The 57,671-nt window shown below is 42.5% G+C and carries 56 protein-coding genes (2 of these 56 running past the window's edge); 51 read left to right on the top strand and 5 right to left on the bottom strand.

The window, feature by feature from the left end:
• Window positions 1-75, top strand: the 3' end of a protein-coding gene (locus HMPREF2893_RS06765; protein ID WP_045759800.1) for a Cof-type HAD-IIB family hydrolase. Its footprint begins 1,326 nt before the window's first position; only the last 75 of its 1,401 coding nucleotides appear in the window; its start codon lies off the left edge, out of view; the stop codon is at window positions 73-75.
• A 287-nt stretch (window positions 76-362) separates the two neighbouring features.
• On the opposite strand, the gene HMPREF2893_RS06760 is transcribed toward HMPREF2893_RS06765, so the two are convergent.
• On the bottom strand, window positions 363-815 hold the full coding sequence (locus HMPREF2893_RS06760) for a universal stress protein (RefSeq protein ID WP_003008541.1): 453 nt from the start codon (window positions 813-815) through the stop codon (window positions 363-365).
• 208 nt (window positions 816-1,023) lie between these two features.
• Between HMPREF2893_RS06760 and HMPREF2893_RS06755 the strand changes: the two genes are divergently transcribed.
• From HMPREF2893_RS06755 to HMPREF2893_RS06585, 35 genes are all read left to right on the top strand, one after another.
• Window positions 1,024-2,238, top strand: coding sequence for a pyridoxal phosphate-dependent aminotransferase (locus HMPREF2893_RS06755; RefSeq protein WP_049473129.1), 1,215 nt, complete (start codon window positions 1,024-1,026; stop codon window positions 2,236-2,238).
• Window positions 2,239-2,425: 187 nt separating this feature from the next.
• A complete protein-coding gene (gene codY, locus HMPREF2893_RS06750; RefSeq protein ID WP_070675203.1) occupies window positions 2,426-3,214 on the top strand; it encodes a GTP-sensing pleiotropic transcriptional regulator CodY in 789 nt (262 codons plus the stop codon).
• Window positions 3,214-3,792: a cysteine hydrolase family protein gene (locus tag HMPREF2893_RS06745; RefSeq protein ID WP_070675200.1), complete on the top strand. Its 579-nt coding sequence runs from the start codon at window positions 3,214-3,216 to the stop codon at window positions 3,790-3,792. Before codY ends, HMPREF2893_RS06745 begins: the two co-directional genes overlap by 1 nt.
• 111 nt (window positions 3,793-3,903) lie before the next feature.
• The gene (locus HMPREF2893_RS06740; RefSeq protein WP_070675197.1) at window positions 3,904-5,127 is read left to right on the top strand and encodes a glycosyltransferase; all 1,224 of its coding nucleotides are present in this window, start codon (window positions 3,904-3,906) and stop codon (window positions 5,125-5,127) included.
• Window positions 5,114-6,001, top strand: a complete 888-nt coding sequence (locus HMPREF2893_RS06735; protein WP_070675194.1) for a glycosyltransferase family 2 protein — start codon at window positions 5,114-5,116, stop codon at window positions 5,999-6,001. Before HMPREF2893_RS06740 ends, HMPREF2893_RS06735 begins: the two co-directional genes overlap by 14 nt.
• Window positions 6,002-6,027: 26 nt before the next feature.
• Complete coding sequence (locus tag HMPREF2893_RS06730) at window positions 6,028-7,311, top strand: glycosyltransferase family protein (protein WP_070675190.1); 1,284 nt, start codon at window positions 6,028-6,030, stop codon at window positions 7,309-7,311.
• A complete protein-coding gene (locus HMPREF2893_RS06725) occupies window positions 7,308-8,801 on the top strand; it encodes a glycosyltransferase (RefSeq protein WP_070675187.1) in 1,494 nt (497 codons plus the stop codon). Before HMPREF2893_RS06730 ends, HMPREF2893_RS06725 begins: the two co-directional genes overlap by 4 nt.
• A 119-nt stretch (window positions 8,802-8,920) precedes the next feature.
• Window positions 8,921-9,223, top strand: a complete 303-nt coding sequence (gene gatC / locus HMPREF2893_RS06720) for an Asp-tRNA(Asn)/Glu-tRNA(Gln) amidotransferase subunit GatC (RefSeq protein ID WP_002884769.1) — start codon at window positions 8,921-8,923, stop codon at window positions 9,221-9,223.
• A complete protein-coding gene (gene gatA / locus HMPREF2893_RS06715) occupies window positions 9,223-10,689 on the top strand; it encodes an Asp-tRNA(Asn)/Glu-tRNA(Gln) amidotransferase subunit GatA (protein WP_049490795.1) in 1,467 nt (488 codons plus the stop codon). Before gatC ends, gatA begins: the two co-directional genes overlap by 1 nt.
• Window positions 10,689-12,131: an Asp-tRNA(Asn)/Glu-tRNA(Gln) amidotransferase subunit GatB gene (gene gatB, locus HMPREF2893_RS06710; protein WP_070675183.1), complete on the top strand. Its 1,443-nt coding sequence runs from the start codon at window positions 10,689-10,691 to the stop codon at window positions 12,129-12,131. Before gatA ends, gatB begins: the two co-directional genes overlap by 1 nt.
• Before the next feature lie 291 nt (window positions 12,132-12,422).
• Window positions 12,423-13,814, top strand: coding sequence for a PASTA domain-containing protein (locus tag HMPREF2893_RS10655; RefSeq protein ID WP_083312238.1), 1,392 nt, complete (start codon window positions 12,423-12,425; stop codon window positions 13,812-13,814).
• Window positions 13,815-14,194: 380 nt separating this feature from the next.
• Complete coding sequence (locus HMPREF2893_RS06700; protein ID WP_070675181.1) at window positions 14,195-14,836, top strand: TetR/AcrR family transcriptional regulator; 642 nt, start codon at window positions 14,195-14,197, stop codon at window positions 14,834-14,836.
• Window positions 14,833-15,216 (top strand): hypothetical protein, encoded by a 384-nt coding sequence (locus tag HMPREF2893_RS06695; RefSeq protein ID WP_070675178.1) that lies wholly within the window; start codon window positions 14,833-14,835, stop codon window positions 15,214-15,216. Before HMPREF2893_RS06700 ends, HMPREF2893_RS06695 begins: the two co-directional genes overlap by 4 nt.
• Before the next feature lie 133 nt (window positions 15,217-15,349).
• Complete coding sequence (locus tag HMPREF2893_RS06690) at window positions 15,350-16,393, top strand: 2,3-butanediol dehydrogenase (protein ID WP_049487948.1); 1,044 nt, start codon at window positions 15,350-15,352, stop codon at window positions 16,391-16,393.
• Between the two features lie 94 nt (window positions 16,394-16,487).
• Window positions 16,488-17,399 (top strand): DMT family transporter, encoded by a 912-nt coding sequence (locus HMPREF2893_RS06685; protein WP_070675174.1) that lies wholly within the window; start codon window positions 16,488-16,490, stop codon window positions 17,397-17,399.
• A gap of 154 nt (window positions 17,400-17,553) precedes the next feature.
• Window positions 17,554-18,642 carry a DUF4352 domain-containing protein gene (locus HMPREF2893_RS06680; RefSeq protein WP_070675171.1) on the top strand — a complete coding sequence of 363 codons (1,089 nt, stop codon included), beginning with the start codon at window positions 17,554-17,556 and terminating at the stop codon, window positions 18,640-18,642.
• A gap of 145 nt (window positions 18,643-18,787) precedes the next feature.
• Window positions 18,788-19,933 (top strand): amidohydrolase, encoded by a 1,146-nt coding sequence (locus tag HMPREF2893_RS06675; protein WP_070675168.1) that lies wholly within the window; start codon window positions 18,788-18,790, stop codon window positions 19,931-19,933.
• Window positions 19,934-20,053: 120 nt separating this feature from the next.
• Complete coding sequence (locus HMPREF2893_RS06670) at window positions 20,054-20,881, top strand: amino acid ABC transporter substrate-binding protein (protein ID WP_021153751.1); 828 nt, start codon at window positions 20,054-20,056, stop codon at window positions 20,879-20,881.
• Between the two features lie 24 nt (window positions 20,882-20,905).
• Entirely contained in the window at window positions 20,906-21,769 is an 864-nt protein-coding gene (locus HMPREF2893_RS06665; RefSeq protein ID WP_049492388.1) for a MetQ/NlpA family ABC transporter substrate-binding protein, read from the top strand.
• A 72-nt stretch (window positions 21,770-21,841) separates the two neighbouring features.
• Window positions 21,842-23,215, top strand: coding sequence for a M20/M25/M40 family metallo-hydrolase (locus HMPREF2893_RS06660; protein ID WP_070675164.1), 1,374 nt, complete (start codon window positions 21,842-21,844; stop codon window positions 23,213-23,215).
• Window positions 23,208-24,275, top strand: a complete 1,068-nt coding sequence (locus tag HMPREF2893_RS06655; protein ID WP_070675161.1) for a methionine ABC transporter ATP-binding protein — start codon at window positions 23,208-23,210, stop codon at window positions 24,273-24,275. Before HMPREF2893_RS06660 ends, HMPREF2893_RS06655 begins: the two co-directional genes overlap by 8 nt.
• Window positions 24,272-24,964, top strand: a complete 693-nt coding sequence (locus HMPREF2893_RS06650) for a methionine ABC transporter permease (RefSeq protein ID WP_003008487.1) — start codon at window positions 24,272-24,274, stop codon at window positions 24,962-24,964. Before HMPREF2893_RS06655 ends, HMPREF2893_RS06650 begins: the two co-directional genes overlap by 4 nt.
• Window positions 24,965-24,976: 12 nt before the next feature.
• Window positions 24,977-25,573: an MptD family putative ECF transporter S component gene (locus HMPREF2893_RS06645; RefSeq protein WP_003008485.1), complete on the top strand. Its 597-nt coding sequence runs from the start codon at window positions 24,977-24,979 to the stop codon at window positions 25,571-25,573.
• Window positions 25,563-26,411 (top strand): SAM hydrolase/SAM-dependent halogenase family protein, encoded by an 849-nt coding sequence (locus HMPREF2893_RS06640; RefSeq protein ID WP_003008482.1) that lies wholly within the window; start codon window positions 25,563-25,565, stop codon window positions 26,409-26,411. Before HMPREF2893_RS06645 ends, HMPREF2893_RS06640 begins: the two co-directional genes overlap by 11 nt.
• 14 nt (window positions 26,412-26,425) lie before the next feature.
• Window positions 26,426-26,977 carry an ECF-type riboflavin transporter substrate-binding protein gene (locus HMPREF2893_RS06635; RefSeq protein WP_070675158.1) on the top strand — a complete coding sequence of 184 codons (552 nt, stop codon included), beginning with the start codon at window positions 26,426-26,428 and terminating at the stop codon, window positions 26,975-26,977.
• 294 nt (window positions 26,978-27,271) lie between these two features.
• Entirely contained in the window at window positions 27,272-27,466 is a 195-nt protein-coding gene (locus HMPREF2893_RS06630; RefSeq protein WP_003005328.1) for a helix-turn-helix transcriptional regulator, read from the top strand.
• A 28-nt stretch (window positions 27,467-27,494) separates the two neighbouring features.
• Window positions 27,495-27,977, top strand: coding sequence for a DUF6773 family protein (locus HMPREF2893_RS06625; RefSeq protein ID WP_049492393.1), 483 nt, complete (start codon window positions 27,495-27,497; stop codon window positions 27,975-27,977).
• A 10-nt stretch (window positions 27,978-27,987) separates the two neighbouring features.
• The gene (locus HMPREF2893_RS06620; protein ID WP_070675155.1) at window positions 27,988-28,479 is read left to right on the top strand and encodes a DUF6773 family protein; all 492 of its coding nucleotides are present in this window, start codon (window positions 27,988-27,990) and stop codon (window positions 28,477-28,479) included.
• Window positions 28,480-28,630: 151 nt separating this feature from the next.
• Window positions 28,631-29,614: an oxygen-dependent tRNA uridine(34) hydroxylase TrhO gene (locus HMPREF2893_RS06615; RefSeq protein ID WP_070675148.1), complete on the top strand. Its 984-nt coding sequence runs from the start codon at window positions 28,631-28,633 to the stop codon at window positions 29,612-29,614.
• A 99-nt stretch (window positions 29,615-29,713) separates the two neighbouring features.
• Window positions 29,714-30,619, top strand: a complete 906-nt coding sequence (locus tag HMPREF2893_RS06610) for a DUF4299 family protein (protein WP_070675145.1) — start codon at window positions 29,714-29,716, stop codon at window positions 30,617-30,619.
• Between the two features lie 156 nt (window positions 30,620-30,775).
• The gene (locus tag HMPREF2893_RS06605) at window positions 30,776-31,549 is read left to right on the top strand and encodes a nucleoside phosphorylase (protein WP_070675142.1); all 774 of its coding nucleotides are present in this window, start codon (window positions 30,776-30,778) and stop codon (window positions 31,547-31,549) included.
• Window positions 31,550-33,253 carry an ABC transporter ATP-binding protein gene (locus HMPREF2893_RS06600; protein ID WP_070595374.1) on the top strand — a complete coding sequence of 568 codons (1,704 nt, stop codon included), beginning with the start codon at window positions 31,550-31,552 and terminating at the stop codon, window positions 33,251-33,253.
• A complete protein-coding gene (locus HMPREF2893_RS06595; protein ID WP_070595372.1) occupies window positions 33,225-34,055 on the top strand; it encodes an energy-coupling factor transporter transmembrane component T family protein in 831 nt (276 codons plus the stop codon). The genes HMPREF2893_RS06600 and HMPREF2893_RS06595 overlap by 29 nt, the downstream gene beginning before the upstream one ends.
• A gap of 4 nt (window positions 34,056-34,059) precedes the next feature.
• Entirely contained in the window at window positions 34,060-34,812 is a 753-nt protein-coding gene (locus tag HMPREF2893_RS06590) for an SDR family oxidoreductase (RefSeq protein WP_070595371.1), read from the top strand.
• A gap of 83 nt (window positions 34,813-34,895) precedes the next feature.
• Window positions 34,896-35,798: a carbohydrate kinase family protein gene (locus HMPREF2893_RS06585; protein ID WP_070595369.1), complete on the top strand. Its 903-nt coding sequence runs from the start codon at window positions 34,896-34,898 to the stop codon at window positions 35,796-35,798.
• Window positions 35,799-36,013: 215 nt separating this feature from the next.
• On the opposite strand, the gene rsmG is transcribed toward HMPREF2893_RS06585, so the two are convergent.
• A complete protein-coding gene (gene rsmG / locus HMPREF2893_RS06580) occupies window positions 36,014-36,727 on the bottom strand; it encodes a 16S rRNA (guanine(527)-N(7))-methyltransferase RsmG (RefSeq protein ID WP_070675139.1) in 714 nt (237 codons plus the stop codon).
• 70 nt (window positions 36,728-36,797) lie between these two features.
• Between rsmG and HMPREF2893_RS06575 the strand changes: the two genes are divergently transcribed.
• Both HMPREF2893_RS06575 and htpX read left to right on the top strand, forming a co-directional pair.
• Window positions 36,798-37,358: a LemA family protein gene (locus tag HMPREF2893_RS06575; protein ID WP_023918932.1), complete on the top strand. Its 561-nt coding sequence runs from the start codon at window positions 36,798-36,800 to the stop codon at window positions 37,356-37,358.
• A gap of 1 nt (window position 37,359) precedes the next feature.
• Window positions 37,360-38,256 carry a zinc metalloprotease HtpX gene (gene htpX / locus HMPREF2893_RS06570; RefSeq protein ID WP_070675136.1) on the top strand — a complete coding sequence of 299 codons (897 nt, stop codon included), beginning with the start codon at window positions 37,360-37,362 and terminating at the stop codon, window positions 38,254-38,256.
• A gap of 26 nt (window positions 38,257-38,282) precedes the next feature.
• Here the strand turns inward: htpX and HMPREF2893_RS06565 are convergent, their stop codons facing one another.
• The 3 genes from HMPREF2893_RS06565 to HMPREF2893_RS06560 all read right to left on the bottom strand — a co-directional run bounded on the left by HMPREF2893_RS06565 (window position 38,283) and on the right by HMPREF2893_RS06560 (window position 40,644).
• Window positions 38,283-39,500: an MFS transporter gene (locus HMPREF2893_RS06565; protein WP_070675131.1), complete on the bottom strand. Its 1,218-nt coding sequence runs from the start codon at window positions 39,498-39,500 to the stop codon at window positions 38,283-38,285.
• Window positions 39,497-39,673 (bottom strand): hypothetical protein, encoded by a 177-nt coding sequence (locus HMPREF2893_RS11120; RefSeq protein ID WP_173019406.1) that lies wholly within the window; start codon window positions 39,671-39,673, stop codon window positions 39,497-39,499. The genes HMPREF2893_RS06565 and HMPREF2893_RS11120 overlap by 4 nt, the downstream gene beginning before the upstream one ends.
• Window positions 39,674-39,783: 110 nt before the next feature.
• The gene (locus HMPREF2893_RS06560) at window positions 39,784-40,644 is read right to left on the bottom strand and encodes a helix-turn-helix domain-containing protein (RefSeq protein WP_070675127.1); all 861 of its coding nucleotides are present in this window, start codon (window positions 40,642-40,644) and stop codon (window positions 39,784-39,786) included.
• 197 nt (window positions 40,645-40,841) lie between these two features.
• On the opposite strand from HMPREF2893_RS06560, the gene HMPREF2893_RS06555 reads away from it, so the two are divergent.
• The 13 genes from HMPREF2893_RS06555 to HMPREF2893_RS06495 all read left to right on the top strand — a co-directional run.
• Window positions 40,842-41,381, top strand: coding sequence for a YceD family protein (locus tag HMPREF2893_RS06555; RefSeq protein ID WP_070675124.1), 540 nt, complete (start codon window positions 40,842-40,844; stop codon window positions 41,379-41,381).
• Window positions 41,382-41,505: 124 nt separating this feature from the next.
• On the top strand, window positions 41,506-42,984 hold the full coding sequence (locus HMPREF2893_RS06550) for a flotillin family protein (protein ID WP_003017392.1): 1,479 nt from the start codon (window positions 41,506-41,508) through the stop codon (window positions 42,982-42,984).
• Window positions 42,985-43,152: 168 nt separating this feature from the next.
• Complete coding sequence (gndA, locus tag HMPREF2893_RS06545) at window positions 43,153-44,577, top strand: NADP-dependent phosphogluconate dehydrogenase (RefSeq protein ID WP_070675122.1); 1,425 nt, start codon at window positions 43,153-43,155, stop codon at window positions 44,575-44,577.
• A gap of 9 nt (window positions 44,578-44,586) precedes the next feature.
• Window positions 44,587-45,285, top strand: coding sequence for a response regulator transcription factor (locus HMPREF2893_RS06540; RefSeq protein ID WP_070675119.1), 699 nt, complete (start codon window positions 44,587-44,589; stop codon window positions 45,283-45,285).
• Window positions 45,286-45,521: 236 nt separating this feature from the next.
• Window positions 45,522-47,714, top strand: coding sequence for a PTS transporter subunit IIBC (locus HMPREF2893_RS06535; RefSeq protein ID WP_037608409.1), 2,193 nt, complete (start codon window positions 45,522-45,524; stop codon window positions 47,712-47,714).
• A gap of 85 nt (window positions 47,715-47,799) precedes the next feature.
• The gene (locus tag HMPREF2893_RS06530; RefSeq protein WP_070675116.1) at window positions 47,800-48,612 is read left to right on the top strand and encodes an endonuclease/exonuclease/phosphatase family protein; all 813 of its coding nucleotides are present in this window, start codon (window positions 47,800-47,802) and stop codon (window positions 48,610-48,612) included.
• A gap of 164 nt (window positions 48,613-48,776) precedes the next feature.
• Window positions 48,777-49,250 carry a transcriptional regulator NrdR gene (gene nrdR, locus HMPREF2893_RS06525; protein ID WP_003005476.1) on the top strand — a complete coding sequence of 158 codons (474 nt, stop codon included), beginning with the start codon at window positions 48,777-48,779 and terminating at the stop codon, window positions 49,248-49,250.
• The gene (locus HMPREF2893_RS06520) at window positions 49,251-50,429 is read left to right on the top strand and encodes a replication initiation and membrane attachment family protein (RefSeq protein WP_070675113.1); all 1,179 of its coding nucleotides are present in this window, start codon (window positions 49,251-49,253) and stop codon (window positions 50,427-50,429) included.
• Window positions 50,430-51,329, top strand: coding sequence for a primosomal protein DnaI (gene dnaI / locus HMPREF2893_RS06515; RefSeq protein WP_003008404.1), 900 nt, complete (start codon window positions 50,430-50,432; stop codon window positions 51,327-51,329). It begins immediately after the preceding gene.
• Window positions 51,326-52,039: a nitroreductase family protein gene (locus HMPREF2893_RS06510; protein WP_070675110.1), complete on the top strand. Its 714-nt coding sequence runs from the start codon at window positions 51,326-51,328 to the stop codon at window positions 52,037-52,039. The genes dnaI and HMPREF2893_RS06510 overlap by 4 nt, the downstream gene beginning before the upstream one ends.
• Before the next feature lie 57 nt (window positions 52,040-52,096).
• Window positions 52,097-53,407 carry a ribosome biogenesis GTPase Der gene (gene der, locus HMPREF2893_RS06505; RefSeq protein WP_003005632.1) on the top strand — a complete coding sequence of 437 codons (1,311 nt, stop codon included), beginning with the start codon at window positions 52,097-52,099 and terminating at the stop codon, window positions 53,405-53,407.
• A 607-nt stretch (window positions 53,408-54,014) separates the two neighbouring features.
• On the top strand, window positions 54,015-57,113 hold the full coding sequence (locus HMPREF2893_RS06500; RefSeq protein ID WP_070675102.1) for a pilus expression-regulating Snf2 family helicase: 3,099 nt from the start codon (window positions 54,015-54,017) through the stop codon (window positions 57,111-57,113).
• Window positions 57,114-57,168: 55 nt separating this feature from the next.
• On the top strand, window positions 57,169-57,671 hold the 5' portion of the coding sequence (locus HMPREF2893_RS06495) for a divisome accessory protein ZapJ (protein ID WP_003017389.1). 148 nt of this gene lie beyond the right edge of the window; the window shows 503 of its 651 coding nt (coding positions 1-503); the start codon lies at window positions 57,169-57,171; its stop codon lies beyond the right edge, outside the window.

Genomic DNA, 57,671 nt, shown 5'->3' with positions numbered 1-57,671 from the left:
AAAAAAGAACTCGATCGCCAGCTCAAGGCCTACGAAAAACATGCAAAACAAAAAGAAGCAAAAAAAGACAACTAAAAAAGGTTTGGAACAAAGGTTCCAAACCTTTTTTAGAATGTAGACAAACTATTTTTTACTAAGATAAGTAAAGTGTTCTACAAAGAAGTCGAAATATGTTCTTATTTTTAAAATTTATAAAAAATATTGAAAAACTTTCCGCCGTGAGAAAAGTGCTAGAAACACTATTGTTTCTAGCACTCGGGAGTTTTGAGACCTTAGGCTCAAAACTTAGTCATGGAACTTCGACGAAGTTCGCTGACGTCCGTACTCACCTAAGGAAAGTTTTCAATATAACTTTTTCTTTCTTACATGGTTTTATCCTTATCACGTACCACTAGTAAGTCTACTTTGGCGTGGCGAAGGATATATTCTGAGGAGGATCCGACCATTAACCGTTCGAAGGCATTGAGTCCGGTAGCCCCGACCATAATAAGGTCAACTCCTTCCTTACTTGGGATATCATTGGCTAAGAGGACTTTTGGATTTCCCATTTCTACAACAGTCACAACATTTTGAACGCCGACTTTTTCAGCACGTTCCTTGTAGCCTTTGAGCAATTCATTGGCTTCTTCTTGCAATTCTTCGTAGACCTCAGCATCAAAAGTTGAGACGCTTTGAAGGGCACGGGTATCGATGACGTGGGCAATCGTCAATTTAGAGCCGTTGCGAAGAGAAACGTTAACCCCTTTTTCAAAGGCTAATTCTGCTTCATGAGAACCGTCGACAGCGACCATAATGTTTTCGTATTTTTGAGACATAATCCTACCTCCTTATAGCTTGAAAACATGGATAGAATAGAAGGGAATTCTATTCTTTATACACTTATATTTTATCTCTTTTGAGCTAGAATGTAAAGGTAAAGTCTCGCTTTTCTGCTATATTTTTGCAGAATTTTTAAAGTCCTCGGTTTGTACTCTATTTGAACTAGTGGTATAATAGAGATAATTTCGTGAATCGAGGCAGAATATGAAGGAATATAATAAATCAAGCAAACTCGAACATGTCGCTTACGATATTCGTGGTCCAGTCTTGGAAGAAGCCATGCGCATGCGAGCAAATGGAGAAAAAATTCTACGTTTGAATACGGGGAATCCTGCTGAATTTGGCTTTACAGCTCCAGATGAAGTCATCCATGATTTGATCATGAATGCGCGTGATAGTGAAGGTTATTCAGATTCAAAAGGGATTTTTTCAGCCCGCAAGGCCATCATGCAGTACTGCCAGTTGAAAAAAATTCCAAATGTGGATATTGATGATATTTACCTTGGAAATGGAGTGAGTGAGCTGATCGTCATGTCCATGCAAGGACTGCTCGACAACGGGGATGAGGTCTTGGTTCCCATGCCGGACTATCCTCTTTGGACAGCAGCCGTCAGCCTAGCTGGTGGGAATGCGGTTCACTATCTTTGTGATGAAGAAGCAAACTGGTATCCAGATATTGAAGATATCAAGTCGAAAATCACCTCAAACACTAAGGCTATCGTTGTCATCAACCCGAATAACCCAACAGGTGCCCTCTATCCAGATGAGATCCTGCTTGAGATTGTAGAGATCGCTCGTCAAAATAACTTGATCATCTTTGCGGATGAAATTTACGATCGCTTGGTCATGGATGGTGAAAAACACACGGCTATCGCAAGTTTAGCGCCTGATCTCTTCTGTGTGAGTATGAATGGCTTGTCAAAATCTCACCGGATTGCCGGTTTCCGTGTTGGTTGGATGGTTCTATCCGGACCCAAGCACCATGTGAAGGGCTATATCGAAGGTTTGAACATGTTGTCCAATATGCGTCTTTGTTCAAATGTCTTGGCTCAACAAGTTGTACAAACCTCTCTTGGAGGGTACCAATCCGTGGATGAACTCTTGCTTCCAGGTGGTCGAATCTACGAACAACGCAACTTTATCTACAAAGCCATCAATGATATTCCAGGCCTCTCAGCTGTTAAGCCAAAGGCTGGTCTCTATATCTTCCCTAAGATTGATCGGGACATGTACCGCGTGGATGATGACGAGCAATTTGTTTTAGAGTTCTTGAAGCAAGAAAAAATTCTCTTGGTTCATGGCCGCGGCTTTAACTGGAAAGATCCAGATCACTTCCGGATCGTTTACCTTCCACGTGTCGATGAGTTAGCTCAAATTCAAGAAAAAATGACTCGTTTCTTGAAGCAATACAAACGTTAATTAGATAAAGGATTGAAGAGGAAAGTCTTCAATCTTTTTTTGATTCATTCTATAAAAACTATGTCATCGAATCGACATTTTTCTGAATTGCGCATAATTGTAGAAAAAATAAATAATTTTCAGATAATTTGATTGAAATTCCCACACTTATATGATATACTTGAGCTGACTATATGCGAGGTTTATTATGGCAAACTTATTAGAAAAGACACGTAAAATTACATCCATCTTGAAACGGACTGATGAACAGTTGCAGGTCGAGATGCCTTATAATGATATTGCCCAGCAATTAGCGGATATTATCCACTGTAATGCCTGTATCATTAATAGCAAGGGAACCCTTCTTGGTTATTTCATGCGTTACAAGACCAACAATGACCGGGTAGAAGCTTTCTTTCAAAATAAAAAATTACCAGAAGATTATGCCAAGGCAGCTAGTTTGGTCTACGATACAGAAGCTAATTTAGATGTGGACCATGATTTGAGTATCTTTCCGGTCGAAACCAAGTCTGAATTTCCTGATGGCTTGACCACCATTGCGCCTATTCATGTTTCTGGGATTCGGTTGGGTTCCTTGATCATTTGGCGCAATGATAAACAGTTTGCGGATGATGATTTGATCTTGGTTGAGATTGCGAGTACCGTGGTAGGGATTCAAATGTTGAACTACCAACGCGAGGAAGACGAGAAGAATATTCGTCGTCGGACAGCGGTGAATATGGCTGTCAATACCTTGTCTTACTCTGAATTGCGTGCTGTTTCTGCCATCCTTAGTGAATTGAAAGGAAATGAGGGACAGTTGACTGCTTCTATCATTGCAGATCGGATTGGTATCACCCGCTCTGTGATTGTCAATGCACTCCGGAAATTGGAGTCAGCTGGTATTATTGAAAGCCGTTCTCTTGGAATGAAGGGAACCTATCTCAAGGTGTTGATTCAAGATATCTTTGAGGAAATTAAGAAAAGAGATTACTAATGACTAAAGCTTTGATTTCAATTGACTACACTGTCGATTTCGTAGCAGATGATGGTAAGCTTACAGCAGGTGCCCCTGCACAAGCCATTTCTGAGACTATTGCTCAGGTGACTCAGTTGGCCTTTGACCAAGGAGACTATGTCTTTTTTGCCATTGATGCGCATGATGTAGAGGATCCATTTCATCCTGAAAGCAAGCTCTTCCCACCTCATAATATCATTGGGACTAGTGGACGTGATTTGTACGGCCCTTTAGCAGATTTTTATCGGGAACACAAAGCGGATTCACGTGTCTTTTGGATGGACAAGCGTCATTATTCTGCTTTTTCAGGAACGGACCTAGATATCCGCCTGCGGGAACGCCATGTAGATACCGTCATTTTGACTGGGGTCTTGACTGATATCTGTGTCCTTCATACAGCGGTTGATGCCTACAATCTCGGCTACCAGATCGAAGTCGTGGAACCTGCAGTGGCGTCACTCACTCCTGAAAATCACCAGTTTGCCTTGAATCATTTCAAGCATGTCTTAGGGGCAAGCTTGGTAGACAGCGCACTAGCTGTATTAGATACTAAATAAGAAAAGATTGTAAAAGAGGTCATAGACATTTGTCTAGGCCTCTTTTTCGGGCCTAGAAATTGTTTTCCTCTCTTGAAAATGGTATTCTAATGAAAGAAAAAAGGGGAAGTTATGAGTAAAAAAGCTGTCGTGTTTTCAGCCAATCTGTCTTATATGGAGAAGTTGGAAACCGCTATGAAGTCACTGTGTGCCCATCAGGACCAGTTGAAAATTTATGTCTTAAATGAAGATCTACCAACTGAGTGGTTTACTATCATGAATCAGCGCTTGCGCCAGTTGGATTCAGAAGTGATCAATTGTCGGATGTCTCCCGAGCAATTCCAGTCCTTTTCGCTTCCAAGTGACCATATTCACTATGCAACCTATTTCCGTTACGCTATTCCAGAGATTGTGGAAGAAGAGCGAATCCTCTATCTGGATTGTGATATGATCTTTACACAGGATTTATCGCCTTTATTTGAGGTCGATCTAAAAGGTTATGGACTGGGTGCAGTGGTAGATAAGCCGACGACGACAGATGGTTTTAATGCTGGACTTTTGGTGATTGATGAGGCTTGGTGGCAAGAGCACCAAGTGACAGAGGCTCTTTTTGACCTCACTCGCGAGCACCATCAGCATGTTTATGGAGATCAAGGGATTTTAAATATGTATTTCAAAGATGCATGGTATCCATTACCTTGGACCTATAATCTACAAGTAGGGTCTGATAAGGATCAATATCTCTATGGTGATTTGGACTGGTATGAGGCCTTCCAAGGGATTCCTGCGGTCATTCATTACACCTCTCATAATAAACCATGGACCTCCAAACGCTTCAATCGTTTTCGTGAATTATGGTGGTTTTATTATGCCCTATCTTGGGAGGAAATTTTGCTTCGAAAACCGATTTTGAAGCAAACTTATCAAGATCTAGTGGGAACTTTTCCTTATCATGCGGCTATTTATACTCATACAGCAGATATCCACGAGTTGGAGACGTTGTTAAAAGAGTTGCCAGATGTCGCGATTCATGTTCTTGCCCATAGTCATTTTGGTTTTAACTTGGTGCAATTGGAACGCTACCCCAACCTCTTTTTATACCCTTCCTTTGATCCTTTGACTAGTCGGAAGGTTATAGAAAAATTGGATTTGTATCTGGATATCAATCCCTATGATGAGGTCGATCAAATCACGCAAACACTCAGCCAACAAGGCGTCCCTATTTTTTCTTTTGAGGGAACCAATCATGTGCAGAATGGTGAGAATCGGGTGTTTAGGGATGATCAGGTGCAGGAGATGGTGACAGCGATTCGCGATTATTTAAAGAGAAATGAGAAGAAGCATGGAAACAAATGAAGTAGTGAGTATCATCATTCCCATCTATAATGTAGAAGCTTATTTGAGACAATGTTTGGAAACGGTTATCCATCAGACCTACCCTCATTTGGAAATTATTCTGGTCAATGATGGTTCGCCAGATCAGTCAGAGGAGATCTGCAAAGAATTTTTTAGGAAGGATGCGCGCATCCGCTACGTCCGCCAAGAAAATGGGGGCTTATCTGCTGCTCGCAATACAGGGATTGAGTTAGCGACTGGTGATTACATCACCTTTATTGATCCAGATGACTGGGTGACGGAGGACTATGTAGAAGTGCTCTATCGCCAACTGAAGAAGTATGATGCGGATGTCTCGGTAGCCAACTATAACCTCTATGATGACAGTAGTAGCAAATACTTGATCAAGGTAACGGACGATGATTATTCAGAGACCCTTTATGAGGGGCGAGCAATTATGGACCACGATGCCATTCAGGAGACCAGAGATATGGCCTGGGCCTGTGCTATGATGAAGCTCTATAAGCGTAACCTATTTGAAGGGCTTCGTTTTCCGGTCGGAAAAAATGTTGAAGATAACTTTCTCATGTACAAGCTCTTCTTAAAAGCCAATCGGGTGGTCCATACGGAGAAATGTATTTATTGGTATCGCGTGGGTCGTTCAGATACTCTGTCCCAGGTTTGGACAGAAAAGCGGGTACTGGATGAGATGGAAGCCAAGCAAGAAAAATTGGCTCTTCTTGGGATGTTGGGCTATGATCTGACCTGGCACCGCTATATCTATAAAACGCGGTTGAAACGGGCTCTTGAAAAACTAGAAGAAGCTGGCTTACAAGAGTCAGAAACCTATGAGCGCGTGGTGATCAACCTCAGTTTCGTTGAAACCATGGACTAAGAACTTATTGATGAGAAAGGATCAGCATGTTCATTATTGCATCAGAGCAGACCAGAGAGCTGGAACGTTTGCGAAAATTATTGGACAAACTTGGCCAGCCCTACCGTGTGTTTGTGACCAATCTGGAAACAGATATAGCTGAACAGACAGAGAGTCTGGCGACCTTTTTTACCCAAAAAGACCCAGCATCAAAAATTGGAAAACCTTTATTTTTCAATGATCTAGCAGTTCCAGAATTATGGGAATGTTGGACACTAGGGATCACAACCTATCTTTTTGATGGTGAGGAACGTCGTGCCAACGTGGTTTTGCGAGAGGATATCTTGTCTCGAACAGTTGACAGAGTGGAATGGTTTGGTCAGGGAGAAGAGATCGTATCCATTGATGTCTACAACCGCTATGGCTGGAGAAGCAAACAGAGTCTCCTTACGGAATCTGGCCAACCCTATTTAAACATCTATTTGAACCGTCAACAAGAAGAAGTCTTGCTTCACTTTGTCTCACAAGGAACCTTTTTGCTTCAAACTCCTAAGGGACGGGATCGCCTGTATGCCAATAAGAAAGAGCTGCAAAGAGCTGTCCTAGAACAAGTCTTGCCGGAAGATGAAGCCGTTCTTTTGATGGACAAGGCATTGCTAGATGTTGTGAAAGAGAAACCAAAGGAAAGACTCGCCTACTGTGCCAGTGACGCGCATGATCTAGACGAGATCAAAGAACAAGTCAGTCAGATTTTGTTGGTAGAAGATGGTCTGTTGAGTGAGAAAATAGACGGAATCACAGTCTTGTCAGGGCTGGTAGATGTGGAGCAGGAAAGTTTTCAACCAGAAGCCATGGTTATGACGGCTTCTCAAGAGGTCGAAGGCCTATCTAGCCTGGTCCATCAATTCCCACAAGTCACCTTTCACATTGCTGCTTTGACGGCTATGGGGCCGAAATTAACAGACTTAGCGACTCGCTCCAATGTGCGCCTCTATCCAGGGATTTCGCTGGACAAATATGAGGACTTGTTATCCAGCTGCTCTATTTATCTGGATTGCAACCAGGGAGAAGAAGTGTGGAGTAGTAGTCTTCATGCTCTTGAAAATGGGCAAGTCTTATTTGGTTTGAAGAGCACGGTTCATCAGGAAGCCTATAAAAACTTGAGCACAATCACAGATACAGTCGAAGAAATGAAACAGCAACTAGATACCTTGCTCCAGCATCCAGAGACCCACAAAGAATTGGTAAGAGAGCAGGCACGAATCTTGAAATTGCCTGAAAAAGAAGCTTTGGAAGAGCTGTTTAAGCGATTAGAGGGAGGAACCGCATGACCATTTATACCTTTAATCTATTAGTGGGATTCGAACCTAATGGGGTTGATGTTGCACAAGCCTCTCGGGCAAAGATGCTCCGGAGACTAGGAGTGGCAGCGAAGTTTGTCTTTACCACTTGGCCCACTCCAGAAAAATTGGCCTATTACCTCTCATTGGGGCACCGGGATGAGGAACTGCTTTTTGCCCATTTAACTTTTACGGATCAACAGACTACGGTCCCTCAAAAGTCGGTAGGGGCCTTGCAAATGGAGTTTCAACTGACTCGTCTGGATGTTGTTGAAAAAACGGAAAGAGTCATTCGCTACCAATTTGCGGATGGAAACGCCTTGAGCTTTCATTTGGATCCCTATCATCCAAACTGTGTCCGCTATGTAGACTATCTTTTGGCTGGAAATAGGATCAAGCGAGAGTATTATGGAGCTTGTAAACTTGTCACAGAGTATTTTCAGTATGGTAGTGTTGTCAGACGGATCTATCACCATCAAGATGGGACTATCGCTTTTGAAGAATCGAGGTTAGGTGGAAGCTGGCTCTATAAACTGGGGTCTGAGATTTTGACCAACCATACAGAAGTGATGAGACGTTTTTTGTCGCAGCTGTCGCTAAAAGAAGAAGATCTGATTCTGCTTGACCGGGCTTCGCGCATGGATTTTGCTCGCCCTTTGTTGGAGAAACCTGCTTCTTCAAAGCTCGCCATGGTGTTTCATTCGGAGCATGAATTTGAAAATGGCCATCTCAATTATGAATATTATTATGTGTTCAAGTATGCTAAACGCTTCGATTATTTCATCACGGCAACGGATCTTCAAAAAGAAGTCTTGGAGCAGACACTTGCTAAACAAGGATGCCAAGGAATTCCAATCTATAGCATTCCGGTTGGGCATCTAGAAGAATTGACAGAATCACAAGGAGATCGACCTCCCTTTAGTGTGCTCACAGCTTCCCGTTTGGATCCAAGAAAACGCATCGATTTGGCTATTCGAGTAGTGGCCCAAGCTCATGAAAAACTCCCAGCCCTTCAGTTTGATATTTATGGGAAGGGTGGAGAAGCGGACAACTTGCGCCACCTGATTCAGGAGCTTGCAGCACAAGATTATATTCACCTACGCGGTCATGCGGATCTTCAGCAGATCTATCCTTGCTACCAAGCCTACCTCACCACTTCTCAGTGGGAGACCTTTGGTTTGACTTTGATGGAGGCGGCTGGAGCAGGTTTGGCCTTGCTGGGCTTTGATGCCCGTTATGGTAATCCAACTTTTATAAAAGAGGGTGAAAATGGCTTTTTGGTACCTTATAGCGAGACAGTGCCAGAAGAAGAGTTGGTGAAAGAGTTGGCAGACAAGCTGGTCCAGCTCTTTGAAAGCGACCTCGCTCCATTCCATCAGGCTTCTTATGAGTTGGCCTCTTCTTACCTCGCTTCTAAGGTCCAGGAAGTCTGGAAAGAGACTCTAATGGAGATGGGGCAATTAGGCGGAAAAGAAATATAAAATGAAGAATCTGTAGCGACAAAAAAGTCCTACAGATTTTTTCTAAGGCAAGCAAATTGGGCTAAATTATGGTAAAATAGAGGGTATTGAAAAATCATCATTTCACGAAAGGAAGCAAGATGAAAATAACGCAAGAAGAGGTAACCCACGTTGCCAATCTTTCAAAATTGAAATTCTCTCCAGAAGAGACAGCTGAGTTTGCGACAACCTTGTCTAAAATTGTCGACATGGTGGAATTGTTGGAAGAAGTGGACACAACAGGCGTTGCTCCAACAACGACCATGGCGGATCGTAAGACTGTATTGCGTCCGGATGTTGCTGAAAAAGGGACTGACCGAGACCGCTTGTTTAAAAATGTACCTGAAAAAGATAACTACTACATCAAGGTACCAGCTATCCTAGAAGATGGAGGAGATGCCTAATGTCATTCAACCATAAAACCATTGAAGAGTTGCACGACCTCCTTGTCTCTAAGGAAATTTCGGCAACCGAATTGACACAAGCTACGCTTGAAGATATCAAGGCGCGTGAAGAAGCGGTTAATGCCTTTGTAACGGTGGCCGAAGAAGCAGCTCTTGCACAAGCCAAGGCCATTGATGAAAAAGGAATCGATGCAGACAACCTCCTGTCAGGGATTCCACTCGCTGTCAAAGACAATATCTCAACAGATGGTATCTTGACAACTGCGGCTTCAAAAATGCTCTATAACTACGAGCCAATCTTTGATGCGACAGCGGTTGCCAATGCCAAAGCCAAAGATATGATTGTCATCGGAAAGACCAACATGGATGAATTTGCCATGGGTGGATCTGGTGAAACTTCTTACTATGGACCAACCAAGAATGCATGGGACCACAGCAAGGTGCCTGGTGGATCTTCTAGTGGTTCAGCAGCTTCTGTCGCTTCAGGTCAAGTCCGTTTGTCCCTTGGTTCAGATACAGGTGGTTCTATCCGTCAACCGGCTGCTTTTAATGGGATTGTTGGTCTCAAACCAACTTATGGAACAGTTTCCCGTTTTGGTCTCATTGCCTTTGGTAGTTCACTTGACCAAATTGGACCTTTCGCTCCAACCGTTAAGGAAAATGCCCTCTTGCTCAATGTTATTGCCAGTGAAGATGCCAAGGATTCAACATCTGCACCTGTTCGTGTAGCAGACTTTACTTCTAAGATTGGTCAAGACATTAAAGGCATGAAGATTGCCCTTCCGAAGGAATACCTTGGCGAAGGGATCGACCCAGAAGTCAAAGAAACCATCCTTAATGCGGCCAAACACTTTGAAAAATTGGGAGCAACTGTCGAAGAAGTTAGCCTTCCACACTCTAAATACGGGGTTGCCGTTTACTACATCATCGCTTCATCTGAAGCTTCTTCAAACTTGCAACGTTTCGACGGGATTCGCTATGGTTTCCGTGCGGATGATGCTAAGAACTTGGATGACATCTACGTGAACACTCGTAGCCAAGGCTTTGGCGATGAGGTCAAACGCCGGATCATGCTGGGTACCTTTAGTTTGTCATCTGGTTACTACGATGCCTACTACAAGAAAGCTGGTCAAGTTCGTACCCTCATTATCCAAGACTTCGAAAAAGTCTTTGCGGATTACGACCTCATTCTTGGTCCAACCGCTCCAAGTGTAGCCTTTGATTTGGATTCACTCAACCATGATCCGGTTGCCATGTACTTGGCTGACCTCTTGACCATTCCAGTCAACTTGGCAGGTCTTCCAGGGATTTCGATTCCTGCAGGTTTTGCGCAAGGTCTTCCAGTTGGTTTGCAGTTGATTGGTCCTAAGTATTCTGAAGAAACCATCTACCAAGCCGCAGCGGCCTTTGAAGCAACGACGAATTACCACAAGCAACAACCCCTTATTTTCGGAGGTGACAATTAATGAACTTTGAAACAGTCATCGGACTTGAAGTCCACGTTGAATTGAATACAAACTCAAAAATTTTCTCACCAACCTCTGCTCACTTTGGGAATGAGCAAAATGCCAACACTAATGTGATTGACTGGTCTTTCCCTGGGGTGCTTCCTGTCTTGAACAAGGGTGTTGTGGATGCTGGGATCAAGGCTACTTTGGCCTTGAATATGGATATTCATCAGCACATGCACTTTGACCGTAAGAACTATTTCTACCCTGATAATCCAAAGGCCTACCAAATTTCGCAATTTGATGAGCCTATCGGTTACAATGGGTGGATTGAAGTGCAACTAGAAGACGGCTCAACTAAGAAAATCGGGATTGAACGCGCCCATTTGGAAGAAGATGCTGGTAAGAACACCCACGGAACAGACGGTTTCTCTTATGTAGACCTCAACCGTCAAGGGGTGCCATTGATTGAGATTGTATCTGAAGCAGATATGCGTTCTCCAGAAGAAGCCTACGCTTATCTGACAGCCCTCAAAGAAGTCATCCAATACACTGGTATTTCAGACGTCAAGATGGAAGAAGGCTCTATGCGTGTGGATGCCAACATTTCCCTTCGCCCATACGGCCAAGAGGAATTTGGTACCAAGACTGAGTTGAAAAACTTGAACTCTTTCTCAAACGTCCGCAAAGGTCTTGAATACGAAGTGGAGCGCCAAGCGAAAATCTTGCGTTCAGGTGGGATTATTCGCCAAGAAACACGCCGTTACGATGAAGCCAATAAGAGTACCATTCTTATGCGTGTCAAAGAAGGAGCGGCGGATTACCGTTACTTCCCAGAACCAGACCTTCCCTTGTTTGAAATTTCAGATGAGTGGATTGAGGAAATGCGTACGGAGTTGCCAGAGTTTCCAAAAGACCGTCGTGCTCGCTATGTGGCAGAGCTTGGCTTGTCTGACTATGATGCCAACCAATTGACAGCTACAAAAGTTACTTCAGACTTCTTTGAAGCAGCTGTAGCCCTTGGCGGAGATGCCAAACAAGTGTCTAACTGGCTCCAAGGTGAAGTAGCGCAATTCTTGAACGCAGAAGGCAAAACACTTGAAGAAATCCAATTGACACCAGAAAACTTGGTTGAAATGATTGCCATTATCGAAGATGGAACCATTTCTTCTAAGATTGCCAAGAAAGTCTTCGTTCATTTGGCGAAAAACGGTGGCGGTGCACGTGAATACGTCGAAAAAGCAGGTTTGGTACAGATTTCAGATCCTGAAGTCTTGATTCCAATCATCCACCAAGTCTTCGCAGACAATGAAGCAGCCGTAGCCGACTTCAAGTCAGGAAAACGGAATGCGGACAAGGCCTTCACAGGTTTCCTCATGAAAGCAACCAAAGGCCAAGCCAACCCACAAGTAGCCCTCAAGTTACTTGCCCAAGAATTGGCGAAGTTGAAGGAAGAGTAATAGAGAAATCGAGAACTGCACCCTAAAAGTTAGATTTTTACTGCCTACCTTTTGGGGGCAGTTTATTTTTTTGTTTTAAAAATATCTTATTAATGTTCTTGTATTTACTTTTTTAATTGGTTATAATATTGCATAAAGATATATTACACTAATTAGTTATAAAATGTGAGTGTTATGGAAATATGAGTTTTTAAATAACAGAAGGATTTTTAGGCTTTTATAGAAATTGATTAAATATTAGTAGATGACTTTATCGAGTCAAGAAAATATCAATGCGAATTAGGAGAAAAAATGAGTAACTGGGAAAAAGATTATGAGGCAGCACAGAGGGAACAAGAGCGAAATCAAGAATTAAAGAGACACAATGATTTGTTAGATAGACACTCTATTCAGCAAAGATTAGCTTCAGAAGAAAAAAATAGACTTCTAGAGAATCAAGTTCGACAAACTGAAAAGCAAAATGAAATATTACAACAACAAGCAATTGCTGAGGAGAGACGGAGAGAGCAAGAACTCAAACAAAAACAGGAGCAATTTTATAAAGATAAAATATTTGAATTGAAAAAAATATGGGCTCAAGCTAAAGATAATAGTGAGCGTGATCGAATACAAATACTTCTCTCAGAAGTTGAGGGGGAATACGAGAAGTATAAGTTTGAGGAAGCTGAAAAAGAGAGAAAACTAGCTTTACAAGCTGAACGCTATAGGCAGGAAGAATTAATCAAACAAGAAGAAGAAAAAAAGAAACAACGAAGGAAAAGAATTATAAGTCTAGTTATTGGATTAGTCATTTTAATTCTAATGTTATGGCTTTTTTTACCAAAAAGTGGACGATATCAAAGACAAAATGATTCAGTATCTATTTCAAGAAAGTCGGAAAGTTCAAAAAAAGACAATAAAGGAAAATCGGATCTAGAAAAAAGCACAGATACTACAGTTGTTCCTAATCTCTCAGGGAAAACAGTAGCAGAAGCAAATGCAATCATTGAAAAGCAAAATTTAAAATTAGGAAAAGAACAAGAGGAATATAGCGATTCGATTGCAGAGGGGTATATTATAAAAACAAATCCAGTCACTGGTAGCAAAATAAAACGAGGAAATAAAATTAATTTGATCGTTTCAAAAGGACCAAACAGCTTTGAAATGCCAAATTACGTGGGCGAAACACGGGCAGCAGCTGAAGAGGATCTGAAAAACACTTATAAAGTATCGAGCAAAATGATCACCGTTGAAGAAGTTGAGACCTTTGATTATCCTGCAGGGACAGTTCTTGAACAAACCCCAGCTCCAGGAAAGCAATATTCTTTGAGTTCAAAGATCAAGATTGTTTTAAAAGTAGCAAAAGAAACAACTTCAATTGAAATGCCAAACTATGTTGGATCAACCTATGATTTTGCTAGAAGTAATTTGATTGAAATATATGGAATCAAAGAATCTAATATTAAAATCAGAAAAACTAACCATCTTCCTGATGGAGTATCCGTTTCTGCAGGTCAAATTGTCAGTCAAACTCCAGAAGTTTCGAGTACGGTGGATATTAACCGCACACGAATTGTATTGACCGTTTATGAACCAAATGAAGGTGGACAGAATAGAAATAGAGTAGAACCTAATGATAATTCTGATGATTCAAATTCAAAAGTTAACGATACTGGAAATTCTTCAAGTGGATATGATGATTAGCCATTAAATAACATTTAAGGGGAATGATTGGAAGAGACTGGGACAAAAGTCCTAGCCTCTCAATTATTTTTAGGTTGTCGAGCAAGACGCAGTGGTTGAGTGGGCTCTACTACGCTGATTTCATCAGCTTTTACAGCCCTACTTAACTGTGCAGAGGTGGGACGACGAAATCGAATTCTAACGAATTACCGATTTCTGTCCAACTCTCTCTTTTCTCACGGCGGAAAGTTTCAGTATATATTTACATTCTAACAGGCACCTTTTAGTGTCTGTTTTTACTTTTTTAAAAGGAATGAAAAATGGATTTTAATTGACAAAGTCTTCTGGATTTAATACAATAAAAAAACAGACTATTGGTCTGTTTTTTGGAGGAGAGTTACTTGAAACAAGAAATAAAATCAAAAAGAAGTAAAGATCAAATTATTCAAGCAGCCTTGTCCTTATTTTCAAATAAAGGCTATAAAGAAACAACGATGGCTGATTTAGTAACAGTGACAGGATTGTCAAAAGGGGCTGTTTACCATCACTTTAAAAGTAAAGAAGAGATTCTACAGCTCTTAATGGAGAAAGAAACGAACTCCCTCTCAACTTTTCTAGAAGAATTGTCAAAAAACGAAGGAGTTTCATCAACAGATCGCCTATTACAATTAGTTGATTATTTAATAGGCAATGAGAATATGAAACAACTTACGGGCATTGACTGGACACAAAAGATACCGTTCGGCTTGTTGTTTTCTTTAAAAAATACGGTAAATATACTTTCCAAATATGTAGGAATAATCATTCATCAGGGAAATGAGAGGGGCGAGTTTTCTTGTAAATATCCTTTAGAGACAGCTACAACACTATCTCTATTAATTGATGTGTGGCTTGATCCAACTATATCAGGTGAAGAAATGATCTCATTCTCACAAAAATTAGACTATATTGCATTTTATTTAAACAGTAGCGGTGTTCCTGTTTTAACAGAAAACAAGTGTCAAGAGATTAATCAGTTTTTTCTTAAAGGAGGAAGAAGATGAATCGGCTGTTAAGATTCTTATTTATTTTACTTATCATCTCTATGTCTGGAGCGATTATCTTCCAGCTATTCTTTCCATCCTATATGGGAAGTCATTCGGGATATGGTATTTCTGTCGGTTGGCAACGGGAGATTGGGATTTGGAATGTGGCGGTCCTTGTGATCCTGATTGCTGTCAATCTCAAATACGATTGGTTTTATCTTCGGACGGTTCTATTGGCTTTGATCCTAGGTGGGCTTGGGATCGGTACTAATCATCTCTTTAGTTATTTTCACTATCATCTGCCGGTCAATGGGATCGGTGCGCTTGAAAATTATCTCCTAGTCCTTGGTTGGATTGTTGGGTGGAGATTGGAATCTTCTCGTATCAAGAAGAAATAAGAAGGAGCAGTCAAAGGGCTGCTCTTTTTCATCTTCAGTTTTTCCTTGACAAGCAAAAAGAAAACGTTTACAATATGTTATATAAAGTTTCCTGAAAAGAAAACAAAAAACGTGAAAACAAGGAGATCATCATATGGCTACTATGAAAGCAGCTCGCTGGCATGCAGCAAAAGACGTTCGTATCGAGGAAGTGGAAGTACCTGAAGTACAACCACATCAAGTAAAAGTGGCAGTTAAGTTCACAGGGATCTGTGGTACGGACTTGCATGAATATTTGGATGGACCGATCTTCATCCCAACTGAAGAACATGTTTATTCTGGTCAAAAAGCACCGGTTACTTTGGGACATGAATTCTCCGGTGAGATTGTAGAAGTCGGAAGTGATGTGACTCGTGTCAAAGTTGGCGATCGTGTGACTATCGAACCAATTCTTGCAGAGCACAACTTAATTGGTGATTACAACCTCGATCCAAACTTGAACTTCGTCGGCCTCGCTGCAGATGGTGGTTTTGCTAAATATTGTGTTCTTGATGGTGATCTTGTCCATGTGATTCCAGATAGCTTGAGCTATGAACAAGCAGCTCTTACAGAACCTGCTGCGGTTGCTGTGTATGCCGTTCGTCAATCTGCTTTGAAAACTGGAGATACAGCTGTTATCTTTGGTTTGGGCCCAATTGGTCTTTTGATTGTTGAAGCCCTTCGTGCAGCAGGAGCATCAAAAATCTATGCGGTTGAATTGTCTCCTGAACGCCAAGCCAAAGCAGAAGAATTGGGAGCGATCGTTGTTCGTCCAGAAGAAGGAGAAACAGTCGTAGAAGCCATTCATCGTTTGACAGGTGGTGGAGCAGATGTTTCTTATGAAGTCACTGGAGTTCCAGTTGTTTTAGGCCAAGCCCTTGCAGCAGTTCATAAAGCTGGGGAATGTATGGTTGTATCTATCTGGGAACGTGAAGCGAGCATCAATCCAAATGAATTTGCTATCCAAGAAAAATCTCTCAAAGGAATTATTGCCTACCGTCATATCTTCCCTAAAGTGCTGGAATTGATGGAACAAGGCTACTTCTCTGCTGAAAAATTGGTTACCAAGAAAATTAAATTGGAAAATATCGTTGAAGAAGGATTTGTTGAATTAACACAAGATAAATCTCAAATCAAGATCTTGGTTCAACCTGAATAAGCGAATAAATTTATATGAAATATATGAGGCTGAAACGTTTCGTTTCGGCCTTTTATGATACAATAAAAGTAAGGAACAGATTTAGGAGGGGACTATGTCAAAGACGATGAAAGGAACACTCATGACCTTGATCGCTGGGATCGCTTGGGGCTTGTCAGGAGCCTGCGGCCAGTACCTGCTGGTTCATGGATTTACAGCAATTGGTTTGACAACGATTCGTTTAGTGTTTTCAGGGGCTGTACTACTGCTTCTTGCTTATCTAGCAGACCAGGAAAAAGTAAAGGCCTTTCTAAGAGACCGCTCGTCCTACCTTCCCTTGCTCTTATTTGCTTTTTTAGGGTTGTTAATGACCCAATTGACTTATCTAGAAGCGATTGATGCGACTAATGCAGGTACGGCAACTGTTTTTCAATATCTCTGTCCCATTGTAGTTTTGGCCTATTCTTGTGTTAAGGACCGAGTAGCTCCGACAGTATCTGAAATCTTTTCGATGGTCTTAGCGATCGCAGGGACCTTTCTCATTGCAACCCATGGTCAACTCAATCAATTAGCCATCACTCCTAAAGGACTAGTTTGGGGACTGGTTTCTGCCTTTGCCTATGCCCTCTACATTATTCTGCCTATTCAATTAATTCAAAAATGGGGCAGTATGTTGGTGATTGGTATCGGTATGCTGATTCCAGGACTTGTGATGATTCCCTTCACAGGAAGAAGACTCTTTCATGGCCAATATAGCATGGATAATCTAATGGGCTTAGTTGGCTTAGTGGTGATTGGGACCATATTTGCCTATACGGTCTTTTTGAAAGGGACAACTCTGATTGGACCGGTCAAAGGTAGCCTTCTTGCAGCTATTGAGCCTATTTCAGCTGTATTCTTTGCTTTTGCCATTATGAATGAACATTTCTTTGCCATTGATTTTATAGGAATGGCCATGATCCTCCTTGCAGTTCTCTTGGTTTCCCTCAAGGATTTCATGATTCAAAAAGAAAAAGGAATCTTGTAAAACCAAAACCAATCATATTTTAGTTAAAAGGTTGAGACGAAGGTCTTGGCCTTTTTGTAATCCTCGCCCTCTGAGGGAGAGTTATCACTATATAGCGTATACATCGCTAGAAAAAGATGTTAAAATAGAACAAAACTTTTTTAAGGAGATGAGGATGAAAAAGATTTTTAAATGGATCCTATTTGCTGTAGCGACCTTGAGTTTAGCGGCTTGTGGAATCAGTGCTCAAAAGACAAATTCGCAGCAAGCAAAGACAGAAAAAGCAGCGAAAACTTCCGCATCTGACGGTCAAGTAGAGGTGAGCCTAAAAGGAGGGCAATACATCAAGCCACCTGTCCTCAATGACTCAGAAGACGGCACTTATTTGGCCCTTCAATTGGAATTTAAGAATGTTGCCAAAGAATCTATCAACGTGTCAGATTCAGATATCACTATTTACGATGCGGATAATAACAAGGTCAAATTGCAGTCAGGAATTTATGACCACAGTGAAGCCTTCCAACTGCTCAAGAGTGATCAGTTGGCCCAGGATAAAAAATTAACCGGCTATATCGTTTTTCCAGTCGAAAAAGGCAAGAAGTACGAAGTGCAGTATGAACGAAAAACCTATAGCTCTGATAAAAAATCCAAACCTCTAAAATTTGCGGTGAATTCTTCTCAGTATGAGGACAAGGTGGAAGCTTCCACTATTCTAGCAGATGAATACATCAATCAAGTTTACTTCAGTGGCCAACGAAAGGTCAAAAAGGATGATGCTTTTGTTTTGGGAACTGATTTGAAAAAGGAAGCCAGTGATTTCCGTGCGAAATTTGCGGCTGACTTCACTCGCAAACTACATGATTACCAATTCCCTGAAGAAGAAGTGACCCAGTTTATCGATGCTTATGAAAAGGAAAATGCTAAGCGTGCGAAATTAACCTATAAGGTCAAACAATACTTCCCAGACAAGGTAGTCATTAGCCTGAATCCTGAGACAGTCAGCATGGAAAAGACGATCTTAAACCACATGCAGACCTTCTATCAAGAACATCGAAAAGACTATCCAGGTATCATCGAGGCGAATCAGGCTCAAAATAAAGCCTATAGAGAGGAAATGATGGCTTCTCTTGCAGATCGTCCCTTGACGACGCCGGATCGGTATGACTACCAGTTGACCTTTGTTAAGAAAGATGGCAAATGGGAAGTAGAAAAAGCCTACAATAGTGATAGCTTTATGGAAAAATTCGAGGGAAATCTTTCTTAATGCTGAAGTTGGCACTCCTAGGACATGAATCTAGGAGTGTTTTTGTCTATAGCTTTAAACTATATCAAAATCCAAGAAACAGGAATTAGACGGAAACACCTATTAGTGATAAAATAATTTTAAGTTCGAAAGGAGATGAAGGCTTGTGTCTTTTTCTTATGAAGAGTTAGCAGAGATTCGCCACTATATCCACCAACACCCAGAATTGTCTGGTCAAGAATACCAGACAACCGCCTTTCTAAAGGAACGTTTAGAAGAGTTGGGGATTCGTATTTTAGAGAGTGGATTAAAAACGGGTCTGATTGCAGAAATTGGGTCCGGCCAACCGGTGGTGGCACTTCGAGCAGATATCGATGCCCTTCCAATTTTGGAACAAACGAATCTGCCCTACCAAAGTCAGAATCCAGGAGTCATGCATGCATGTGGCCATGATTTTCATCAAACCAGTCTTCTAGGAGCAGCAGCTCTTCTCAAGGAAAAAGAAGACCAGCTTGAAGGAACCGTACGCTTGATCTTTCAGCCCGCAGAAGAAATCTCAGAAGGTGCTTCTGATGTTTTAGCAACGGGACTGTTGGAGGATGTTCAAGGAATTATTGGTTTTCACAACATTCCCCAGCTAAAAGCAGGGCAACTTGCCTTGAATGCTGGAGCTATGATGGCAGGGGTTGAGAAATTCAAGGTTACCGTGACAGGGGTTAGTAGTCATGCTGCAAGACCAGATTTGGGGGTTGACACTGTAACGGCCGTCACAACCATGGTTCAGAACTTACAATTATTAATTTCACGGACCGTTTCTCCCTTTGAAACAGCTGTTTTGTCCATTACGCACCTGGATGTGGGCTCAACCTGGAATGTGCTTCCAAAATCAGGCTATTTTGAAGGAACCATTCGTTCCTTTAATCCGAGTGTGCAAAGAGACTTGAAGGCACATTTTATTTCTATCATTCGACACATTGCAGAAAGTCTGGAAGTAGATGTGGCTTTTGAGTGGGGTGTGACCCCGCCCGTTACCTTTAATGATGAGGAATTGACGCAGGTGGTTTGGGAAGCTTCACAAGGTTTGGCTGAAGTGATTCCAGCAAATCCTTCTACTGCTGGAGAAGACTTCGCCTTTTACCAAGAGCGAATTCCTGGAGTCTTTGCCTTTATCGGTTCGAATGGAGAGCCGGATGCGCCAGACCTCCATCATGATCACATGACCATCGATGATGCAGCCTTTGAGGTATCGGTTCCCTATTATGTTGAAAATGCGCAAGCTTTATTGCGATATTTTAAGGCCAAAGAAGTGTGATAAAGAAAAACTATCACCTCCATAAAAAATATATATTAGGCAAGTAAATGCTTTTTTGATAAAATTAAAAAATACTTTTAAAATGGCGTTTTATGTGCCTGAAACGAATAAGGAGATCCTATGAATCTAAAAAAAGTGATTAAGTATTCTGCTTTAGGATTAGTTGCAGTCCTTGCAACCAGTGCTTTAGTAGCATGTTCATCTGGTAAATCAGCCAGTGGTAAGAAAACCATTGAAGTTGGGACTGTTGGAACAACCAAACCATTCTCTTACGAAGAAAAAGACGGCAAGCTAACCGGTTATGAAATCGAAGTTTTGCGTGAAATCTTCAAAGGTTCAGACAAATATGAAGTAAACTTTAACAAAACAGAGTGGTCTTCAGTCTTTGCTGGCTTAGATAGTGACCGTTTCCAAATCGGTGCCAACAACATTAGTTACTCAAAAGAGCGGGAAGAAAAATACCTCTATCCAAATCCATATGCTCGTAATCCATTAGTGTTGGTCGTACCAAAAGATTCTTCTATTAAATCGTTGGATGACATTGGTGGCAAGAAAACAGAAGTTGTTCAAGGAACATCTACTGCTAAACAATTAGAAGATTACAATAAAAAACATTCAGATAATCCAACTAACTTGCAATACACAGATGGAACCATTCAAACCATCATGGCTAATTTAGCGGATGGTCGTACAGATTACAAGATCTTCGAACGGATCTCAGTAGATACTATCATTCGTGATCAAGGCTATGACAACTTGAAGGTTATCGAGCTTCCAAGCGACCAACAACCTTATGTGTATCCAATTATTGCAAAAGAAGATAAAGACCTTCAAAAATTTGTCAACAAACGTATCAAGGAACTCTATGACAATGGAACCCTTGAAAAACTGTCTAAAAAATACTTTGGTGGAGTTTATCTACCAGAAGCAAAAGATATTAAAGAATAATATATAATTAAAGGAGACTTCAAAATGAAATTGAAAAAAATTCTTGGTTTAACAGCTCTTGCAGCTATTGCAACATTTGCTCTTGCAGCATGTGGTTCTTCAAAATCATCTAGCAAAGATGGTGAAACAACTGTAAAAGTGGGTGTTATGACTTTGAGCGACACTGAAAAAGCTCGTTGGGATCAAGTTCAAAAGAACTTGGATGACGCTAAAACAGGAATCAAATTGGAATTCACTCAATTTACAGACTACTCACAACCAAACGTGGCTGTAAAAGATGGTAGCGTGGATATCAATGCTTTCCAACACTACAACTTCCTTGATAACTGGAACTCTAAAAACGACAATGCCCTTGTTGCAGTAGCAGATACGTACATCGCTCCAATCCGTCTTTACTCTGGTACAGAAAACGGTAAAAACAAATACACTTCAATTAAAGAAATTCCTAAAGGTGGAACAATCGCTGTACCAAATGACCCAACAAATGAAAGCCGTGCCTTGTATGTCTTGCAATCAGCTGGTTTGATTAAATTGGATACCAAAGATGGTCAATTGGCAAACGTGTCAAACATCAAAGAAAATTCAAAAGATTTGAAGATTTCTGAATTGGATGCTTCACAAACACCATCTGCTCTTCCATCAGTAGATGCTGCAGTCATCAATAATACCTTCGTTCGTGAAGCAGGCGTTGATTTCAAAAAAGCTATCTATGTTGAAAAGAAAGACAACAACTCAAAACAATGGTACAACGTGATCGCTGCTAAGAAAGATTGGGAAAAATCTGATAAAGCAAAAGCAATCAAAGAAATCATCAAAGCCTATCACAAAGACAATGTGAAGAAAGTGATCGAAGAATCTTCAGAAGGAATGGACCAACCAGTCTTCTAAGATTTGATCTCAAGTGTATGAAGGAGGTGGAGAAGCAATTCTCTACCTCTTATCGTGTATTAGGAGGAATGCATGCCTTTTGCCACAGAAGCGGAACAAATCCGTAAATTTGAAAATGATGAGGTCGCACAACATTATTTTGAAGTGTTGCGAACATTGATTTCAAAAAAATCCATCTTTGCCCAACAAGTTGGTCTCAAGGAAGTGGCCAACTATTTGGGGGAAATTTTTACAGCTGCAGGAGCCAAAGTCGAAGTTGATGATAGCTATACAGCTCCTTTTGTGATTGCCAAATTTTTCTCGCCAAATCCTGAAGCCAAAACCATCATTTTTTATAACCACTATGATACGGTACCAGCTGATGGAGACCAACCTTGGACGGGAGACCCCTTCACCTTATCGGTCCATTATGGAACCATGTACGGTCGAGGGGTTGATGATGATAAGGGGCATATCACAGCTCGTCTCACAGCTCTTCGAAAATACATTCGTGAAAGTGGCGATTTGCCAGTCAATATCACCTTTATTATCGAAGGGGCAGAGGAGTCTGCATCGACTGACTTGGATAAATACTTGGCCAAACATAAGAAACACTTGCGTGGGGCAGACCTCTTAGTGTGGGAACAAGGTACCCGAAATAATCAGGGTCAGTTGGAAATTTCCGGTGGTAGCAAAGGGATCGTCACATTTGATATGGTGGTGAAGAGTGCAGAAGTGGATATCCATTCCAGCTATGGTGGCGTGGTGGACTCTGCTTCTTGGTATTTGTTAAATGCCATCGCCAGTCTTCGTGACAAAGAAGGCCGAATCTTGGTGGATGGGATTTATGATCAGATCCAAGAACCCAATGAACGCGAACTAGCTTTGATCGAGCAATATGCCAACAAAGGACCAGAAGATGTAGCGGAAACCTATGGTCTAACCCTTCCAATCTTGAAGGAAGATCGAAAAGAATTCCTGCGCCGTTTCTATTTTGAACCAGCCCTGAATATTGAAGGCTTTGGCTCTGGTTACCAAGGCCAAGGTGTTAAAACGATTCTTCCGGCAGAGGCACGTGCCAAGATGGAGGTGCGTTTGGTTCCTGGACTGGATCCCAAGGATGTCTTAGAAAAGATCAAGCAACAATTGAAGAAGAACGGTTATGATCAGGTCGAATTGGTCTATACTCTCGGTGAAATGAGTTACCGAAGTGATATGAGTGCCCCATCGATTTTAAATGTCATTCGGCTGGCCAAAGACTTCTATAGAGAAGGAGTTTCTGTTCTTCCAACAACAGCGGGAACAGGGCCAATGCATACGGTATTTGAGGCTTTGCAGGTGCCGATGGCAGCCTTTGGAATTGGCAATGCTAATAGCCGTGATCATGGGGGCGACGAAAATGTGAAAATTGCCGATTATTACACCCATATTGAATTGATAAAGGAGTTAATAGTAAGTTATGAGTAAAGCAATGATTCAGCTGGACCACATTGATGTGACCTTCCAGCAAAAGAAACGTCAGATCCAAGCCGTCAAAGATGTGACCATTCATATTAATGAAGGCGATATCTATGGGATTGTAGGGTATTCCGGAGCCGGAAAATCGACCTTGGTTCGGGTGATCAATCTCTTGCAAGTACCTAGTGCCGGAACAATCACTGTGGATGGGGATGTGATTTATCAAGATCAGGTGACCCTAAAACCGGCTGCCCTTCGGGAGAAACGTCGGGATATCGGAATGATTTTCCAACACTTCAACTTGATGGCTCAAATGACTGTTGCAGAAAATGTAGCCTTTGCTCTTAAACATTCTAAATTAAACAAAGAACAAAAGAATGAGAAAGTGGCGAAATTGTTGGAATTGGTTGGTCTAGCTGACCGTGCAGAAAATTACCCAGCCCAATTGTCTGGTGGTCAAAAGCAGCGGGTAGCGATTGCGCGTGCCCTTGCCAATGATCCAAAGATTTTGATCTCAGATGAGTCAACTTCCGCCCTGGATCCAAAGACGACCAAACAAATTCTAGCTCTGTTGCAAGAATTGAACAAGAAACTTGGTTTAACCATTGTCTTGATCACCCATGAGATGCAAATTGTCAAAGATATTGCCAACCGGGTAGCAGTCATGCAAAATGGCGAGCTGATTGAAGAAGGGTCTGTGTTAGATATCTTCTCGAATCCGAAAAATGCTTTGACGCAAGACTTTATCACAGTTGCAACAGGAATCGATGAAGCCATGGTGAAAATCAATCAACAAGCGATTGTGAAGAACTTGCCAGATGACTCGATTTTAGCGCATCTCAAGTATGCGGGTTCTGTGACAGATACAGCTATCATCAATGATATTTACAAGCAGTACCAAGTATCTGCCAACATTTTATTTGGGAACATCGAGATCCTTGATAACACGCCTGTTGGAGAATTGGTGGTCATCTTATCAGGTGAAAATCAAAATCTGGAAACGGCCAAAGCTGAGTTAGAAAATGCAGGAGTTTCCGTGACTATTGTGAAAGATGGGAGAAAAGCATGATCCAGTTAATTCAAACATATTTACCAAATGTCTATAAATTAGGGTGGTCTGGCCAGTATGGATGGGGAACCGCTATTTACTTGACTCTTTACATGACCGTTATTTCCTTCATTATTGGTGGATTTTTAGGTTTGGTGACAGGACTTTTGTTAGTCTTGACCCGTCCAGGTGGTGTCATCGAAAATAGAATCGTTTTCCAAATTTTGGATAAAATTACTTCCTTGTTCCGCGCCATTCCTTTCATTATCTTGTTGGCCTTTATTAATCCTTTGACCTACTTGCTCTTGAAAAATACCATCGGTCCTACAGCGGCCCTTGTTCCGCTATCCTTGGCTGTCTTTCCTTTCTTTGCCCGCCAAGTCCAAGTAGTCTTGTCAGAATTGGATGGAGGCGTGATTGAAGCAGCACAAGCCAGTGGGGCAACCTTCTGGGATATTGTTGGTGTCTACCTTCGTGAAGGGCTTCCTGATTTGATCCGTGTAACAACAGTGACCATCATTTCCTTGATTGGAGAAACCGCCATGGCGGGTGCCGTTGGTGCTGGAGGATTAGGAACCTTGGCCATCAACTACGGGAAAAACATGTTTAACAATGATGTCATCTTTGTGGCGACCTTATTGATCCTGATTCTTATCGTTCTGGTCCAATTTATCGGGGACTTCCTTTCGAAGAAAATTAGCCACCGTTAGGATCAGTATCCAATGAATAGAATAAATGTGAATCAAATAAAACAAGTTGGAGCCTTCACTTTCCTCTATTTTCTTGCGATTGGACTGGGGGTCTTAGTTGGAAATCTGGTCGATCATCAAGGAAATATGTTTTATGCTCCTGCCTTTTCAGCCTTGTTTGGCGGGATGATCTACCGCTATTATCTAGAAAAAATAAAAGGAGTTGGATCTATCTTTATAGTTGGCTGCGTGATTGGATCCTTCTTCCTCTTTTCGCGTCATGGTGCAGGGGCCTTTATTCCAGCCTTGATCGCCGGAAGTTTTGCGGAAATGGTCGCCTCAAGTGGTCGTTTTCGCTCGAATTTACGAAATGCCTTGTCTTTTGTCATTTTTGCCTTTGCGACGACAGGGCCCATTCTTATGATGTGGTTCTATCCAGCCAGTTACCGCATGTCGTTACTGGATCGTGGTAAATCGATAGACTATGTCAATCGGGTGATGGTATCACCAGATCTAGCGACCATCACTTGGTTTGTCCTCACGGTCATATTGGGTGCTGGATTAGGATGGGGACTATCGAACTTCCTTCTTCCATTATTGGACAAAAAAGGAGATAAAGATGCACAATAATTTACTAGTTCTTCAGTCAGACTTTGGTTTGGTGGATGGAGCAGTATCCGCTATGATTGGGGTTGCTTTAGAAGAATCGCCAACCCTTAAAATTCACCACTTAACTCATGATATTACCCCCTACAATATCTTTGAAGGGAGTTACCGTCTCTTTCAGACAGTAGATTACTGGCCAGAAGGGACGACCTTTGTTTCGGTGGTCGATCCTGGTGTCGGTTCCAAACGAAAGAGTGTCGTAGCTAAAACGGCGAAAAATCAATACATTGTCACTCCGGATAATGGCACTCTCTCTTTTATCAAGAAACATGTAGGGATTGTTGCTATCCGTGAGATTTCAGAGGTGAAGAATCGTCGAGCCAATACAGAGTTTTCTTATACCTTCCATGGCCGTGATGTCTACGCCTATACAGGAGCTAAGTTGGCCAGTGGCCATATTAGTTTTGAAGACGTCGGACCAGAACTCAGTGTCGAACATATTGTGGAAATCCCAGTGGTTGAGACGGTTCTTGAGGACAATCTTGTTAAAGGTGCAGTCGACATTCTAGATGTGCGCTTTGGTTCTCTTTGGACTTCCATTACTCGGGAAGAGTTCAATCATTTGGCACCCGAATTTGGGGAACGTTTTGAAGTGACCATCTATAACAATGACATGCTGGTTTACCAAAACCAAGTAACCTACGGTAAGTCTTTCGCCGACGTGCGAATTGGACAGCCAATCCTTTATATCAATTCCCTTTACCGTGTTGGTCTTGCCATCAACCAGGGATCCTTTGCCAAGGCCTATAATGTAGGAGTTGGGGCTTCTTGGCATATCGAGATTAGAAAAATGGAAAATTAATAGGAGATATCAGAATGAAACAGAAATCATTATTTTCAATTAAAGATGTAGTAGCTATTGGGGTTGGAGCAGCCCTCTTTGTCGTGATTGCTATGTTGCAAATCCCTGCACCTGCACCGAATACGAGCATTCAGTTGCAATATGCCCTTCAAGCTCTCTTTAGTGTAGTTTTTGGTCCGATTGTCGGTTTCTTAATCGGCTTGATTGGTCATGCCATTAAGGATGCTATGTCAGGTGGTCTTTGGTGGACTTGGATCATTTCAAGTGGTTTGTTTGGACTTTTTGTTGGTTTCTTCCGCAAACAAATCGGTGAATTCAAAGGGGAAGTGACAAAGAAAGAATTAATTGTCTTTAACATCGTTCAAATCGTATCCAACCTTGTGATCTGGGGCTTGATTGCTCCGGTTGGAGATGTCTTGATCTACAAGGAAAGTGTCAATAAAGTCTTCCTACAAGGTGTTGTTGCGGGTTCTTTTAATGCATTAACAGTAGCTGTTGCAGGTTCTCTTCTCTTGATCGCTTATGCACGGACTCAAACAAAAGATGGAAGTTTGACCAAAGATTAAATGTACAGAAGATAAGAGAGTGGGACAGAAATCGGTAATTCGTTAGAATTCGATTTCGTCGTCCCACCTCCGCACAGTTGAGTAGGGCTGTAAAAGCTGATGAAATCGGCGTAGTAGAGCCCACTCAACCACTGCGTCTTGCTCGACAATCCAAAGACAATTGAGAGGCTAGGACTTTTTTCCAGCCTCTTTTTTTGTTTTGTAAAAAATATTTTTTACAAAATGCAAGATATATATTGCAAAATAGAAAATATAGTGTATAATAGAGCTATAAAAATAAGAAAGGAAAAGCCTGTGGCGAAAAATCTCAAATTAAAAATGGCCCGGGTCGAGCATGATATGACCCAGGGGGATCTTGCAGATGCCATTGGAGTGACGCGCCAGACCATCGGTCTGATTGAGGCGGGAAAGTATAACCCAACCCTCAGTCTCTGCCTTGCCATCTGTAAGACCTTGGATAAGACGCTGGATCAACTGTTCTGGGAGTAACAGTTTTAATAATAGAAAGAGGAAGAATATGAAACAAAAGAAAGAACCAATTGTAAAAGATGAACGGACTATGCTACTTGATGGAAAAATCGCAGGAGAACTTGTCCTTGGCATGACCTGCTTTATTGCCCTATCTGCCTTTGTGAAGTCCAGTATCCTGGACTTAGACCTAGTCGCTTATCTCCCTGAGATGTTCCTTCTGATTGCCATGGGGGCTTATGCTCTGCTAAGAAGGATCAGTTCAGGGATTGATATCCGAGATGTGTTAGAAAAAGATAGCTGGTTGAGTCGCCTTGGGTCAGGTCTAGTCTTTGCTGTGCTGATGATAGCCATGGATGTGATTGGAAAACGAGAGGCAACGAGCTTTATCTTGAGTCCCAAGTATCTGATCAAAATTTTATTAGAAATCATCGTTTTTGCCATCCTGACAGATCTGCTTGAAAAACCACTTGCTCTTATCAATCGGAAAAAACAAGAGAAGATCGAGGCAGAGTTAGAGGATGAAGAATAAGGAGAAAGCAATGAGATTACAATTGCTGAACAAACAAATCATAGATGAACGAGAAGAAGGCTTGGCACATAAGGCTGGTGCTGAGACGGCTGGTTTTCTTTTCCTTGCCTTAACTGTATTTAGTGTGGGATCCATTTTTACATCTAAGGTGGGGCTCAGTCCAATCATGGTGGTAGCCTTACTCATCGTCTCAGGATTGTATTACTCTGTTCGTTGTCAACGATTGGGTGTGAGATTTATCAGTTATAGCTATCTAAATGTGACGGGAATTGTAGCAGTAACCTCTATTCTCTCCTTGTTCATCTGGGCTCAAAATTTTCAATTAAACCAAGCTGTCTATCAGTCCAATCCCTTCCATTCAAAATTTTTGCTGGTGCTTCCTATCACATTTCTCCTGAATCTTCCGATTGTATGGGGGATGAATACCCTTGTGATGCTTTTTGCAAAAGTTGAGAAAAAACGCTATGAAGCCTATCTGGATCAGATGGAAAAGGAAGAGTAGGAAAGTTGGAACCTTGGTGTCGTCGTGTAAAAGTCTGGAAACCCAGGCTTTTATTTTTCAGTCAAATAAATTGCATTCGTTTTCTTGGGAGAGTATACTGGTATAGTTGAATGAAAAATTCTGATAATTTAATCTTAGAAAAGAGAATGACATGGCAAAACCTATTCGTGTATTACTTTACTATAAATATGTTCCCATCGAAAACGCAGAACAATTTGCGGCTGATCACTTGGCTTTTTGTAAATCAATCGGCCTTAAAGGTCGTATCCTAGTCGCTGACGAAGGGATTAACGGAACCGTTTCTGGTGACTATGAAACAACGCAAAAATACATGGACTACGTTCACAGCCTTCCAGGGATGGAAGACCTCTGGTTCAAGATCGATGAGGAAGAAGAGCAAGCCTTCAAGAAGATGTTTGTACGTTATAAGAAAGAGATTGTCCACCTTGGTTTAGAAGATGATAATTTCGATAATGACATCAATCCTCTTGAAACGACAGGTGCTTATTTGTCTCCAAAAGAGTTTAAAGAAGCTCTTCTCGACGAAGATACCGTTGTCCTTGATACTCGGAATGACTACGAGTACGATCTTGGTCACTTCCGTGGGGCTATTCGTCCAGACATCCGCAATTTCCGAGAATTGCCACAATGGGTCCGTGATAACAAGGAAAAATTCATGGACAAGCGTGTTGTCGTCTACTGTACTGGTGGAGTCCGTTGTGAGAAATTCTCGGGTTGGATGGTGCGTGAAGGCTACAAAGATGTCGGTCAATTGCACGGCGGAATTGCAACCTACGGGAAAGACCCAGAAGTTCAAGGCGAACTGTGGGATGGGAAAATGTACGTCTTTGACGAGCGGATTGCAGTCGATGTCAACCATGTCGATCCAAGCGTTGTCGGAAAAGACTGGTTTGATGGAACACCATGCGAACGCTATGTCAACTGTGGAAATCCTTTCTGTAACCGTCGCATCTTGACCTCAGAAGAAAACGAAGACAAGTACCTCCGTGGCTGCTCACATGAGTGCCGAGTTCATCCTCGCAATCGCTATGTAGAAGAACACAACTTGTCACAAGCAGAAGTTCGTGAGCGTTTAGAGGTTATCGGTGAGACGCTTGATGGAGCACCTGCATAATGGAAACAAACAGTCTGAAAGCTCAGGCTGTTTTTATATGGAAATTGATTGAAAATTGTGCTATACTTTAGGTAAGCGATTTCACAAAGGAGAAAACAAATGAGTATCGTGTTTTCAATCAAAAATAAAAAGAGCTTATTTGGCTATCAGAAAGTACTCGCAGCACAGGAAGTTCTTAAATTAGTAGAAGGGTTAACAACCTACAACTATGATCCTGCCACCCTTCATCGTCCCTTAAATGATTTTGAAGGCTTGAACTGTATCGTATTTGGTAAGAGCGGTCTTCCTCTGCAGTTACGCTATTTTGATGAGGAAGAGTCTTATCAGATTCAGGTGCCCTCTTTTGCGATAGAAGAAGATTGGCAGTTGGCCCTTCGATGGATCAGTCGCCTAGGAGAAGTATTAGGAACGGAGATTGTGGCCAGTGACGGCGTAAGCTATACTCCAGATTCTGTTTTCCATTTTGATTATGAAGTCGTTATCCTAGAAACGCTGGGTAATGTGACGAAAGAAAAAGATCTAAAAGAGTTTGAAGTACAAGGCTTCGCTCATCCAGTCTATTTGGATCGGGATACAGTGCAGGAAGTCTTGAACCATGTCCATCCACTAGAAGCCTACTCTGCCTTTATCAAGAAGATTCAATATAGTGCAGCTTATTTCAGTCAAGTCCGTTTTTATCAACAGGAGGAGACAGGAGCATTTTTAGCTAGCTATAGCTTGACAGAAGATACGGATACGGTCTTGCCAAGCGTGCCACATGTTCCTGCAGAATATGTAGAAATTGTGGGCTTAGCGGGTATCATTGATTGGCAAGTTCTTTTGGTTGCGATCGATGGAGATCCGGATAAGCCAGAAAATTACCATCCAATTGGCTCTCTTGCTCTGAAGAATCTATTGGCAACGCTAGAGCCAGATGAATTCCAGCTGCTAGATGCTAGTCAAATTGAAATCAAAAAATTGTCCAAAGAACGGTTGCTAGAATTAGCGCAATTGGAAAACAAGTAACAATATCGAAGTGAACTGTCCCTCCGACGTTTGATCCGAAAAATCTAACGTCTGGGAGCAGTTCTTTTTTATACTCCTTCCTTTGATCAAAAACCAATGACTAGGCTAATTGTGGTATAATAGGGGCCTAGAAGTAGAATGAAAGAGGTGCACGAAATGCTGTTAGAAGAATTTGATGCCAATCGACAGGCGATTATCAATCCACAAGACTTACACCAACCAATTGAAGGATTTCCCAAAGTAGTCATCTCTTGCTTTTCAAGAGTAACTTTTGCGCGCCTCCTTGAGAATTATGACCATGAGGTCATTGCAAGAACCTCCATGGCTAATTTTGAAGTCTTGGTCTATGGGATCACTATCGGAGACCAACAGATTGGTGCCTTTAATGCACCAGTTGGGGCTGCTTCTTGTGTGGGGATTATAGAGGACCTGATTCAATTTGGGATGGAAAAACTCGTTCTTTTTGGGACTTGTGGGATTTTAGATCGAGATATCGAAGCAACATCCATCATCATTCCAACAGCTGCTCTTCGCGACGAGGGGACCAGTTACCACTATCTTCCAGCTAGTGATGAAGTGGAAGTAAACAAGAAAACCCTCCCTCTCTTCCAAGCCTTTCTGGATAGTCACAAGGTTTCTTATCAGTCAGGAAAAGTGTGGACGACAGATGCACCCTACCGGGAAACCATCGACAAGATGAAGCGACGAAAGGAAGCGGGAGCCATCTGTGTGGATATGGAATGTTCGGCAGTGGCCGCCTTAGCAGCTTATAGAGGCTTTGAGCTCTGTCATTTCTTCTACGCAGCTGACCACCTCTCGGAAGAAAAATGGGATATCCGAACCTTATCTAGTCATGAGGATTTAGATAGCAAGGATCGAATCGCGGAGTTAGCCATCCAATTTGCGCTCTTTTGGGAAAAGGCAAACTAAATGAAAGAAGCAATGATTGAACTGAAGGATTTTTCCTTCCAATACAAGGCACAGTCTGAACCAACCTTAAAAAATCTCAACTTAACCATTTATAAGGGGGAAAAGGTTCTGATTGTTGGGCCATCCGGTTCTGGCAAGTCAACCATTGGCCAGTGTCTAAATGGGATTATCCCCAATATCTATAAGGGAACCAGTAGTGGGCAATTCCTCATTCAGGGGAAAGAAGCCTTTGATCTCAGTATTTATGAGAAATCTCATTTGGTCAGTACGGTTTTGCAAGATACAGACGGCCAGTTTATCGGTTTGAGTGTCGCAGAAGACTTGGCTTTTGCCCTTGAAAATGACATGGTGGATCTGGGAACGATGAAAGAGCGTGTGCAGAGTTGGGCAGAACGCTTAGATTTGATGAAACTCTTGGATCATCGGCCACAAGATTTGTCCGGTGGGCAAAAACAGCGAGTGAGCTTAGCAGGTGTTCTGATTGACGAAAGTCCGATCCTGCTCTTTGATGAGCCACTGGCTAATCTAGATCCCAAGTCGGGTCAGGATATTATTGATCTGATCGATCAGATTCATGAAGAACAGGGGACGACCACCATTATTATCGAACACCGTTTAGAGGATGTACTCTACCGTCCTGTCGATCGGGTTATCTTGATCAATCAAGGACAAGTTCTCTTTAATGGTCGACCCGATGAGTTGTTGAGAACGACACTGCTGGCTGAAAATGGGATTCGAGAACCCCTCTATTTAACAACTCTTCGCCAGCTTGGGCAGGATATCGATCAATTGGAGCATCTAGATCGTCTAGAAGATATCGAGCTTACTGGTGTGAATCGTTCCATTCCAGAAGCGACCTTTACTAAAACGGGTGAAGCAGAAGAACTATTGAAGTTGGAGCAGATTTCCTTTGCCTATCAAGAAAATCATCCAATCTTAAAAAATATTTCCCTCAGTATACCCAAGGGGCAGCGCTTAGCGATTGTCGGGAAGAATGGGGCAGGGAAATCAACTCTTGCGAAAGCCATCTGTGGATTCATTACCACAGAAGGGCAATACACCTCTAGAGGTGAAGATATCAAGCAGGAGAGTGTCAAGGAACGGGCTGAGCGAGTCGGCTATGTCCTGCAAAACCCCAATCAAATGATTTCGACCAATATGATTTTTGACGAAGTTGCTCTAGGTTTGCGCTTGCGGGGTGTCGCTGAAGAAGACATCAAAGAGCGTGTCTATCAAGCACTGAAAACTTGTGGCCTCTATGAGTTTCGTAAATGGCCGATTTCTGCCCTCTCATATGGGCAAAAGAAACGAGTGACCATTGCCTCTATACTAGTTTTAGGACCAGAAATTTTGGTCTTGGACGAGCCGACAGCAGGTCAGGACCAACGCAATTACACTGACATCATGGAATTTCTAGATAGCTTGCAAGAAAAAGGCCATACCATTGTCATGATTACCCATGATATGCAGCTGATGTTGGATTATTCTGATCGTGCCCTTGTAGTATCAGACGGACAAATTCTAGCAGATCTCCCACCTGCAGAGCTGTTCACTCATCCGGATATTTTACAAGAGGCTAATCTCAAAGAGACTTCGATTTTTGCCTTAGCCAATCGATTAGGAATGGATCCCTTGGCGCTAACGCAGTTTTATATGCAACAGAAAGGAGCAGGTCATGAATCATCGATTAGTCGGCTACCATGAGGGGACGAGTTTTCTTCATCGCCTTTCAGGTGCGAGTAAGTTACTCTTTCTTCTTTTTGTATCTCTTGCGGCCATGTTGAGTTATGATACCCGGCTCCTTCTAGGAATTGGTGTGGGCGCCTTACTGTTATTCTCTACAGCTCGTATTCGATTTCGGGATATTTCATTTGTACTTGCATTTGCTCTTGTTTTTGCACTGTTAAATGTTGTCATGGTCTATCTCTTTGCCCCTCAGTATGGTGTAGAGATCTACGGGGCAAAGACGGTACTGATGAAGGGGTGGGGCTCCTATAGTATCACCTCGCAGGAACTCTTTTATCTTTTTAATCTAGCTCTTAAGTATGTCTGTACCATACCTCTAGCCTTGATTTTTTTGATGACGACCCATCCTAGTCAGTTTGCTTCAAGCCTCAACCAAATTGGCGTATCCTACAAGATTGCCTATTCTGTCAGCTTGACTCTGCGTTACATTCCTGACGTACAAGAAGAATATCAAACGATTAAATTGTCTCAGGAAGCCAGAGGGGTGGAGTTGTCCAAAAAGGCCAAGCTGATCCAGCGGATCAAAGGCAATTTACAAATCATCTCTCCCTTAATCTTTAGCTCACTTGAGCGGATTGATAGTATTTCTACAGCCATGGAATTACGTCGCTTTGGTAAAAATAAAAAGCGGACCTGGTATTCTCATCAAGCCATGGAAATGAAAGATTATGGGATGATTCTATCAGCCTTGGCTGTTCTGGTTTTGAGTATTGTCCTGATCTTTGTCAATCAAGGACGTTTTTACAATCCATGGAGGTAATGACATGTCAGAAACGATTTTAGTAACAGGAGCTTCAGCTGGTTTTGGTCAAGCGATTTGCCGTCGCTTAGTAGCAGATGGATACCGTGTGATCGGATCAGCTAGACGCATCGATAAATTACAGGCACTTCAAGAAGAGCTGGGAGAAGCCTTTTATCCCCTGCAAATGGATGTGACGGATCTTTCTCAGGTAGATCATGCACTTGCCAGTTTGCCAAAAGATTGGGAGAAAGTGGATGTTTTGGTCAATAATGCTGGCTTGGCTCTAGGCCTCGCCCCAGCTTATGAAGCAGAGGTCGCAGACTGGCTGACCATGATTCAGACCAATATTGTTGGTTTGACCTATCTGACAAGGAAAATCTTGCCCCAGATGGTGGAACGAAATGATGGCTATATTATCAATTTGGGCTCTACAGCAGGAACTGTGCCTTATCCAGGGGCCAATGTTTACGGGGCATCCAAGGCTTTTGTCAAGCAATTCTCCCTCAATCTTCGGGCTGATCTAGCTGGCAAGAAGATTCGTGTCAGCAATATTGAACCCGGTCTTTGTGAAGGGACAGAATTCTCTTCTGTTCGCTTTAAAGGAGACGAGAAACGGGTAGAAGCCCTCTATCGAGGTGCCCATGCCATTCAGCCGGAAGACATTGCCAACACCGTAGCTTGGTTGATCCAACAGCCCAAGCATGTCAATGTCAATCGGATTGAAATCATGCCGGTTTCCCAAACCTTTGGCCCTCAACCTGTTTATCGTGACTAAAAAGAGAAGCAACCACTCCACATGGGGTTGGTTGTTTTTTATCTTTCCTCTGGTATAATAGAAGGCAAAGTAAGGAGAAAAAGATGACAGCTGCCTTAATTATTGGTTCTACAGTTTGTGATGTGATGATTTACTTGGATCGTTTGCCGAGTCGTGAAGGAGATGCCCATATTGATCACCAGCAATGGTCTGTGGGAGGTTGTGCCTTTAATGTCGTTAATATCCTTCATTTTTTGTCGCAACCCTACCAGTTTGTCTCGCCAGTCGGTTCTGGGATGTATGGTGATTTTATTCGGAGAGAGTTGAAACAATTAGGGATTTCCTCTAACATCTCATTAGAAGGGGACAATGGTTGCTGTTACTGCTTTGTAGAGTCTGATGGTGAGAGGACCTTCTTATCGGATCACGGAGTGGAGTACAGCTTTCAAGCAGAGTGGCTAAAAGAGCTCGAGACAGATCGGTTTGATTACATCTACTTATGTGGCCTTGAAGTCGAGGAGCCAACCGGTCTTGCATTGGTCCAGTCTGTTTCGCAACTAGAAGGTCAGGTGATTTTTGCACCAGGGCCACGCGGACTCTTGATTCCAAAGGATCGACTGGAAGCAATTTATGATCTGCATCCAATTCTCCATGTTAATGAAGCTGAAGCACTGGCTTTTTCAGGGTGTAGAGAGATCCAGCCAGCCATCGAACACTTGTATCAGAGAACGGGACAATTAGTCATTGTCACCTTGGGTGAAAACGGAGCGGTTGCCTATGATGGCAACTGGTATGAAGCAGACGGTTTTCCAACAGAAGTTGTCGATACAGTAGGTGCTGGAGATAGCCATGTGGGAGCCTTTATATCCGCTCGTTTAGAAGGTTTAGATATGACGCAAGCCTTAAGATTTGCTAACAAAGTCTCTAGCCAGATTGTTGCAAGTAAGGGCGTTCATCTGACAAAAGAGCAACAAGAAGCCCTGCGAACAGAATTGAAACAAAAATAAAAAAGAGAGTGGGACAGAAATCGGTAATTCGTTAGAATTCGATTTCGTCGTCCCACCTCCGCACAGTTGAGTAGGGCTGTAAAAGCTGATGAAATCAGCGTAGTAGAGCCCACTCAACCACTGCGTCTTGCTCGACAATCCAAAAACTATTGAGAGGCTAGGACTTTTGTCCCAGCCTCTTATTTGACTTTATCCGCTTGGCCCTTTGTATCTTACTACAATGGCCGCTTATTGGGCATGCCTGCTTTTCTTGGATATTTATTAGGGGTTTCTTTTTTCTTTTCGACAACAGTGATATAGCGTGGATCCCCATTTGGCAATTCATACTGTAGATTGTCTCCAACCTTACTAAAGAGCAGGTTGAGGGCGTTTTTGGCTTCTTCCAACTCTTCTGGAGCATTGCTAGCCTTGAGAGCAAAAAGACGTCCTCCTACTTTCAGGTAAGGAATGGTCAGTTCAGAGAGGACCTGCATGCGGGCAACAGCGCGGGCAGTTACGATATCAAATTGGGCACGAAAGGCCTTGTCTTGCGCAAAGTCCTCCGCACGTCCATGGTAGAAATGAACTCCGCGCAAACCCAACTCTTCAGCCAGCAAGTGGAGAAAATTGATCCGCTTATTAAGGGAATCAATGATGGTCACATCCAGCTCAGGGAAAAGGATCTTCATGGGTAGGCTGGGAAAGCCAGCGCCAGCTCCGATATCCAGGAGACGGATGGGTTGGTTTTCGATCAGGCCCTGTAAAATGGGTGCGATCGAATCATAAAAATGCTTGAGATAGACTTCGTCTTTTTCGGTGATGGCGGTGAGATTAATCTTTTCATTCCATTCCACGAGGAGCTCGAAATAGCGTTCGTATTGCTCTTTTTGACGATCAGTTAATGGAAAGCCGAGATCGGCTAAACGGACATAAAATTCTTCTGGTTTCATGCTATTATTTTACCACAAAATAAGGGAAATTTGATATACTGGTAGAAAGAAATGAAAGGAATTCAATAAAATGATTTGGATTATTCTTGGGATCATTGTGGTCCTTGTGTTGATTGTAGTAGGAGTTTACAACGGTTTGGTGAAAAGCCGCATGCAAACTCGTGAAGCATGGAGTCAAATTGATGTGCAATTGAAACGTCGGAATGACTTGATTCCAAACTTGATCGAAACCGTTAAAGGCTATGCCAAGTACGAAGGAGATACACTAGCAAAAGTGACTCAACTTCGCCAACAAGTAGCGCAAGCTTCTTCACCTGCAGAAGCAATGGCGGCCAGCGATGCTCTTTCCCGTCAAGTAGCCGGCATCTTTGCGGTGGCTGAAAATTACCCAGACTTGAAAGCCAACACCAACTTCATGCAATTGCAAGAAGAATTGACCAACACAGAAAACAAAATTTCTTATGCTCGTCAATTGTACAATAGTGTCACAAGCAATTACAATGTCAAGTTGGAAACTTTCCCAACAAACGTAATTGCTGGAATGTTCGGCTTCAGACAAGCTGAATTCCTTCAAGTGCCTGAAGAAGAAAAAGCAGTACCAAAGGTGGACTTTAGCGGATTAGGAGACTAATATGCTCTTTGACCAAATTGCAAGCAATAAAAGGAGAACCTGGATTCTCCTTATTGCTTTTTTCATACTCTTAGCTCTTATCGGAGCAGCCGTTGGTTACCTCTGGTTAGGCTCCTCCCTTGGTGGCGTCATCCTAGCTTTGATTATTGGTGGAATCTATGCCTTTAGCATGATTTTTCAATCCACCGAAGTTGTCATGCGGATGAATGGGGCGCGTGAGGTAACGGAAGAGCAAGCCCCTCAACTCTACCATATTGTACAAGATATGGCTATGGTAGCCCAGATCCCCATGCCTCGGGTCTATATTGTAGATGATCCTTCTATGAATGCATTTGCGACAGGGTCTAATCCTCAAAATGCTGCTGTTGCAGCAACGACAGGTCTTCTAGCTGTGATGAACCGTGAGGAATTGGAGGGAGTCATCGGACACGAAGTCAGCCATATTCGCAATTACGATATTCGCATCTCTACGATTGCAGTTGCCCTTGCTAGTGCCATCACCATGCTTTCTAGCATTGGTGGTCGGATGATGTGGTGGGGCGGTGGCCGTAGCCGGGACGATGATCGAGAAGGTAGCGGTGGTTTGGAGATTGTTATTTTGATCCTTTCCTTGCTTGCCATCGTTTTAGCACCATTAGCAGCGACCCTGGTCCAGTTAGCCATCTCTCGTCAACGGGAGTTCCTAGCAGACGCTTCAAGTGTTGAATTGACGCGGAATCCTCAAGGGATGATCAATGCTTTGTTAAAACTAGAAAATAGCGAACCAATGCAACGACATGTCGATGATGCGAGCAGTGCTCTTTTTATCAACGATCCTAAAAAAGAATCCGGATTGCAAAAACTCTTTTATACCCACCCACCCATTGCTGAGCGGGTGGCTCGCCTAAGAAAAATGTAAAAAAAATCCACCAAACGGTGGGTTTTTTATTTGGTAGTTAAGAGGAGGGTAGTGAAACCAAGGATGGCAAAGGTCCCCCAAGCTAGGGGAAGGCTCCAGATAGCTAGACTAGAAAAGAGAGCTGTCCCAAGTGGCATGGCAAAGCTGACCATCAGTCCCAAAAAGCTAGAGGTAGAAGCTAATTTTTCAGCGGGTAATTTACTCATTAAAAGACTGGAAACTTTTGGGTTGATTTTTGCAACAAGATAACCAAGGAATGTGATGAGTAGAAGGGAAAGAATGTCCCAGTGCATCAGGATATTTGTGAGACCAAGCATGGTCAGCCCACCTGTGATCCACAGGAGGATATGGTGGAGCGATTGCTTGGAAAAATAATCGTGGGGTGTCAGGCTAGCCCATACCATGCTTAAAATAGTTACTGCCTCTAAAATTAAGAGCGACTGGCTAAAGCTCAATTGAAAGAAGGGGGAGTGAAGCAGTTGCAAATTGTAGATACCTGAGATGGATCCCCCAAGAGCATTGATGAGAACCAATGAGAAGAGCAACTTACCAAAGTGGTGGACCTCCTCATCTGCAAAAATACTTTTGGCGTTCTGGTACATCTCTTGGCATTCGTGTACCAAAGAATTCTTACTTTTGGGCTCAATGACGGGATCATGTGTCAGCTGCTTTTTTCTAATCAAGAGACAGGTAGAAGACAGGAGAAAAGTCACTGCATTGATCGAAGCGACCAGGGCAAAATTTTGATGGCTGATAGCTAGCAGCCAAACTCCTAGAGCTTGTCCAGAAATCGAACAGACCATACTAAGCAGTTGGTTGAAGGAATAAGCCTCCATTAAATCCTCGTCTGGGATGTTCTTTTTCATGATAGGGAGTTGCAAGCCTCCGCGATAGTCACTCAAACAATCTGAAATAATGTTTAAAAAGCAAACAATCGAAAAGGCTAGGTAACCCGGAATCTTGGTCATGAGAGCAATAAGGATGAAGAGGATGGCTTGAAGATAGCCAATGCGGATCAACCAGTTAGCTTTTTTCTTCGTGCGGTCAGCCTTCATCCCGACAAAAATGGTAAAGAGGCTAGGAATAAACACAATGAGATTAGCAATTCCAACTGCTAGGCTCGGCTGTGGCATACTGGCAGCAAAGACCACAAAGACCAGATTGTAGATGGCAGCGCCAAGGGTATTTAAAAAGCGTGAAAGACTAAGTAAGGCAAAAATTTTATTACGAGCTAAGAGTTTCATGAGCCTTCCTCCTTCACGTGATTAGTTGCTAGGACTTGTTTGATGGATCGAAAGATCTGTTTGAAGAGGTCCATTTTCTCCTCTTCAGAGAGAAGAAGTTCCTGATCCTTCAGATAAACGCTGGTATGTGAGAGAAGAAAGCGGAGGAAGTGGTTTTTTAGTTTGGTCATCATGGGAAGAACCTTCTTTCTTTACTTGATAGTCCTATTGTAAACCTAAAAAGCAAGAAAAAATTAATGTTGCATATTTTCAACAAAAACTCACAGAGTAGATCTGTGAGTTTTTAGGATTTATTGATCAGTTCTTGCAGGCCCTGTTTGTAGTAGTTGGCACTGTCCTTACAATCCAGAATAGAGAGAACCTGGATGGCCTGTTCCATCTTTTCAAGACCGATTTCTTTTTCTCCCTTTCGATAGAGAAATTCTCCTTTGGCGTAGAGATAAACCGTCCGAAGGTAGGCTTCGTTCTCAGAGTAAAAGTGGTCGTTAATTAGGTGGTCAAAAAAAGATGCATCTTCAAATTCATTTGAACTAATGGCGAGAAAAAAGCCATTAAGGAAAATAGAATTGATGGCAGGACGAGAGGAATCTAGGAGAAGCTTGAAATCCTCCCGTTGGACCAACTCCTCTGTGTATTGTCGATAGAGCTGACTAGAGAAAAGAGGAGAGGTCAGTGAAAATAGGCTTAACTCAAAATTTCCCCAGACCATGACAGAGAAGAGGTAGTCATAGAGGAAATCTAGTTCCTCTTGGCTAGCAGCCAACTCTACCTCAGGATATAAGCCAAGTATTTTGGCCTTGAGAATAATGCTGGCTAAGAAGTCTTCTTTTTTCTGATGTTTCTGGTAGGCTTGCTGGTAGCTTTGGTACAAGTCTTGGTCGTGTTCCAAGCTCATGTTTTCATAGTGCTCTTTCAACAATTTGGGAATAAAGGAGTGCTGATCGATTCCTGCTAGATGAGAAAACTCACTGAGGCTGGTTTTGATCTGTTGCAAAGCCTGAAAAAACCGTTGCGTCGTCAGGTCATTTTCTCCTCTTTCAAATCGAGATAACATGGAGCGCGAAAATTCGCCACCCGTAGCCTCCTCTAGAGAGATGTGGCGACTTTCACGTATTTGCCGAAAAACAGCTCCGATTTCTTTCATGAATTCTCCTCTATCTAACAATGCCCTAGCCAGTGACCCTCTTTTGTCCAAGAGATGGTGGAACCTTGTGTACAACACCAATTGGCCTAGTTACTGTATCTTTTTTCATGATTATAACAAATTTTTGAGGAGACTTCTTGGTTGAGGGGCAGCTTCATGATATACTAGTAGTATCTAGAAGATTTGAGGACAAAAGAATGAACCTATTTACACAAGAAATCCGTAAAAATCCTGAAGGACTAGCCTTTGATCAAGAGTTGGATTTGCTCAAGGAATTGCAAAAGCGTAATCCAGAAATTCTTGATTTAAAGAATGTGACAGCGACAGGACGAGTAGCCTATGATACAGGCCTCTATGTCTTGGATTATCAGTTGACCTACACCATCGTTTTGGCATCTAGCCGAAGCATGGAGCCTGTCGATCTTCAAGAAAGCTATCCTGTAACAGAGGTATTTGCGGAGGATGTACAGTCTGACGCAGATATCGAGGCCCTAGAGGAAGACTTGATCCTTCCAATCGAAGGTGGGAAGATTGACCTGAGTGAGAGTGTAGCGGATAATATTCTGCTCAATATTCCCCTCAAGGTTCTCACTCCAGAAGAAGAGGATGGACAAGGTTTTATCGAAGGCAATGATTGGAAAATCCTATCCGAAGAAGAATACCAAGCCGCTCAAGCGATTAAGAAAGAAGAAAACAGTCCTTTCGCTGGTCTTCAAGGATTATTTGACGAAGAATAAGCTAGAGATTGCATTTGATAAATTTAGACATAAATACAGGTCTTTTCTTTGAGGAAAGGCCTTCTTTTGATATACTAGGATTAATAAACAACAGAGGGGAGACCTCTAAAAAAGGAGAAAAAGTATGGATACTTTATTTATTCCAGGTTGGTTGATTACTTTTGTAATCGTAGCCATTCTTGTATTGATCTTGTTGGTCAAAGGGTATGTCAACGCTAAACCCAACGAAGTCGTGGTCATTACCGGTCTTCGGAAGCAACGTCACTTGCGTGGGAAAGCTGGCTTTATGATTCCCTTTGTCGAACAACGCTCTTATCTTGATATTGAGCAATTCTCGACAGATGTTCGGACGTCAGAAGCAGTCCCAACACTGGACTTCATTAACGTCCGTGCCGATGCAGCTGTTAAATTAAAAATTGGTACAACCGATGAAATGATTGCCCGGGCTGCAGAAAACTTCTTGAACTGGAATACGACAGATATTTCCAATTCTGTCCAAGATGTCTTGGAAGGAAACCTGCGGGAAGTGATCGGTCAGATGGAGCTCCGTAAGATGGTCAATGACCGTCAAGAGTTTGCCTCAAAAGTGCAAGACAACGTAGCGCCAGACTTGGCTAAAATGGGTCTAGAAGTCATCGCCTTTACGGTTCAATCCTTCTCTGATGAAGGGGGAGTCATCGATAACCTCGGGATTGAAAATGTTGAAACCATTAAGAAAGATGCCTTGATTGCCAAAGCCAAAGCAGAACGCGAACGCAAGGAAGTCGAAGCAGAACAAGATAAATTGGCCAACGACAAACGCGTCGCTGCCGATCTTGAAATTGCACAAAAACAAAACGAATTAAAACTTAAACAAGCAGCCCTCAAGCAAGAAGCAGATATTGCCCAAGCAAAAGCAGATGCCGCTAAAGGGATTGAGGCAGAAGTGCAACGTCGTGAACAAGAGCGCGTGGCAGCCGAAGCCAATATCATGAAACAGGAAAAAGAAGCGGAAGTCAAAGAGCGCGAAGTTAAGGTTCGTGAGCAAGAATTGGATGCCAACATCCGCAAACAAGCTGAAGCTGAAAAATATGCGCGTCAACAAGCTGCAGAAGCAGAATTGATTGAACGCCAACGCAAGGCGGAAGCAGAGCTCTTCGAAACACAAAAAGAAGCCGAAGCTCGGAAAGCCCAAGCCGAAGCTGAGAAATTTGCTCAATTGCAAGAGGCCGAAGCTATTGAAGCCAAAGGTCGTGCTGAGGCTGAAGCCATTCGCTTGAAACTGGAAGCCGAAGCCAAAGGTTTGGACCAAAAGGCCGAAGCGATGAAGAAAATGCAAGAAGCTGCCATTACTGAAATGGTCGTTGATAAGTTGCCTGAAATTGCGCGTGCTGTCGCAGAACCATTAACCAAGGTTGATAAGATCACCATGTACGGGGAAGGCAATGCTTCTAAGATGGTGGGCGATATTATGCAAAGTATCGACCAAGTCTCTCAAGGAGCCGGATTTGATATTCGTCAATTGCTAGCAGGAGCTCTTGGGGTCAATATGACGGTCAATAAACTCAAAGAAGGAGAACAACCGGTCATTGAAGCAGAGGAGTTAGCTTCTAAAGAAGATTAATGCCATTCATCAAGAAGTGTCTGAGAACTGTTTCTCGGGCGCTTTTGTTTTTAAGATCAAATGACTTGCATGATCTTCTCCCTCTAGAGAAGGCGGGAAGCTATTTTCTGCTTTCTTTTGAGGAGGAAAAATGGTAGAATAAAGGCAAACTATAAAGAGGAGTGTCACATGACTAAAGCAAACTTTGGTGTTGTTGGTATGGCCGTAATGGGTCGTAACCTTGCCCTTAATATCGAATCTCGTGGCTACACAGTTGCCATTTTTAACCGTAGTAAAGAAAAAACAGAAGATGTGATTGCTTGCCATCCTGATAAAAACTTTGTGCCAAGCTATGATATCGAAAGCTTCGTAAACTCAATCGAAAAACCACGTCGTATCATGCTCATGGTTCAAGCAGGACCTGGTACAGACGCAACCATCCAAGCCCTTCTTCCACACTTGGACAAAGGTGATATCTTGATCGATGGAGGAAATACTTTCTATAAAGATACCATCCGTCGTAATGAAGAATTGGCGAGCTCAGGAATCAACTTTATTGGTACTGGTGTATCTGGTGGGGAAAAAGGTGCCCTTGAAGGTCCTTCAATCATGCCTGGTGGGCAAAAAGAAGCGTATGACTTGGTAGCTGACGTTCTTGAAGAAATCTCTGCAAAAGCGCCTGAAGATGGAAAACCATGTGTGACTTACATCGGTCCTGATGGAGCTGGTCACTACGTGAAAATGGTCCACAACGGGATCGAGTACGGGGATATGCAATTGATCGCAGAAAGCTATGACCTCATGCAACACTTGCTTGGTCTTTCTGCAGAAGACATGGCTGAAATCTTCACTGAATGGAACAAGGGTGAATTGGACAGCTACTTGATCGAAATCACTGCGGATATCTTGAAACGCAAAGACGACGAAGGTCAAGATGGACCAATCGTAGACTACATCTTGGACGCTGCAGGAAACAAAGGAACTGGTAAATGGACTAGCCAATCAGCGCTTGACCTTGGTGTACCATTGTCACTCATCACTGAGTCAGTATTTGCTCGTTACATCTCTGCCTACAAAGAAGAACGTGTACACGCTAGCAAGGTTCTTCCAAAACCAGCTGCATTCAAATTTGAAGGAGACAAGGCTGAGTTGATCGAAAAAATTCGTCAAGCCCTTTACTTCTCAAAAATCATCTCTTACGCACAAGGTTTTGCGCAATTGCGTGTTGCTTCTAAAGAAAATAATTGGAACTTGCCATTTGCGGACATCGCATCTATCTGGCGCGATGGATGTATCATCCGTTCTCGTTTCTTGCAAAAGATCACAGATGCTTACAACCGCGATGCAGATCTTGCTAACCTTCTATTGGATGAGTACTTCTTGGATGTCACTGCTAAGTACCAACAATCAGTTCGTGACATTGTAGCTCTTGCTGTTCAAGCAGGTGTACCTGTACCAACCTTCTCAGCAGCCATCACTTACTTTGATAGCTACCGTTCAGCGGATCTTCCAGCGAACTTGATCCAAGCACAACGTGACTACTTTGGTGCTCACACATACCAACGTAAAGACAAAGAAGGTACCTTCCACTATTCTTGGTACGACGAAAAATAATCTTGCTCTATGGTCAAACGAGTTCTACTAGTAGAAAATGAGAAGCAAATCGCTCGCTTCATTGATTTGGAACTTCAAAAAGAGGGGTATCAAGTTGATGTGGTCGAGGATGGAAAAGCGGGTCTGGCCTTGATCGCTGCGACCAAATATGATCTGATCTTGTTTAATTACGATTTGTCAGATATGTCTGGTGAAACATTCGCAGAGGAAATCAGTCGGATTCGCCCAGCTTCTGTTTTGATTGTTTTGGATAGCCGCGAAAAAATTGCTGAGCACAAAGAGAGTATTCAGCGCTTTGCCGTTTCCTATATGGTTAAACCCTTTATTATCAGCGATTTGGTAGATAAGATCACAGCCATTTTTAGAGGACGTGATTATATTGACCAACATTGTAGCCAAATGAAAATCCCAACATCATACCGCAATTTGCGCATTGATGTGGAACACCATACCGTCTATCGTGGGAAAGACATGATTAGTTTAACCCGCAGAGAGTATGATCTCTTAGCGACTCTGATGGGAAGCAAAGAGGTGGTGACACGAGATCAGTTGTTGGAAAGTGTCTGGAAGTACGAGAGTACAGGTGAGACTAATATTGTGGACGTCTATATCCGTTATCTCCGTGGGAAAATTGATCTACCCGGTCAAAAAAGCTATATTAAGACCGTTCGTGGGATTGGCTATGCCATGCAAGACACATTAGAATAAAATATTCGAACCCTTAGAGGGTTCGAATATTTTTATGACTCAAGGGAAACGTTTGCGTTTGAAAAGGATGGGTTTTAAAAAGGATTTGGCTAAAAAAAGATAAAAAAAGATAAAATTTAGAGAAAAAAATGAATGTAAGGCTTTACAAATTTTTAAAATGTGGTATACTAGAAACAAATTAAGCGCAAACGTTTTCTTAAAAACAAAAGCCTTAAACAATATAAGGAGGTTGAATGATGAATAAAGGATCATTCAAAAGTTTATTTAGCTTTGAATTCTGGCAGAAGTTTGGTAAGGCCTTGATGGTCGTTATCGCTGTCATGCCAGCTGCTGGGTTGATGATTTCAATCGGGAAATCAATCCCTATGATCAACCCGAATTTATCTCCACTTGTTATTACAGGTGGGATTCTCGAACAAATCGGTTGGGGGGTTATCGGTAACCTTCACATCCTCTTTGCACTCGCTATCGGTGGTAGCTGGGCCAAAGAGCGTGCTGGGGGTGCCTTTGCGGCTGGTCTCTCTTTCATCTTGATTAACCGTATTACCGGTGCAGTTTTTGGAGTTACATCTGCAATGTTGGCTGATAAGGATGCTACCGTTCATACGATCTTAGGTGGATCAATTAAAGTTGCAGACTACTTCATTAGTGTCCTTGAAGCACCGGCACTTAATATGGGGGTGTTTGTAGGGATTATCTCAGGTTTTGTTGGAGCAACTGCTTTCAATAAATACTATAACTACCGTAAACTTCCAGAAGCCCTTTCTTTCTTTAACGGGAAGCGCTTTGTCCCATTCGTTGTTATCGTTCGTTCAGCTCTTACAGCCTTGGTTTTGGCAGCCTTGTGGCCAGTGGTTCAATCAGGAATTAATGGATTCGGTGTCTGGATCGCCAACTCACAATCAACAGCTCCAGTATTGGCACCATTCTTGTTTGGTACCTTGGAACGTCTTCTCTTGCCGTTTGGTCTTCACCACATGTTGACCATTCCAATCAACTATACTCAATTGGGTGGTAGCTACCAAGTTCTTACAGGTGCTGCCAAAGGAACAACTGTATTTGGACAAGATCCACTTTGGTTAGCTTGGGTAACAGACCTTGTTAACTTGAAGAAGGCAGATCCTAGCCAATACCAACACTTGCTTCATGCGTACACACCAGCTCGTTTCAAAGTTGGTCAAATGATTGGATCATTTGGTATCTTGATGGGGGTTGTAGTTGCTATCTATCGCAATGTGGACCCAGATAAGAAAGAAAAATACAAAGGGATGCTTTTTGCAACTGCCCTTGCTACATTCTTGACAGGTGTTACTGAACCAATTGAATACATGTTCATGTTCATTGCAACACCTTTATACCTAATCTATGCCTTTGTTCAAGGAGCTGCCTTTGCAATGGCTGACTTGGTTCACCTTCGTGTCCACTCATTCGGTTCAATCGAATTCTTGACACGTACCCCAATGGCCATCAACGCTGGTTTGGCACTAGATATCTTTAACTTTGTATGGGTAACAGTCCTCTTTGCCTTTATCATGTACTTCATTGCTAACTTCATGATTAAGAAATTCAATTATGCAACTCCAGGACGTAACGGTAACTATGAACAAAATGATGATGCCCCTGCAGGAGATGGTGCAGCAGCAGGTGCTGCTACAAGCTCAGCAAGCTCACAAGTCATTAACATTATCAACCTTCTTGGTGGACGTGCTAACATCGTCGACGTTGACGCATGTATGACTCGTCTTCGTGTAACCGTTAAGGACGCTGAAAAAGTCGGAACAGAAGAACAATGGAAAGCTGAAGGCGCTATGGGTCTTGTCATGAAAGGACAAGGGGTCCAAGCGATCTACGGACCTAAAGCTGACGTATTGAAATCTGATATCCAAGACGTTCTTGATTCAGGTGAAGTTATTCCTGAAACACTTCCTAGCCAAATGACAGCAGTTCAAAAGGCTGAAGCAACCTTTAAAGGGGTAACTGATGAAGTTCACTCTGTTGCAGATGGTGAAGTGATTAACATCGAAGATGTGAAAGATCCTGTATTCTCACAAAAAATGATGGGAGACGGATTTGCAGTTGAGCCTGAAAATGGGCACATCGTTTCACCAGTTGCTGGTAAAGTTACTAGTGTCTTCCCAACCAAACATGCCCTTGGTTTGGTAACAGATAATGGTTTGGAAGTCTTGGTTCACATCGGTCTAGATACTGTTAGTCTTGAAGGAAAACCATTTGAGGTTAAAGTTTCTGAAGGTCAAACAGTGGCTGCTGGAGACCTCTTGGTGGAAGCAGACCTTGATGCAATCCGTGCAGCTGGTCGTGAAACTTCAACAATTGTTGTCTTCACAAATGCAGATGCGATTAAATCCGTTAAGGTCGAACATACTGGTAAATTGGCTGCAAATGCGCCAGTTGCAACAGTAGAATTATAAGAGACGTCGGCAAAGAAAATGAGGTTGGGGCAGTGCACCCGGCCTCTTGCCGTTTCTTGATTTGGAGAGAAGGAGAAATCAGGGGATGAAATTTTTAACATTAAATTCCCATAGTTGGATGGAAGAGAATGCTCAGCAAAAATTTGAAACCCTCAAGGAACAAATTTTGGAAGCGCAATATGATGTGATCTGTTTCCAAGAGGTCAATCAAGAAATGGCCTCAGAAACAGTCGAAACAGATGAGTATTATCAAGCTTTGCCATCAGCTGTAGCCATTCACAAAGATCACTTTGTTCGCGTATTGGTAGAAGAGTTAGCTGCTCAAGGACTCCATTATTATTGGACTTGGGCCTACAACCATATTGGTTATGATCATCTCAATGAGGGTGTAGCGGTTCTTTCGCGTCAACCCTTGAAGGCGGATGAGATTTTGGTATCCAATATGGATGACCCAACGGACTATCATACGCGTCGAGTGGCCGTTGCCCATACAAGTGTGGATGGCAAAGAAATTGCTGTTGCCAGCGTCCATCTTTCTTGGTGGGACAAAGGTTTCCAATTTGAGTGGCCACGCATTGAGAACTACTTCAGCCAAGTAGGCAAACCCTTTATTCTAGCTGGTGATTTCAATAATCCTGCTGGTCAAGAAGGGTATGAGACGATTCTATCCAGTTCCCTTAAACTTCAAGACAGCTTTATAGAAGCCAAAGAAACCAAGGGTACTTATACTGTAGGCCCTGGAATCGATGGCTGGACGGACAATCAAGTTCCATTGCGAATCGATTACATCTTTGCAAGTCCAGAATGGGACATCCAGCGTCTACATGTCATTTTTGATGGTCAAAACAAAGCCCATGTCAGTGATCACTATGGCTTAGAAGCTGAATTGTCACTTTAATATTAACGGAGAGTCGAAAGGAAAACGATTTTATTCAATCGTCCTTCGACTCTTTTTTATGGATCAATGAGGAGCAAGCATAGGGGATTCTCCTGTTCTTCTGCTTTCTTTACGATTCAATTTATGGTAAAATGAAGTGTTAAAACAGTTTAAGGAGGTAGCAAATGCGTTGTCCAAAATGTGGTGGAAGTAAGTCTAGTGTGGTGGATAGTCGACAAGCTGAAGATGGGAACACCATCCGTCGTCGCAGGGAATGCGAAGAGTGCCATTATCGCTTTACTACCTACGAGCGAGTGGAAGAGCGGACCCTAGTGGTTGTCAAAAAGGATGGGACACGCGAGCAATTTTCTCGTGATAAAATCTTTAACGGTATTATCCGCTCGGCTCAAAAACGGCCTGTTTCTAGTGACGAAATCGAAGAAATTGTAAACCGAATAGAGCAAAAGGTTCGGAGCCAAAGTGATAATGAAATCAACAGTGAGTATATTGGTTCGTTGGTCATGGATGAGTTAGCAGATCTAGATGAGATCACCTATGTCCGTTTTGCTAGTGTTTACCGGAGTTTCAAGGATGTCGGTGAGTTAGAAACCCTCTTGAAACAAATTACGAAGGGAACCAAGAAGAAAAAGGAAAAATAGATGAAGCCCAATACGCCTTTCGCATTTTTAAAAAATAATCTTCTTCCACCGGCAGGGGCTGCATTGGAGCAGTATTACCTGCCTATTTTGGAGACGGAAACGGTAGCAGTTTATCGTTATCTGCTGGCCTCTTATGATCAGGGTGAAAAACAATATTTACTTGCTCAAATCCTCAATCACTTGAATATAGGATTTCCACAGTTGCTACTAGCCTTTGATCGCTTAATTGCTATGGGGTTGATCGATCTCTATGAGGAAGAAGTTGGGATCGCCATCCAATTACATGCTCCTCTTGCCTCAGAACAATTTTTTTCGAATGCTGTTTTTAAACGCTTGCTTGAAAAAAAGATTGGGGAAAAGGCCGTGGAGGATTTGCTCCCAGCACGCTCTTTAGGGACTAGACGGCAAGTTTCCTTCTCGCAAGTCTTTGGACTAGATGCTGGGGAGACGACCGTTCTTCCAAGTAAGAAACAGCAGTTTGATATGGAGATGTTTAAGCGAATGATGGGGCGTGATGGACTTCGTTTTGCGGATGAAGGAGAAGCAACCTTAGCCCTCTTTGCCATCGCAGAAGAACAACAATGGACCTGGTATGAAACCTATCTCCTAGCAAAAGAAACGGCTGTAGACCGGATTGTCTCTCCAAAGAGAATGAAGCAAAAGTTGGCTCAGGCGAGCCAAGAGCAACCACGCATGTCCTATAGCCGTCAGGAAGAAACCATTCTGAGGGAAGCTAAGGCAAAATCCAGCCTACAATTTCTAGCAGAGATTAAGAAGGCGCGCAATGCGACCATTACGCAGAGCGAACGCAAGACTTTATCCAAGTTAGCTGATCTAGGCTTATTAGATGAGGTGATCAATATCATCTTATTGTTGACCTTTAATAAGACCCAGTCTGCTAATCTCAATGAAAAGTATGCTTTGAAGGTAGGAAATGATTTTTCTTATCAAGGGGTCAACAGTGCAGAACTGGCGATTTTAAAAGTTCGAGAACGCCAGGAACAAGCTAAGGCTCAAGGAAACAAGGGAACGAGTCCTACATCAGCCAAGAGCAAGCACAGCAATGTTCCCAAGTGGAGCCAACCAAACTATCAAAATCAAACCAGTCAAGCAGAAAAGGTGGATCTTGCTAAAGAGAAACAACGCCTGTTAGAAAAACTGAATCAAGGAGGTGAGTAGATGGAAAGTGTAGGTCAAACTATGTCTCACATGAACCGTGCGCGTCAATTTAACTATGAGGATTTGGTCGCACAGATCTTGGCAGACCAAGAAGTTGCTGCCTTTATCAAGGACCAGTCTTTGTCTGAACAAGAAATTCGACGGAGTATTTCAAAATTTAATCAATACATTAGTGAACGCAACCGTTTCTTATTGGGAGATCCGGATTATATTGCCAAAGGTTATAAGCCCATCCTCACCATGAATGAAGGCTATGCGGATGTCGCTTATGAGGAAACACCAGAGTTAATCGAAGCCCAAAAACGAGCTGCGATCAACCAACGTCTCAACTTGATCAATCTCCCTTCAACCTTGAAAGAAGCGAGTCTAGCCAAGGTAGAACTCGATGATAAGGGGCGATTTGAGGCCTTTGAAGAATTAGCTAATTTTGTGGCCAACTATCCTGAATATCAAAAGGGGATCTACCTCTATGGTGATTTCGGAGTAGGAAAGAGCTACATGATGGCAGCCTTGGCTCATGATTTATCCGAAAAACGCCAGGCCTCTACTACCCTACTTCATTTTCCAAGTTTTGCTATCGATGTTAAAAATGCCATCAGTTCAGGCTTGGTCAAAGAAACCGTCGATCAGGTGAAAAAAGCCGAAATTTTAATTCTCGATGATATCGGTGCGGAACAGATGTCAGCCTGGGTGCGAGATGAAATCTTACAAGTGATTTTGCAGCACCGAATGCAGGAAAATCTCCCAACCTTCTTTACTTCTAACTTTAATTTTGAAGAGTTGGAACGTCATTTTGCAGCTTCGCGTAATGGAGATGAAACCTGGCAGGCCAAACGTGTCATGGAGCGCGTAAAATTTTTGGCCAAGGAAATCCATCTGGAAGGAGTCAATCGTCGATGAATGAAACCATCCGTTTAATGAAATCTCATTTTTCTGTTCGCCGTTTTAAGGAAGAAGCCATCAAAGAAGCTGACCTCAAGGAAATTTTATCAGCTGGGCAGATGGCATCAAGTTGGAAAAACTTTCAGTCTTATTCTGTGATTGTGGTCAAAAGCAAGGAAAAGAAAGAAGCTCTTTACGACTTGCTTCCTCAAGAAGCGATTCGCCAATCAGATGTCTTTCTCCTCTTTGTTGGGGATTTAAACCGCGCTGGAAAAGCTGTCAAACTTCATGAGCAAGATTTCCATCCTGAAGGGGTAGACAATTTACTGATTACCTCAGTGGATGCGGCTCTAGCAGCTCAAAATACGCTATTGGCAGCTGAAAGTCTCGGTTATGGTGGAGTGATTATCGGCATGTTACGTTACTGTTCAGAAGAAGTCGCAGAACTCTTCCGTCTGCCAGACTATACCTACCCTGTTTTTGGGATTGCTCTCGGAGTACCTAATCAGCAGCATGCAGTGAAACCACGTTTGCCATTGGAGCAGGTTGCTTTTGAAGAAGAATACCAAGAACAAGACCTTTCAGTTGTGATTGCCTATGACAAGGTTCAGGCAGATTATGCTGGAGCGCGTGCAACCGACAGCTGGAGCGAGCGCCTTGCAGCTCAATTTGGTCAACCTGAACAAGAAGAGACCAAAAAACTACTAGAAAAACACAAACTATTATGAAATGAAGAGAGGCGTTCTTGAACTGAAGTCTCGCCTTTCATTAGAAAAGAGGAAATCATGGCCCTACCAACTATTGCGATTGTAGGCCGTCCCAATGTCGGAAAATCGACGCTCTTTAACCGGATTGCCGGTGAGCGGATTTCCATCGTTGAGGATGTAGAAGGAGTCACTCGTGACCGCATTTATGCAACAGCTGAGTGGTTGAATCGGAAATTTAGTATCATTGATACAGGGGGGATTGATGACGTAGATGCCCCATTTATGGAGCAAATCAAGCATCAGGCAGAAATTGCTATGGACGAAGCAGATGTGATCGTCTTTGTCGTTTCTGGGAAAGAAGGGATCACGGATGCGGATGAATATGTCACTCGTATCTTGTATAAGACCCATAAACCGGTGATTCTTGCAGTCAACAAGGTGGATAACCCAGAGATGCGCAATGATATCTATGACTTTTATGCCTTAGGACTGGGTGAGCCACTACCGGTATCGTCTGTCCACGGGATCGGAACTGGAGATGTGCTCGATGCCATCATTGAAAATCTTCCGAATGAAACAGAAGAAGAAAATCCAGATATCATCAAATTTAGCTTGATTGGTCGCCCAAATGTTGGGAAATCAAGCTTGATCAATGCGATCCTTGGAGAAGACCGCGTTATCGCAAGCCCTGTTGCTGGAACCACACGGGATGCCATCGATACCCATTTTACCGATGCAGATGGCCAAGAATTTACCATGATCGATACAGCCGGTATGCGCAAATCTGGTAAAATCTATGAAAACACTGAGAAATATTCTGTCATGCGTGCCATGCGTGCCATCGACCGTTCAGATGTGGTTTTGATGGTCATTAATGCCGAAGAAGGAATTCGGGAGTATGACAAGCGGATCGCTGGCTTTGCTCATGAAGCTGGTAAAGGTATGATCATTGTTGTCAATAAATGGGATACTATTGAAAAAGACAACCATACCATGAAGCAGTGGGAAGATGACATTCGCGATCAATTCCAATACCTTTCTTATGCGCCGATTGTTTTTGTCTCTGCCTTAACCAAACAACGCTTGCACAAGTTGCCAGAGATGATCAAACAGATCAGTGAGAGTCAAAATACACGGATTCCTTCAGCTGTCTTGAACGATGTGATTATGGATGCCATTGCCATTAATCCAACGCCGACCGACAAAGGAAAACGCCTCAAGATCTTCTATGCGACACAAGTGGCAACCAAGCCGCCAACTTTTGTGGTCTTTGTTAACGAAGAAGAACTGATGCACTTCTCATACCTCCGTTTCTTAGAAAACCAAATTCGCAAGGCCTTTGTTTTTGAAGGAACTCCAATCCATTTGATTGCGCGAAAACGGAAGTAGGGAATATGAGACAAATGGATCAAAGTGGAGAAGGATATTTCAAATGATAAAATGCTCATTCTTCCAACTATGAAAACAACTAAAAGTAGCGCATAAGCGTTGCTTTTTTTAATAAGTTGGTAAAATGAAGTGGAGGATAGTCAGATGCGTAGTTTCATAGTCCGGATATTCTTTATTCCTTATGCTTTTTTAAGGATGAGTAGAGTAAACTCATGAAGATCATGAGAGCTTTAGGTTTGTGTACTTATTATTTAAAATCTATCTGTATCTCTTGTTTCTCGGTTCGATCGTAAGCTTGGAGCTCTTGATCCTATTGTTGGGGATTTTATTAAAAAATAGGTCGTGTTTTTTGTCTTTTTCTGTGGGCTATCAGGATCTTTCTCCTCTCTATTTATCTATTCTGTCTATTGTTCGCTCAGACGGTTAAAAGAGAAAAATCATGGATAGCTGATTGAGGTAACTCTATTACGAAATCAGGTGAAAAGCTGGGACAATACTGTCTCAGTTTTTTCTAAAAGTAAGTTAAAATCCTTTTAATAGTAAAATTATCTTTTATAATTTTTTCTTAAATATGGTATAATAAAGGGATTAATCTAAGGTGGTAAACATGGCAAAATTAATTCCTGGGAAGGTTCGTTCACAAGGGAGCCTTCTCTATGAAGCTGGGAAAGTTTCCCTTCAGGAAGTAAATGAAAAATACCTGTATTTTCGGGTGGAAGAAGAAAGCTTGCGGTACAGTTTGGACGACGATGCCGTTTTTTGTAGCTGTGCTTTCTTTCAAAAGAAAAAATTCTGTACGCATCTGGCAGCTGTGGAAGCTTTTTTGAAGAATGATGACAGTGGGAAAGCAGCTCTTGCAAGTCTTGAAGAAGATGCCACGGCGACTGAAGAAACGCAGGAGAAGGTCTCTTTTGGAAGTTTGTTTTTAGACCAGGTCCTTCCAAAAATCGAAAAGAAAGCAACACGCTATGTCTTATCAGCAGTCGGGCAGGAGGATGAATACTCTGGTCAATTCTTATGGACCCTTCGCATTCGTCGCTTGCCAGACGAGCGTTCTTATGTGATCAGAGATGTACTAGCTTTTTTGCAGACCCTTCAGAAAGAAGGCCACTTTGCAATTGGCAAAAGTTACTATGAACCCATTTCTTATTTAGAATTTGATGGGCCTAGTCAGGATGTGATCAATTTCCTACAAGGCTTGGTCACAGATAGTGGCTCGAAAGAGCAAGATTTCTTTCCCAATGCTGGGCGCCATCTTTATTTTCCACCGACTCTCTTTGAAGAAGCTGTAGAATTACTGATGAATTTGGATTCCTTCCTCTTGCAATACAGCTTGTATGATTTTTCTGAAGTCTATTTTCAGGATGTCCATGGGGAGGAAGATCTCTTTCACTTTCAGGTGGAAGACCATGGTGATTTTTACGAATTGATCATTACTGAGCCACAAGTGAAGGTTGTCGAGTCTGCTGTTTACCTGTTTCGAAATGGTGTCTTCTATCACCTGACGCCCCAACAGCGAACCCTATGGAAGGCCATCCAAGATCTTCCAATGGATCAGGATCGCAAAAAACGACTGCATTTTGATCCAACGGATCAAACAAAGCTTTCCTATAGTTTAAAAGAGTTCAAAAAACTGGGACAAATAACAGCCCCGACCAGCTTTTTAATCCACGATTTCACTCCGGAATTTCATTTTGATCTAGCACAGGATCAGACTGTATTACTGGATGTTGTCTTTCAATACCAGGATCGTGTGGTGACCACGCGTGAGGAACTTCTCAATCTTCCTTATTCTAGTGATTTCGATAAGGAGCAAGAAGTCTTTTCAACCATGCTAGCAGCAGGTTTTACGGATGATTTTTCTTCCCAAAGAAGTCCTTTATCAAGTGAGCAAATCTATCCATTCTTTCACCAACAGATCCCGACTTTTGAAGCCTTAGGAGAGGTTACCCTCTCTGATAGCCTTTTAGATCTTTATCAAGTGGAGCGTCCAAAAATTGATGTTAAAACCAATGGCAGTCTACTGGAGATCGGTTTTGACTTTGAAAGTGTGGATCCAGCCGAAGTGGACCAGGTCCTCAAAGCTCTAGTAGGGCAAAAAGACTATTTTGTCAGCCATACAGGGAAAGTTCTTGTCTTTGATGAAGAAACCAAGAAGATCAGTCGAGCCTTAGCAGATCTGCGGGCGAAAATGAGCAAGGGTGGGAAACTACAAGCCCGCCGGATTGCCGCTTATCAGCTATCTGATTTGTTGGCAGATCAAGACAATGTTCATTTTTCAGAAGACTTTCGAAATTTAGCTCATGATTTGACTCATCCAGAAGACTTCCAACTCCCTCAGATGACAATCCAAGCGACCCTAAGGGATTACCAAGAAACAGGGGTTAAATGGTTCTCCATGTTAAATCATTATGGTTTTGGTGGTATTTTAGCGGATGATATGGGGCTTGGGAAAACCCTGCAGACTATTTCCTTCTTGACCAGTGTCGCAAAAAAAGAAACTAAAATCTTGATTCTAGCTCCATCTAGTCTCATCTACAATTGGAAACAAGAATTTTCAAAATTCGCTCCTCAGATGGAAGTGGCAGTCGTCTATGGTCTCAAGCAGCACCGAGATGAACTCATCGCAACCAATCCACAGGTAGTTATCACTAGTTACGCGTCTTTTCGTCAAGATGTGGAGGAATACCAGAAGAATCAGTATGAGTACTTGATTCTAGATGAAGCCCAGGTCATGAAAAATGCCCAAACCAAGATTGCCCAACACTTACGTGGCTTTGAGGTTCCGCATGTGTTTGCCCTATCTGGGACACCGATTGAAAATCATGTGGGTGAACTCTGGTCCATTTTCCAAATTGTCCTTCCAGGGCTCTTCCCAGCTAAAAGAGAATTTCAAAAATTGAGTCCTGAGACCATTGCACGATTTGTCAAACCTTTTGTCATGAGACGGAAAAAAGATGAAGTGCTCCAAGAATTACCGGACTTGATTGAAACAACCTACCACAATGAGTTGGATGAAAGCCAAAAAACGATCTATTTGGCTCAATTAAAACAAATTCAAGATCGGGTTCGAAGCTCTAGCGAGGAAGAACTAAATCGGAGTAAGGTGGAAATTCTCTCGGGTCTCATGCGCCTTCGCCAAATCTGTGATACCCCCGCCCTCTTTATGGAAGACTATCAGGGAGATAGTGGGAAATTGGAGAGCCTTCGAGATCTTTTGGGTCAAATCAAGGATGGCGAACACCGGGTTTTGATCTTCTCTCAATTTAGAGGCATGCTGGATATCCTAGAGCAGGAGATTGACCAGCTTGGCATGACCTCCTTTAAAATCACAGGTTCTACTCCCGCTAAAGATCGACAAGAAATGACCAATGCTTTTAATGCAGGTGAGCGCCATGCTTTTCTCATTTCTCTGAAGGCTGGAGGGGTTGGATTGAACCTCACTGGTGCCGATACGGTCATCTTAGTCGATTTGTGGTGGAATCCTGCAGTGGAAGACCAGGCTATTGGACGTGCCCATCGAATGGGACAGGAACAAAATGTTGAAGTTTACCGCATGATTACTCGTGGTACGATCGAAGAAAAAATCCAAGAACTACAAGCTTCCAAAAGACACTTGGTCTCAACGATTTTAGACGGAACGGAAACACGATCTAGTTTATCGGTTGAGGAAATTCGTGAGATTCTTGGAATTCAGTCAGAATAGCTTGAAAAATTCTGTGAATAGTTTATAATTAATGGAGTGTCGAAAGGAAGAAAGCATGACAGAAAAATATTTTCCTCAAGTAGGGGATAATGAGTTGATGTTAACAGAGATGCCCCACATGAACCTGTATGATGAAACAGACTTGATTAGTAACATTACAGGCGACTATGTGGATAAAAATTATTTGGAATGGCAACCGATTGCTGAAAATACCAAACCTAAGCATCCTTACCACCAACCATTAGAAGAGCCCCTACCGAAAAGACGGCCAGTAAGAAAACCTGATTTTAAAGAGCCGATTGATAAAAAAAGCCCAGCCAATCGTTATGCAGAGGAAGCGAGAGAGCGCGCTCGTGAAGATTTGAAAAAGAAACGCACAGCTCCCTATCTGACAACGGATCCAGCAGCTACTACAAGTAAACGGAAAAAACCATTTATTTCTGAACGAAAACCTGGTCAGCCAACGGCTCCCTTCCAAAAGGAAAATCCGGGTGAATTATTGAAATATAGCAAACGATTACGACAAGATCAGTTGATCCTTGCAGAGTTCGAATCTGC

This window comes from Streptococcus sp. HMSC072C09 (genome assembly GCF_001813105.1).
Classification (GTDB): Bacteria; Bacillota; Bacilli; order Lactobacillales; family Streptococcaceae; genus Streptococcus.
This window is presented reverse-complemented; position numbering and strand designations above follow the sequence as displayed.

Bases quoted from the DNA above. Each gene is read 5' to 3' on its own strand.
- HMPREF2893_RS06760 (WP_003008541.1), bottom strand. From the start codon at position 815: ATGTCTCAAAAATACGAAAACATTATGGTCGCTGTCGACGGTTCTCAT.
- HMPREF2893_RS06755 (WP_049473129.1), top strand. From the start codon at position 1,024: ATGAAGGAATATAATAAATCAAGCAAACTCGAACATGTCGCTTACGAT.
- codY (WP_070675203.1), top strand. From the start codon at position 2,426: ATGGCAAACTTATTAGAAAAGACACGTAAAATTACATCCATCTTGAAA.
- HMPREF2893_RS06745 (WP_070675200.1), top strand. From the start codon at position 3,214: ATGACTAAAGCTTTGATTTCAATTGACTACACTGTCGATTTCGTAGCA.
- HMPREF2893_RS06740 (WP_070675197.1), top strand. From the start codon at position 3,904: ATGAGTAAAAAAGCTGTCGTGTTTTCAGCCAATCTGTCTTATATGGAG.
- HMPREF2893_RS06735 (WP_070675194.1), top strand. From the start codon at position 5,114: ATGGAAACAAATGAAGTAGTGAGTATCATCATTCCCATCTATAATGTA.
- HMPREF2893_RS06730 (WP_070675190.1), top strand. From the start codon at position 6,028: ATGTTCATTATTGCATCAGAGCAGACCAGAGAGCTGGAACGTTTGCGA.
- HMPREF2893_RS06725 (WP_070675187.1), top strand. From the start codon at position 7,308: ATGACCATTTATACCTTTAATCTATTAGTGGGATTCGAACCTAATGGG.
- gatC (WP_002884769.1), top strand. From the start codon at position 8,921: ATGAAAATAACGCAAGAAGAGGTAACCCACGTTGCCAATCTTTCAAAA.
- gatA (WP_049490795.1), top strand. From the start codon at position 9,223: ATGTCATTCAACCATAAAACCATTGAAGAGTTGCACGACCTCCTTGTC.
- gatB (WP_070675183.1), top strand. From the start codon at position 10,689: ATGAACTTTGAAACAGTCATCGGACTTGAAGTCCACGTTGAATTGAAT.
- HMPREF2893_RS10655 (WP_083312238.1), top strand. From the start codon at position 12,423: ATGAGTAACTGGGAAAAAGATTATGAGGCAGCACAGAGGGAACAAGAG.
- HMPREF2893_RS06695 (WP_070675178.1), top strand. From the start codon at position 14,833: ATGAATCGGCTGTTAAGATTCTTATTTATTTTACTTATCATCTCTATG.
- HMPREF2893_RS06690 (WP_049487948.1), top strand. From the start codon at position 15,350: ATGGCTACTATGAAAGCAGCTCGCTGGCATGCAGCAAAAGACGTTCGT.
- HMPREF2893_RS06685 (WP_070675174.1), top strand. From the start codon at position 16,488: ATGTCAAAGACGATGAAAGGAACACTCATGACCTTGATCGCTGGGATC.
- HMPREF2893_RS06680 (WP_070675171.1), top strand. From the start codon at position 17,554: ATGAAAAAGATTTTTAAATGGATCCTATTTGCTGTAGCGACCTTGAGT.
- HMPREF2893_RS06670 (WP_021153751.1), top strand. From the start codon at position 20,054: ATGAATCTAAAAAAAGTGATTAAGTATTCTGCTTTAGGATTAGTTGCA.
- HMPREF2893_RS06665 (WP_049492388.1), top strand. From the start codon at position 20,906: ATGAAATTGAAAAAAATTCTTGGTTTAACAGCTCTTGCAGCTATTGCA.
- HMPREF2893_RS06660 (WP_070675164.1), top strand. From the start codon at position 21,842: ATGCCTTTTGCCACAGAAGCGGAACAAATCCGTAAATTTGAAAATGAT.
- HMPREF2893_RS06655 (WP_070675161.1), top strand. From the start codon at position 23,208: ATGAGTAAAGCAATGATTCAGCTGGACCACATTGATGTGACCTTCCAG.
- HMPREF2893_RS06650 (WP_003008487.1), top strand. From the start codon at position 24,272: ATGATCCAGTTAATTCAAACATATTTACCAAATGTCTATAAATTAGGG.
- HMPREF2893_RS06645 (WP_003008485.1), top strand. From the start codon at position 24,977: ATGAATAGAATAAATGTGAATCAAATAAAACAAGTTGGAGCCTTCACT.
- HMPREF2893_RS06640 (WP_003008482.1), top strand. From the start codon at position 25,563: ATGCACAATAATTTACTAGTTCTTCAGTCAGACTTTGGTTTGGTGGAT.
- HMPREF2893_RS06635 (WP_070675158.1), top strand. From the start codon at position 26,426: ATGAAACAGAAATCATTATTTTCAATTAAAGATGTAGTAGCTATTGGG.
- HMPREF2893_RS06625 (WP_049492393.1), top strand. From the start codon at position 27,495: ATGAAACAAAAGAAAGAACCAATTGTAAAAGATGAACGGACTATGCTA.
- HMPREF2893_RS06620 (WP_070675155.1), top strand. From the start codon at position 27,988: ATGAGATTACAATTGCTGAACAAACAAATCATAGATGAACGAGAAGAA.
- HMPREF2893_RS06615 (WP_070675148.1), top strand. From the start codon at position 28,631: ATGGCAAAACCTATTCGTGTATTACTTTACTATAAATATGTTCCCATC.
- HMPREF2893_RS06610 (WP_070675145.1), top strand. From the start codon at position 29,714: ATGAGTATCGTGTTTTCAATCAAAAATAAAAAGAGCTTATTTGGCTAT.
- HMPREF2893_RS06605 (WP_070675142.1), top strand. From the start codon at position 30,776: ATGCTGTTAGAAGAATTTGATGCCAATCGACAGGCGATTATCAATCCA.
- HMPREF2893_RS06600 (WP_070595374.1), top strand. From the start codon at position 31,550: ATGAAAGAAGCAATGATTGAACTGAAGGATTTTTCCTTCCAATACAAG.
- HMPREF2893_RS06595 (WP_070595372.1), top strand. From the start codon at position 33,225: ATGAATCATCGATTAGTCGGCTACCATGAGGGGACGAGTTTTCTTCAT.
- HMPREF2893_RS06590 (WP_070595371.1), top strand. From the start codon at position 34,060: ATGTCAGAAACGATTTTAGTAACAGGAGCTTCAGCTGGTTTTGGTCAA.
- HMPREF2893_RS06585 (WP_070595369.1), top strand. From the start codon at position 34,896: ATGACAGCTGCCTTAATTATTGGTTCTACAGTTTGTGATGTGATGATT.
- rsmG (WP_070675139.1), bottom strand. From the start codon at position 36,727: ATGAAACCAGAAGAATTTTATGTCCGTTTAGCCGATCTCGGCTTTCCA.
- HMPREF2893_RS06575 (WP_023918932.1), top strand. From the start codon at position 36,798: ATGATTTGGATTATTCTTGGGATCATTGTGGTCCTTGTGTTGATTGTA.
- htpX (WP_070675136.1), top strand. From the start codon at position 37,360: ATGCTCTTTGACCAAATTGCAAGCAATAAAAGGAGAACCTGGATTCTC.
- HMPREF2893_RS06565 (WP_070675131.1), bottom strand. From the start codon at position 39,500: ATGAAACTCTTAGCTCGTAATAAAATTTTTGCCTTACTTAGTCTTTCA.
- HMPREF2893_RS11120 (WP_173019406.1), bottom strand. From the start codon at position 39,673: ATGATGACCAAACTAAAAAACCACTTCCTCCGCTTTCTTCTCTCACAT.
- HMPREF2893_RS06560 (WP_070675127.1), bottom strand. From the start codon at position 40,644: ATGAAAGAAATCGGAGCTGTTTTTCGGCAAATACGTGAAAGTCGCCAC.
- HMPREF2893_RS06555 (WP_070675124.1), top strand. From the start codon at position 40,842: ATGAACCTATTTACACAAGAAATCCGTAAAAATCCTGAAGGACTAGCC.
- HMPREF2893_RS06550 (WP_003017392.1), top strand. From the start codon at position 41,506: ATGGATACTTTATTTATTCCAGGTTGGTTGATTACTTTTGTAATCGTA.
- gndA (WP_070675122.1), top strand. From the start codon at position 43,153: ATGACTAAAGCAAACTTTGGTGTTGTTGGTATGGCCGTAATGGGTCGT.
- HMPREF2893_RS06540 (WP_070675119.1), top strand. From the start codon at position 44,587: ATGGTCAAACGAGTTCTACTAGTAGAAAATGAGAAGCAAATCGCTCGC.
- HMPREF2893_RS06535 (WP_037608409.1), top strand. From the start codon at position 45,522: ATGAATAAAGGATCATTCAAAAGTTTATTTAGCTTTGAATTCTGGCAG.
- HMPREF2893_RS06530 (WP_070675116.1), top strand. From the start codon at position 47,800: ATGAAATTTTTAACATTAAATTCCCATAGTTGGATGGAAGAGAATGCT.
- nrdR (WP_003005476.1), top strand. From the start codon at position 48,777: ATGCGTTGTCCAAAATGTGGTGGAAGTAAGTCTAGTGTGGTGGATAGT.
- HMPREF2893_RS06520 (WP_070675113.1), top strand. From the start codon at position 49,251: ATGAAGCCCAATACGCCTTTCGCATTTTTAAAAAATAATCTTCTTCCA.
- dnaI (WP_003008404.1), top strand. From the start codon at position 50,430: ATGGAAAGTGTAGGTCAAACTATGTCTCACATGAACCGTGCGCGTCAA.
- HMPREF2893_RS06510 (WP_070675110.1), top strand. From the start codon at position 51,326: ATGAATGAAACCATCCGTTTAATGAAATCTCATTTTTCTGTTCGCCGT.
- der (WP_003005632.1), top strand. From the start codon at position 52,097: ATGGCCCTACCAACTATTGCGATTGTAGGCCGTCCCAATGTCGGAAAA.
- HMPREF2893_RS06500 (WP_070675102.1), top strand. From the start codon at position 54,015: ATGGCAAAATTAATTCCTGGGAAGGTTCGTTCACAAGGGAGCCTTCTC.